52 protein-coding genes and 1 pseudogene (1 of these 53 only partly in view) are annotated in these 57,671 nt (G+C 46.9%); 41 read left to right on the forward strand and 12 right to left on the reverse strand.

Annotation, left to right across the window (positions count from 1 at the left end; genetic code table 11):
- Window positions 1-84 precede the first annotated feature (84 nt).
- Window positions 85-939 (forward strand): manganese catalase family protein, encoded by an 855-nt coding sequence (locus tag ACWA2B_RS02885; protein WP_029516589.1) that lies wholly within the window; start codon window positions 85-87, stop codon window positions 937-939.
- Between the two features lie 169 nt (window positions 940-1,108).
- On the opposite strand, the gene ACWA2B_RS02890 is transcribed toward ACWA2B_RS02885, so the two are convergent.
- A complete protein-coding gene (locus ACWA2B_RS02890) occupies window positions 1,109-2,173 on the reverse strand; it encodes an HD-GYP domain-containing protein (RefSeq protein WP_029516590.1) in 1,065 nt (354 codons plus the stop codon).
- Window positions 2,174-2,490: 317 nt separating this feature from the next.
- Here ACWA2B_RS02890 and ACWA2B_RS02895 point away from each other — a divergent pair, with 317 nt between their 5' ends.
- The 7 genes from ACWA2B_RS02895 (at window position 2,491) to ACWA2B_RS02925 (ending at window position 9,184) form a co-directional block, all read left to right on the forward strand.
- Window positions 2,491-3,945, forward strand: a complete 1,455-nt coding sequence (locus ACWA2B_RS02895) for a bifunctional metallophosphatase/5'-nucleotidase (RefSeq protein ID WP_322251417.1) — start codon at window positions 2,491-2,493, stop codon at window positions 3,943-3,945.
- Window positions 3,899-5,059 (forward strand): HD-GYP domain-containing protein, encoded by a 1,161-nt coding sequence (locus ACWA2B_RS02900; protein WP_449291677.1) that lies wholly within the window; start codon window positions 3,899-3,901, stop codon window positions 5,057-5,059. The genes ACWA2B_RS02895 and ACWA2B_RS02900 overlap by 47 nt, the downstream gene beginning before the upstream one ends.
- 97 nt (window positions 5,060-5,156) lie before the next feature.
- Window positions 5,157-6,287, forward strand: a complete 1,131-nt coding sequence (gene yfkAB / locus ACWA2B_RS02905) for a radical SAM/CxCxxxxC motif protein YfkAB (protein ID WP_340884910.1) — start codon at window positions 5,157-5,159, stop codon at window positions 6,285-6,287.
- 16 nt (window positions 6,288-6,303) lie between these two features.
- A complete protein-coding gene (locus tag ACWA2B_RS02910; protein ID WP_029516594.1) occupies window positions 6,304-7,653 on the forward strand; it encodes a hemolysin family protein in 1,350 nt (449 codons plus the stop codon).
- A 240-nt stretch (window positions 7,654-7,893) separates the two neighbouring features.
- Window positions 7,894-8,118, forward strand: a complete 225-nt coding sequence (locus tag ACWA2B_RS02915; protein WP_029516595.1) for a spore coat associated protein CotJA — start codon at window positions 7,894-7,896, stop codon at window positions 8,116-8,118.
- A gap of 1 nt (window position 8,119) precedes the next feature.
- Window positions 8,120-8,569 (forward strand): spore coat protein CotJB, encoded by a 450-nt coding sequence (locus ACWA2B_RS02920; protein ID WP_081317561.1) that lies wholly within the window; start codon window positions 8,120-8,122, stop codon window positions 8,567-8,569.
- A 45-nt stretch (window positions 8,570-8,614) separates the two neighbouring features.
- On the forward strand, window positions 8,615-9,184 hold the full coding sequence (locus ACWA2B_RS02925; RefSeq protein WP_029516597.1) for a manganese catalase family protein: 570 nt from the start codon (window positions 8,615-8,617) through the stop codon (window positions 9,182-9,184).
- 249 nt (window positions 9,185-9,433) lie between these two features.
- Here the strand turns inward: ACWA2B_RS02925 and ACWA2B_RS02930 are convergent, their stop codons facing one another.
- Window positions 9,434-10,504 (reverse strand): glycosyltransferase, encoded by a 1,071-nt coding sequence (locus ACWA2B_RS02930; protein ID WP_449291678.1) that lies wholly within the window; start codon window positions 10,502-10,504, stop codon window positions 9,434-9,436.
- A gap of 428 nt (window positions 10,505-10,932) precedes the next feature.
- Here ACWA2B_RS02930 and ACWA2B_RS02935 point away from each other — a divergent pair, with 428 nt between their 5' ends.
- The 3 genes from ACWA2B_RS02935 to ACWA2B_RS02945 all read left to right on the forward strand — a co-directional run bounded on the left by ACWA2B_RS02935 (window position 10,933) and on the right by ACWA2B_RS02945 (window position 15,223).
- Entirely contained in the window at window positions 10,933-13,749 is a 2,817-nt protein-coding gene (locus ACWA2B_RS02935; RefSeq protein ID WP_449291679.1) for a methyltransferase domain-containing protein, read from the forward strand.
- A gap of 25 nt (window positions 13,750-13,774) precedes the next feature.
- Window positions 13,775-14,437 (forward strand): class I SAM-dependent methyltransferase, encoded by a 663-nt coding sequence (locus tag ACWA2B_RS02940; RefSeq protein WP_449291680.1) that lies wholly within the window; start codon window positions 13,775-13,777, stop codon window positions 14,435-14,437.
- An 84-nt stretch (window positions 14,438-14,521) separates the two neighbouring features.
- Window positions 14,522-15,223, forward strand: a complete 702-nt coding sequence (locus tag ACWA2B_RS02945) for an HAD family hydrolase (protein WP_340884918.1) — start codon at window positions 14,522-14,524, stop codon at window positions 15,221-15,223.
- A 103-nt stretch (window positions 15,224-15,326) separates the two neighbouring features.
- On the opposite strand, the gene ACWA2B_RS02950 is transcribed toward ACWA2B_RS02945, so the two are convergent.
- From ACWA2B_RS02950 to ACWA2B_RS02975, 6 genes are read right to left on the reverse strand one after another with little or no spacing between them, the layout of a single operon-like run.
- Window positions 15,327-16,529, reverse strand: coding sequence for a YheC/YheD family endospore coat-associated protein (locus tag ACWA2B_RS02950; protein WP_449291681.1), 1,203 nt, complete (start codon window positions 16,527-16,529; stop codon window positions 15,327-15,329).
- Window positions 16,511-17,026, reverse strand: coding sequence for a GNAT family protein (locus ACWA2B_RS02955; RefSeq protein ID WP_039269878.1), 516 nt, complete (start codon window positions 17,024-17,026; stop codon window positions 16,511-16,513). The genes ACWA2B_RS02950 and ACWA2B_RS02955 overlap by 19 nt, the downstream gene beginning before the upstream one ends.
- Window positions 17,027-17,042: 16 nt before the next feature.
- Window positions 17,043-18,152 carry a YheC/YheD family endospore coat-associated protein gene (locus ACWA2B_RS02960; RefSeq protein WP_069011206.1) on the reverse strand — a complete coding sequence of 370 codons (1,110 nt, stop codon included), beginning with the start codon at window positions 18,150-18,152 and terminating at the stop codon, window positions 17,043-17,045.
- Entirely contained in the window at window positions 18,149-19,519 is a 1,371-nt protein-coding gene (locus tag ACWA2B_RS02965; protein WP_029516605.1) for a YheC/YheD family endospore coat-associated protein, read from the reverse strand. Before ACWA2B_RS02965 ends, ACWA2B_RS02960 begins: the two co-directional genes overlap by 4 nt.
- Window positions 19,520-19,531: 12 nt before the next feature.
- A complete protein-coding gene (locus tag ACWA2B_RS02970; RefSeq protein WP_029516606.1) occupies window positions 19,532-20,686 on the reverse strand; it encodes a YheC/YheD family endospore coat-associated protein in 1,155 nt (384 codons plus the stop codon).
- Between the two features lie 43 nt (window positions 20,687-20,729).
- Window positions 20,730-22,100: a YheC/YheD family endospore coat-associated protein gene (locus ACWA2B_RS02975; RefSeq protein WP_029516607.1), complete on the reverse strand. Its 1,371-nt coding sequence runs from the start codon at window positions 22,098-22,100 to the stop codon at window positions 20,730-20,732.
- Between the two features lie 162 nt (window positions 22,101-22,262).
- Here ACWA2B_RS02975 and ACWA2B_RS02980 point away from each other — a divergent pair, with 162 nt between their 5' ends.
- The 3 genes from ACWA2B_RS02980 to ACWA2B_RS02990 all read left to right on the forward strand — a co-directional run bounded on the left by ACWA2B_RS02980 (window position 22,263) and on the right by ACWA2B_RS02990 (window position 24,498).
- A complete protein-coding gene (locus tag ACWA2B_RS02980) occupies window positions 22,263-22,607 on the forward strand; it encodes a YlbF family regulator (RefSeq protein ID WP_013309578.1) in 345 nt (114 codons plus the stop codon).
- Window positions 22,608-22,679: 72 nt separating this feature from the next.
- The gene (locus ACWA2B_RS02985; protein WP_013309579.1) at window positions 22,680-22,964 is read left to right on the forward strand and encodes a hypothetical protein; all 285 of its coding nucleotides are present in this window, start codon (window positions 22,680-22,682) and stop codon (window positions 22,962-22,964) included.
- Window positions 22,965-23,163: 199 nt separating this feature from the next.
- Window positions 23,164-24,498, forward strand: a complete 1,335-nt coding sequence (locus ACWA2B_RS02990) for a DRTGG domain-containing protein (protein WP_029516609.1) — start codon at window positions 23,164-23,166, stop codon at window positions 24,496-24,498.
- A gap of 42 nt (window positions 24,499-24,540) precedes the next feature.
- On the opposite strand, the gene ACWA2B_RS02995 is transcribed toward ACWA2B_RS02990, so the two are convergent.
- Window positions 24,541-25,038 (reverse strand): hypothetical protein, encoded by a 498-nt coding sequence (locus tag ACWA2B_RS02995; RefSeq protein WP_029516610.1) that lies wholly within the window; start codon window positions 25,036-25,038, stop codon window positions 24,541-24,543.
- Between the two features lie 12 nt (window positions 25,039-25,050).
- Window positions 25,051-25,381 (reverse strand): annotated as a pseudogene (locus ACWA2B_RS03000) (YtrH family sporulation protein).
- A 137-nt stretch (window positions 25,382-25,518) separates the two neighbouring features.
- On the opposite strand from ACWA2B_RS03000, the gene ACWA2B_RS03005 reads away from it, so the two are divergent.
- The 6 genes from ACWA2B_RS03005 (at window position 25,519) to pyk (ending at window position 33,815) form a co-directional block, all read left to right on the forward strand.
- Window positions 25,519-29,196, forward strand: coding sequence for a DNA polymerase III subunit alpha (locus tag ACWA2B_RS03005; protein WP_449291682.1), 3,678 nt, complete (start codon window positions 25,519-25,521; stop codon window positions 29,194-29,196).
- 165 nt (window positions 29,197-29,361) lie between these two features.
- The gene (locus ACWA2B_RS03010; RefSeq protein ID WP_023987905.1) at window positions 29,362-29,859 is read left to right on the forward strand and encodes a phosphatidylglycerophosphatase A family protein; all 498 of its coding nucleotides are present in this window, start codon (window positions 29,362-29,364) and stop codon (window positions 29,857-29,859) included.
- Between the two features lie 153 nt (window positions 29,860-30,012).
- Window positions 30,013-30,201, forward strand: a complete 189-nt coding sequence (locus ACWA2B_RS03015; RefSeq protein WP_013309585.1) for a hypothetical protein — start codon at window positions 30,013-30,015, stop codon at window positions 30,199-30,201.
- Window positions 30,202-30,381: 180 nt separating this feature from the next.
- Complete coding sequence (gene accD, locus ACWA2B_RS03020) at window positions 30,382-31,275, forward strand: acetyl-CoA carboxylase, carboxyltransferase subunit beta (protein ID WP_029516612.1); 894 nt, start codon at window positions 30,382-30,384, stop codon at window positions 31,273-31,275.
- Complete coding sequence (locus ACWA2B_RS03025) at window positions 31,276-32,259, forward strand: acetyl-CoA carboxylase carboxyltransferase subunit alpha (protein WP_029516613.1); 984 nt, start codon at window positions 31,276-31,278, stop codon at window positions 32,257-32,259.
- Between the two features lie 125 nt (window positions 32,260-32,384).
- On the forward strand, window positions 32,385-33,815 hold the full coding sequence (pyk, locus tag ACWA2B_RS03030) for a pyruvate kinase (RefSeq protein WP_029516614.1): 1,431 nt from the start codon (window positions 32,385-32,387) through the stop codon (window positions 33,813-33,815).
- A gap of 99 nt (window positions 33,816-33,914) precedes the next feature.
- Here the strand turns inward: pyk and ACWA2B_RS03035 are convergent, their stop codons facing one another.
- Window positions 33,915-34,790: a LysR family transcriptional regulator gene (locus ACWA2B_RS03035; RefSeq protein ID WP_029516615.1), complete on the reverse strand. Its 876-nt coding sequence runs from the start codon at window positions 34,788-34,790 to the stop codon at window positions 33,915-33,917.
- Between the two features lie 208 nt (window positions 34,791-34,998).
- Here ACWA2B_RS03035 and ACWA2B_RS03040 point away from each other — a divergent pair, with 208 nt between their 5' ends.
- The 7 genes from ACWA2B_RS03040 (at window position 34,999) to ACWA2B_RS03070 (ending at window position 41,342) form a co-directional block, all read left to right on the forward strand.
- Window positions 34,999-35,922 carry a phosphate ABC transporter substrate-binding protein gene (locus ACWA2B_RS03040; protein ID WP_029516616.1) on the forward strand — a complete coding sequence of 308 codons (924 nt, stop codon included), beginning with the start codon at window positions 34,999-35,001 and terminating at the stop codon, window positions 35,920-35,922.
- Between the two features lie 106 nt (window positions 35,923-36,028).
- Window positions 36,029-36,961: a phosphate ABC transporter permease subunit PstC gene (pstC, locus tag ACWA2B_RS03045; protein ID WP_029516617.1), complete on the forward strand. Its 933-nt coding sequence runs from the start codon at window positions 36,029-36,031 to the stop codon at window positions 36,959-36,961.
- Window positions 36,961-37,857 (forward strand): phosphate ABC transporter permease PstA, encoded by an 897-nt coding sequence (gene pstA / locus ACWA2B_RS03050; protein ID WP_023987910.1) that lies wholly within the window; start codon window positions 36,961-36,963, stop codon window positions 37,855-37,857. The genes pstC and pstA overlap by 1 nt, the downstream gene beginning before the upstream one ends.
- A 17-nt stretch (window positions 37,858-37,874) precedes the next feature.
- The gene (gene pstB / locus ACWA2B_RS03055; protein ID WP_039269891.1) at window positions 37,875-38,717 is read left to right on the forward strand and encodes a phosphate ABC transporter ATP-binding protein PstB; all 843 of its coding nucleotides are present in this window, start codon (window positions 37,875-37,877) and stop codon (window positions 38,715-38,717) included.
- A gap of 287 nt (window positions 38,718-39,004) precedes the next feature.
- Window positions 39,005-40,294, forward strand: coding sequence for a pectate lyase (pelA, locus tag ACWA2B_RS03060; protein WP_029516619.1), 1,290 nt, complete (start codon window positions 39,005-39,007; stop codon window positions 40,292-40,294).
- A 134-nt stretch (window positions 40,295-40,428) separates the two neighbouring features.
- Window positions 40,429-40,947: an acyl-CoA thioesterase gene (locus ACWA2B_RS03065; RefSeq protein ID WP_029516620.1), complete on the forward strand. Its 519-nt coding sequence runs from the start codon at window positions 40,429-40,431 to the stop codon at window positions 40,945-40,947.
- Entirely contained in the window at window positions 40,944-41,342 is a 399-nt protein-coding gene (locus ACWA2B_RS03070) for an FxsA family protein (RefSeq protein ID WP_013309596.1), read from the forward strand. The genes ACWA2B_RS03065 and ACWA2B_RS03070 overlap by 4 nt, the downstream gene beginning before the upstream one ends.
- 29 nt (window positions 41,343-41,371) lie before the next feature.
- Here the strand turns inward: ACWA2B_RS03070 and ytvI are convergent, their stop codons facing one another.
- Window positions 41,372-42,490, reverse strand: a complete 1,119-nt coding sequence (gene ytvI / locus ACWA2B_RS03075; protein WP_029516622.1) for a sporulation integral membrane protein YtvI — start codon at window positions 42,488-42,490, stop codon at window positions 41,372-41,374.
- Window positions 42,491-42,835: 345 nt separating this feature from the next.
- On the opposite strand from ytvI, the gene citZ reads away from it, so the two are divergent.
- The 14 genes from citZ to ACWA2B_RS03145 all read left to right on the forward strand — a co-directional run.
- A complete protein-coding gene (gene citZ, locus ACWA2B_RS03080; protein ID WP_029516623.1) occupies window positions 42,836-43,948 on the forward strand; it encodes a citrate synthase in 1,113 nt (370 codons plus the stop codon).
- Window positions 43,949-44,099: 151 nt separating this feature from the next.
- The gene (gene icd / locus ACWA2B_RS03085) at window positions 44,100-45,395 is read left to right on the forward strand and encodes an NADP-dependent isocitrate dehydrogenase (protein ID WP_029516624.1); all 1,296 of its coding nucleotides are present in this window, start codon (window positions 44,100-44,102) and stop codon (window positions 45,393-45,395) included.
- 16 nt (window positions 45,396-45,411) lie between these two features.
- Window positions 45,412-46,353 carry a malate dehydrogenase gene (gene mdh / locus ACWA2B_RS03090; protein ID WP_028542892.1) on the forward strand — a complete coding sequence of 314 codons (942 nt, stop codon included), beginning with the start codon at window positions 45,412-45,414 and terminating at the stop codon, window positions 46,351-46,353.
- A 314-nt stretch (window positions 46,354-46,667) separates the two neighbouring features.
- The gene (locus tag ACWA2B_RS03095) at window positions 46,668-47,084 is read left to right on the forward strand and encodes a hypothetical protein (protein ID WP_023987918.1); all 417 of its coding nucleotides are present in this window, start codon (window positions 46,668-46,670) and stop codon (window positions 47,082-47,084) included.
- A gap of 213 nt (window positions 47,085-47,297) precedes the next feature.
- Complete coding sequence (locus ACWA2B_RS03100; RefSeq protein ID WP_029516625.1) at window positions 47,298-48,167, forward strand: SDR family oxidoreductase; 870 nt, start codon at window positions 47,298-47,300, stop codon at window positions 48,165-48,167.
- Between the two features lie 119 nt (window positions 48,168-48,286).
- On the forward strand, window positions 48,287-50,089 hold the full coding sequence (pnpS, locus tag ACWA2B_RS03105; protein WP_340955012.1) for a two-component system histidine kinase PnpS: 1,803 nt from the start codon (window positions 48,287-48,289) through the stop codon (window positions 50,087-50,089).
- Window positions 50,090-50,217: 128 nt separating this feature from the next.
- A complete protein-coding gene (locus ACWA2B_RS03110; protein WP_013309604.1) occupies window positions 50,218-50,949 on the forward strand; it encodes a response regulator transcription factor in 732 nt (243 codons plus the stop codon).
- Between the two features lie 159 nt (window positions 50,950-51,108).
- Complete coding sequence (locus tag ACWA2B_RS03115) at window positions 51,109-51,771, forward strand: CBS domain-containing protein (RefSeq protein WP_449291683.1); 663 nt, start codon at window positions 51,109-51,111, stop codon at window positions 51,769-51,771.
- Window positions 51,768-52,232 (forward strand): methyl-accepting chemotaxis protein, encoded by a 465-nt coding sequence (locus tag ACWA2B_RS03120; protein WP_449291684.1) that lies wholly within the window; start codon window positions 51,768-51,770, stop codon window positions 52,230-52,232. The genes ACWA2B_RS03115 and ACWA2B_RS03120 overlap by 4 nt, the downstream gene beginning before the upstream one ends.
- A 127-nt stretch (window positions 52,233-52,359) precedes the next feature.
- Window positions 52,360-53,118, forward strand: coding sequence for a phosphate ABC transporter ATP-binding protein PstB (gene pstB / locus ACWA2B_RS03125; RefSeq protein ID WP_029516628.1), 759 nt, complete (start codon window positions 52,360-52,362; stop codon window positions 53,116-53,118).
- 39 nt (window positions 53,119-53,157) lie between these two features.
- Window positions 53,158-53,817, forward strand: coding sequence for a phosphate signaling complex protein PhoU (gene phoU, locus ACWA2B_RS03130; protein ID WP_025721993.1), 660 nt, complete (start codon window positions 53,158-53,160; stop codon window positions 53,815-53,817).
- A 177-nt stretch (window positions 53,818-53,994) separates the two neighbouring features.
- Complete coding sequence (gene polA, locus ACWA2B_RS03135; RefSeq protein ID WP_318626765.1) at window positions 53,995-56,649, forward strand: DNA polymerase I; 2,655 nt, start codon at window positions 53,995-53,997, stop codon at window positions 56,647-56,649.
- 71 nt (window positions 56,650-56,720) lie between these two features.
- Window positions 56,721-57,551, forward strand: a complete 831-nt coding sequence (gene mutM / locus ACWA2B_RS03140; protein ID WP_029516630.1) for a DNA-formamidopyrimidine glycosylase — start codon at window positions 56,721-56,723, stop codon at window positions 57,549-57,551.
- Window positions 57,552-57,662: 111 nt separating this feature from the next.
- On the forward strand, window positions 57,663-57,671 hold the start of the coding sequence (locus tag ACWA2B_RS03145) for an MntP/YtaF family protein (protein ID WP_029516631.1). The gene runs 783 nt beyond the window's last position; 9 of the gene's 792 nt are visible here — the first part of the coding sequence; the start codon lies at window positions 57,663-57,665; its stop codon lies off the right edge, out of view.

Here is a 57,671-nt window from a genome sequence, read left to right on the forward strand (position 1 = left end):
TGTTTGTTTGGTTTGTATATAAATTATTAAAGAGGGAAGCCTATGTTTCACTTTAAAATGAAGAGTCTAAGGAGGGTATTTGAATTGTATTTTTATAAAGAAGATTTAATTAACTTAATAGTACCCGATAAGCCCGATCCAGCTGCTGCTAAAGTGATTCAAGAAGTGTTAGGTGGTCGATTCGGAGAAATGCGTACTATGATGCAGTTTTTCTTTCAAAGTAATAATTTTCGTGGTAATGCTGTGCAGTACAGGGATTTGATACGAGGAGTTTTTCTAGAGGAGCTTAGTCATGTTGAACTGGTCCAACATACTATAAATCAACTTCTGACTGGCTCAGGCGCAGACCAAGCCGGCGATGCGGGAATGGATCATGCTCCTTTAGATGAGGCGATAAAACACGCAAATCCTCATCATTTTATTATGGGAGCCCAAAGTTCCTTACCTGTTGATGCAAGTGGGAATCCTTGGCTAGGTAGTTATGTTTATTCCCACGGGAATCTGGTTAGTGATTTGCTTGATAATCTCGTACTCGAATCTACAGGGGTTCTACAAAAATCCCGAATTTACGAAATGAGCTCGAACAAAACATTCCGGGAAACGTTGGCTTTTTTGATTGTGAGGGATAATGCTCATCAAAACGCGTTTGCCAAAGCATTAGAGACACTTGGAGTTGATTGGGGAAAATTGTTCCCAGTTCCAAATTACGATATTAACAAGTATCCAGAATGCCGGAAGTATGTTGAGATGGGCTTTCACAATGCGCAGTTTAATTTTCGATTGGATTCTACCCGTATTGGGGAAATATTCAATGGGCAAACTCCAAGCAGAAACGGTGGGGATTTGAGTGTAATAGATCCTCCTGAGGGTTTTCCTCTTCCGTATATGCCCGAATTGCCTAATGAACATAGTCCAGGGCTACACGATCTTACCACTTAGAATTAAACCATAAATAAAGATAGTAACGAGGTTAATATCCGTAACTTAAAAAGAGGCTGTCCTTCGTAGAAGAACCTACGAATCAAGGACAGTCTCTTTTTATTCGCGTAGTCTGTGCTTCGGCAAAACATTTCGTTCCACCGAAGTAACGCCGGGAGGCAGTAGCGGATCAGGATTCCAAATAAATTTCATCAATGGATACATGGCGTTCCCTAGACAAATCTACATATTCATCATCGTTAATTCTTACTAAGGGTCTGAAGTAATCAGCAGGATTGTTCAGAATGATCGTTCCTGTCTGACCTGTAGTCAACAGAACCTGCTTATTAATGAAATTAGGAAGCATGTGTCTGATGAACACTTGGGTAGCTTCTGGGTTTAGATGTCCAAAACTCATACTGTGCAGCTCGCGTAATACGGTGAGTAGCTCCTGCTTCGTCTGATACACACGATTGGAAATCATCGCGCTATACACGTCGGCAATAGCTGTTATGCTGGCAAAAGGATGAATTTCTTCCTTGAACAGACCATGGGGATATCCACTTCCATCTTCACGCTCATGATGCTGTAAGGCGACAATTGCAGAAATCTCATCGCTGGTTGAATTGCGAATAATATCATAGCCATATAGCGAATGTTTCTTCATTTCATGAAATTCTTCAGGTGTCAGTTTATCCGGTTTGTTCAAAATTTCATCGGGTATCATGGACTTGCCTATATCATGTAAATATCCAGCTTTACCGGCGGCATATGCTTCTTCTTCCGTATATCCAAGCCATGTGGCAATGTAATATGACAGTACGCCTACTTGGAGAGAATGATTATAGGTATAGTGATCTCCCCGTTCCATAATTAACAGCAGAGATACGACATCTTTTTGACGAGCTAGCTCTGAAACGAGAGGGCCGAACAGCTCATCAACTCGATATTCATCAAATTTGCCAGTTGAGGAAGCTTCGAGAAACATGCTTTCAAAGCCACTGATCGTCTGCTCCATGAGAGGAACGGCACGTTTGAGGGACTCGGGGGAAGCTGGAACATCGGGGGCAAAGTCAACCGGAATGCTCGCAGAACCGGCATCAATGTCGATATAATCGACACCGTGCATAATGAGCTTGGAAATATCGTCATGCTGTAGCTCGGTGCCCTGAACCATGACAGGCACACCGTGCCCATTGTATGTATCGGATTTGAGGCGATCTCCTGGCTTGGCATCGGTAACGTGTACTCTCATGCGCTAACCTCCTTATTGTCGTAAATTTGTTGAAAATACGAAACAAACTTAATATATCAAGAATTATATGGGATGACAACGACTAATTTACTATTATTCCAAGCTGTAAAATAGGTCCCAGGAACCCGATTCCTATCAGATACCTACAGTAGATAACGCCAATACTTTTCACTATGTTTGTAATATGAGATTGCCCAGAGACTACAGCGAAGCTTAAGGACTATGTGCACCCATATGTACCATATTGCTAAATAACATGATATGCTTAAACATTAGAAGCTCCAAAGTCGATATATAAAATATAGAGGAGGGCGGTTATGGAGATGACGACTCGGCAAACGTTGACCATTTTGCATACCAATGATATCCATAGTCATTTTGGCAGTATGCCTTCGATAGCCGCGATGATTAATGAACGAAGAGCTGCATTAGGGGATGCGCTACTTGTGCTTGACATAGGAGACCACATGGACCGGATGGCCCCCGAAACGGAAGGAACGCTAGGCGGGGCAAATGTGGATGTGATGAATCTAACAGGATATGATGCCATTACGATCGGTAATAATGAGGGACTGACTTTTACCCCGGATATGATTGAACAGGCATATGCGGGCATTCATTGTCCGGTCATATGTGGCAATATGACTGAGTGTGCCACAGGGATGAGTCCTGCGTGGATGAAGGAATCCCTTATTGTAGACAAAGCAGGAATCAAGGTCGGTTTACTTGGTGTGACGGCTCCTTTTGTAGAGTATTATCAATTGCTGGGCTGGGATGTGCTCAATCCGTTTGATGTGCTGGGGAAGCAGATCGCGGCACTGAGAAAGCAGGTTGATGTTTTGGTCGTGATGTCGCACCTGGGTCTACCTTCCGATAAAAAGTTAGCGTCGCAATTTCCTGAAATTGACGTTATCCTTGGAGGTCACACCCATCATGTGCTGGAGGAACCGCTTTGGATCGGGAAAACAGCTTTATGTGGGGCGGGTAAGTTCGGAACGCTGCTGGGTGAAGTGACGTTAAGTCGTAACAATAGCCTCGAACCGTTTCGAGTCACGTCAGGCGGTGTAGTTCCTGTGGATCTGACAAGACTGGACGAAAAAGTGGCATCGGCCATTGTGGTGCATCGCAGACAAGCAGAGCGCGCCATGGAGAGCACGGTTGCTGTGACGGATCGGAAACTGGAGATCGCATATGATCAGGAATCCCCTTTCGGGAATATGCTGGCACAATCGGTGTCCCATTTTACAGGAACAGAAATTGCCCTCGTCAATGCGGGACAACTGCTCGGCCCATTACCTCAAGGGGATATCAGTAAAGGAATCCTGCATTCCTTATGCCCTTCACCGATTAATGCCTGTGTTATGAAGTTGCGGGGGAGCGATATTCGGTTGGCGCTGGAGCAGTCTTTGCTGCCTGAATTTGCGGACAAGCCTATGACGGGCTTTGGCTTCAGAGGCAAAGTGCTTGGTACGATGTGTGTGGAAGGCTTGGCTATTCAGTATGACCCTGGCCGTGCTCCTTATGAAAAAGTAACGGACATTCGTGTAGCAGGTCAACCTTTGGAAGAGCATGAGGAATACACAGTGGGCACGTTGGATATGTTCACTTTCAAAGCAGGTTATGAGGTGCTTGCGAACGGAACAGATCTCCGATTTATGCTTCCAGAATTTTTACGGGATTTGATTGAAATGGAGTTGAAGCGTCCGGGCGCGATGGAAGAATGTTTTGCAGCTAGGTGGCTTCAGGTATCAAAACAATCGGGAGAGGATTAAGCTGCGACTGGTACCTGTTACATTATTGAGAGCCGGCATGAAGCTGGGCAAAAAAATATACAATGAAAATGGAATGGTGCTGCTCTCGGAAGGTGTTGAGCTTACTTCGCGATTGATTGAACGTCTAGGCCAAGTCGGTATTGGATATGTATACATTGAGGATGCTGTGACAGAAGATATCGTCATTCCTGAGATGATCCATGAACAGACAAGGGCGGCGGCGCTACAGGAAATCAAAAAGCAATTTCAAGGGTTGTCATCCTACTCCGTAGATCATAAGCACAAATATTTTGGCAAGTCATTTTATAAGGTGATGGAATCTATTCTGGACGATATTGGAGGCCGGCAGGACGCCGTCATTATGTTGATGGATATTGGGGCCGCAGATCAGGATTTGTATCATCATTCTTTGAACGTATGTCTATATTCACTTGTACTGGGAATTTCCAACGGCTACGATAACAATCAGCTGATGGAGTTGGGAATAGGTTCACTACTGCACGATATCGGTAAAATGAAAATTTCACCTCAAGTACTCTATAAGCCGGGCAAATTGACCGACGAGGAATATGAGCATATGAAAACACACACGGTGATCGGCTACAAGCTGCTTAAAGACGAACCTGGAATTCCCTTGTTGTCGGCTCATTGTGCATTACAGCATCATGAGCGTATTGACGGCAGCGGATACCCACACGGTTGGAAAAAGGACCAGATCCACGAATATGCGAAATGGATCGGCCTGGCAGACTCGTACGACGCAATGACAGCAAGTCGGATATACAAGCAGGCTTTGTTGCCTTATGAGGCGATGGAAGTGCTGTACGCCGGGGCAGGAACGTTATATGAGCAGCGAATGCTGGAAGCCTTTCGTGACTGTGTAGCTATTTACCCCTTGGGACTCTCTGTGGTGCTCAACACAGGGGAAGAGGGGGTCGTGGTGCGTATACATTCCAAAATCCCGCAAAGACCCGTCATTCGCATTGTAAGGGACCGGGATGGGCAGGAAGTGAAAGCACCTTATGATGTGGATTTGTCCATATCCCTCTCGGTTATGATTACAAATACATTGGGTGCTACTCTGGCCCCTTTCGGAGGAGTACACGTAGATTAGCAGATGATGTGGAAGAAAGCATGCAGACACTTTACACATCATGATATGATAATTATACGTCTTTTGAGGTTAATAACAGAAATAAGGTGAAAACATAATGACAGTTCTACAAAATAACACGCTACCCCAAATATCGCCAACCTATGATCCGTGGGACCCGATTGTCTCATTGCGTACACATGGTCGTCATTTGCTTACGAGTGTGGAAATGACCGTAACGCATCTGTGTAATATGCGCTGTGAGCATTGCGCTGTTGGCGACATGCTGGTTATGAAGGAGGCCCCTTTCCTTCCGTTAGACCTAATGCTGAAGCGTCTGGATGAAGTCGAGCATCTGGAGACCATCAGTATTACAGGCGGGGAACCTGCTTTGCTCGATAAAACAGTGGATGAAGTGATCGTTCCACTGTTGAAATACGCCAAAGAGCGCGGTATTCGCTCGCAAATCAACTCCAATCTGACGTTAGATATTCGCAGATATGAGAAGATGCTTCCTTATCTAGATGTGATGCATATTTCGTTTAACTATTTGAATGCGGACGATTTTTATGAAGTGGGTTTTGCAAATACAGGCCGGCCGACCCCACGTGCGGGTGCTGTTCGCCTGTATGAAAAAATGATCGAGAATGCCTGCAGATTAAGTGAAATGGGAATGTTCATTTCAGCTGAATCCATGATTAATTATCGGACACACACGAAGCTGGAGGGCATTCATCAGTTGATCAACGAAATGGGATGCCGACGGCATGAGGTTCATCCAATGTATGCGTCAAATTTTGCCTCTGCTTTGCCTGTGCTTTCACTCGACGACATGCGGAACTCTATCCATAAGCTGCTGGATGTACGTAATCAGGACATGTGGATGTTGTTTGGCACATTACCGTTCTTTGCTTGTTCGGACCGGGAAGAAGACCGCAAACTGCTTCGCCGCTTGCGTCAGGAACCGAATATTACGGTGCGTAATGATCCAGACGGAAGAAACCGTGTGAATGTGAATATGTTCACGGGTAGCGTGTATGTGACGGATTTTGCAGACATTCCGGCTTTCGGCAACATTCAGGAAGACAGTCTGGACGATATTTTTGGTGAATGGCTGAATGAGCATCCGTTGAATCAGACTGTGAACTGTCATTGTGATGCTGCTGCCTGTTGTGGACCGAACCTGCTCGTAGCGGATATGTACTACAAAGGAATAGACTTTAAATCAAGAAAAGCATTACAACTATAGAAATGGGGAGTTCGTATTGGATGGTCATACCGAGTTTCATTGGGGATTGCTAGCTGTGAATCTCCTCTTGGTACTGCTGCTTGTCTTTCTAAATGGTGTATTTGTGGCCGCAGAATTTTCGTTGGTCAAAATGCGCCAATCCCGATTGACGCAGCTCCAAAGCGAGGGTCATCGCCTGGCAGGCTATGCGCTGAAGGTGAACCAAAGGTTGGATGCTTATCTGTCCGCCACCCAATTGGGCATTACGCTGGCTTCATTGGGTTTGGGTTGGATTGGAGAGCCAGCAATATCCGGCTACCTGATAGAGCCACTCATGCACAAACTCGGTGTAACTGACGGCACCCTGATTACAACGATATCCGTTGTCGTCGGATTTTGCGTAATTACCTTTTTGCATATTGTATTGGGGGAATTGGCTCCCAAGTCTTTAGCGATTCAGAAGACTGAAGGTGTGGCGTTGTTTTTATCGGCGCCTTTGCTGCTTTTTTATAAGGTCTTTCTACCTGTGATCTGGGTATTGAATGCTGCGGCAAACTTGCTGTTGCGTGCATTCGGGATTCAGCCGGCGAGTGAAGCCGAAGCGGCTCATTCAGAGGAAGAGATTCGTATATTGATGAATCAGAGCGCCAAAAGCGGTGTGATTGATAAGGACGAAATTAAGCTGATGGATAATATTTTTGATTTTTCCGACTTGCTTGCACGTGAAATCATGCTGCCGCGTACAGATATGGATTGTTTGTATACGAATTTGTCGTTTAAGGAAAATCTCAAGATTATCAGCGAGACCAAGCATTCCCGCTACCCGGTAGCGGTTGAGGATAAAGACCAGATTATCGGTTTTGTCCATATCACGGATCTTCTGCTAGCTGAGCAGGGGGAACAACTGGATCTGGCTTCGGTGGTACGTCCTATTTTGAATGTGCCGGAGTCTATGGAAGTGAGTCACGTGCTACGCCTTATGCAGAAAAAACATTCCCAAATGACTCTCGTGGTAGATGAATACGGCGGAACGGCCGGGCTGCTGACAGCGGAGGAAATTTTGGAGGAAATCGTCGGGGATCTCTATGATGAGTTTGAGGATGAACGCCCAAGCGTGGAAATCAAGGAGAACTTCATCTCTGTGGACGGTCGTATGCTCATTGAGGATGTCAATGATTTGACTGGAGTAAACATCGAAGACGACGAGGTAGATTCCATCGGAGGATGGCTGTTTAAGGAATTGGAAGGCATTCCGGTGAAAGGGAAGAAAATTGAGTTTTATAACCTTACCTTCGAGGTGGAGGAAGCAACAAGGCTTCGCATAATGAGAGTGAAGATTCACCGCAAGCCTGAGCCTGTGATTGAAGATGAGCTTTCTACCGATTGAGTCCTGATCCACAGAGATAGGTAAGATCAGTTCAGGTATGTAAGTTATTATAGTGTGCTGAAGCAAGAACCTTTAGATCCACGTTACCGTGGTTTTAAAGGTTCTTTTTGATTAGAAATAGTTCTATAGTTATTTTTTTTGAACAATTATTTTTATCTGTGATTTTTTGTTCGAGACTTGGGCGATGCGGCATATGTTGAATAGTAAAGCAGATGGATCAACCAAAGGAGGTCCCGGCCCGTGAAATTTCCACAGCAAGGTGAGTATGCCCCGTTTGTCGGCCCGTTCGATCCGTGTCCGCCCGTTCTGTGCAAGACTTATGTGCTTCCGCCAAACTTGTTTGTGCAATTTCAGCCCCCTGGTCTACCGCAATTCAGTCCAGATGAGGCGCTGACGAAGGGAACGCTATGGCCTTTGCTTTACAGCCCTTATGAGCCTAGAAGAAACCAGGGGGGAGGCGAATAGAATGGAGAATCCAAATCAGGGTCAGTCCCCATTCCAATTCCAGCAGCAAAATCAGCATGAGAGTGGACAGCAACAGCCGAATCCATATCAAAGCCCTTATTCAAATCCGTATCCATACCAGAACCAGTATCAGAACCAAACTCAGGGCTATAGTCAAGCCGGAAACCCGACCCAAGGCTGCACGTCCCAAACCAAGCCGGGGGATGCCCAGTTTTATGCGTTGCTGGAGAAGCTCCAAGCGGTGGATTTTGTGTTGGTGGAGCTGAATTTGTATCTGAATACGCACCCAGATGATTTACAGGCCATCGAGCAGTTCAATAAGCTGACGCAGGAAAGAACGGCGATTGCTAACGAGTATCAGATGCTATATGGGCCTTTACAAAATTTTGGTCGTGCCTATTCCAAGTATCCTTGGGAGTGGAGTCAATCCCCTTGGCCGTGGCAGGTCTAGGCAGGTACAACCTTTTAACAACCTTTTATAAAGGAGGGGACATGAATGTGGGTATATGAGAAGAAACTGCAATATCCCGTACGTGTCAGCAAATGTGATCCTCATATGGCCAAACTGCTTATGGAGCAGTATGGTGGAGCGGATGGCGAGCTGGCAGCGGCATTGCGCTATCTGAATCAGCGATATACGATTCCCGATAAGGTGATTGGTGTACTGAACGACATAGGCACGGAGGAATTTGCGCATCTCGAGATGATTGCGACTATGATTTATAAGCTGACCAAGGATGCGAGCGTAGAGCAAATGAAGGCTGCCGGTCTGGGTGAATATTATGCGGCACACGACCATGCGCTGTATTATCAAAACGCTGCCGGAGTTCCTTTTACAGCGGCTTATATTCAAGCCAAAGGCGATCCTATTGCCGATCTATATGAGGACATAGCGGCAGAGGAAAAGGCACGAGCTACATATCAGTGGCTGATTGATCTGACAGACGATGTGGATTTGCAAGATAGTCTGAAGTTTCTACGTGAACGTGAAATAATCCATTCGCTCCGTTTCCGTGAGTCAGTGGAAATTTTGAAGGGGGAAAGAGACCGGAAGAAAGTGTTCTGATAAAATGATATACGAGGTCTCTTGGTGAGCTTAAGCTTGCAGGAGACTTTTTTTCTTTTGAAGTAATCTAAGCTAATGAAATGGTCCTTCCCGAGGAGCAGCAATGGGCATTTATATATAAGAGGGGGTAAAAATAAAAGCCCCGAAAAATTGCAGGCTGTCCGCCGGGTATCGTGCCGAGCACATATCGGCATGATGACTAAGGTCGGCTACATTGAACGACCTTTCCCCGGCGCGTCTTTCTCATCCCTATTGCTTCAGTTGTGCGAAATACTTCTCGTTATATAAAACACTTGGATGAGTAGGGTGGTGCAACTGAGCTATGCGATGATGCGATTTTGCCTTTTCGATGTCACCGATTCGGTCGTAACACAGGCATAATTGCAAGTGTGGAAACCAGGTATAGTACGACGAATTGGTTAGGGCCATCACATCTTGTGGAGGCTCTATCAACGTTGCCTGGTGAAACCAGTAAATGGCTTGAGTATACTGTTCGTCTTCAATCAACAAATTGCCAAAGACACAGCAGAACTGGGCGCGTGGTACATCAAGGTTAAGTGTGCGAAGCAGAGCCATACGCTGCTCCTGTTTTTGACCCTGGTGGGCGTAGCAATCCGCTAGCTTAAAGCAAGCAGCAATCCGATCCTCAATCCATCCTTGATCGAGTCCCAGATAGTGCTCGTACTGCTGGATGGCTTCTAGTATGCGTCCGTTATCATATAGTTCATTTGCGAAGTAGTAGTGATCTCGCTCAGAAAATGCAGTGCCTTGCTCCCGATGCTTGAGATATATATGCAAATTACGATCAGTGTAGGCACGTGTCTTTTTATGAGTCACCGCTATATTACTGTGAAAGGTGCTGCCAGTCACATGCAGGAATTCGTGCACAAAGCCGATCCATCTGAATCTTTGATCACGCCGCACAATTCGGTTTCTTTTGAGCTTATACAACGGCTGTCCTTGTTCATCTACAGACAGCACATAATCCATCGTAATGCTGTCATAGGAGAGGGTGGCTTGTTTCTTCCAGTTGAGAAATGATATTCGGTCTTTTTCTTCCAGTATGTCATCAGCGTCCAGCCAAAATTGATATTCTTGCGTTGCCTGATCAAACGCATAATTGCGGGCTGCAGAGAAATCATCGCACCATTCAAAATGGTATACCCGAGCATTGAACGATGCAGCGACCTCTTGGGTACTGTCAGTGGAACCAGTATCTACGATAATGATTTCATCTACCAGGTCATGGACTGATTTCAGACAGGTATGAAGGGCTTCTTCTTCATTTTTGACAATCATACATAAGCTGACAGTTACCATGCTCTTTGTCCCTCCCAAAAAACTTGGTATAATCTCCATTTTATTAGGATAGCTTGCTCATTATGTAGTAATTCCGAGGGCTCGTTGAGAGGATGGTGATAATCATAAATTCAGTCTTGCTCTAATAAATTAGAAAATCAAAGTCTGATATGAGGGGGAGGAGATTGTGCGAAATTCGATATTATCAAGCGACCGGGAAATAAATTTGATGGCTAAATGTAGTTAGAAAACGGGTGGAAAACTGAAAAAGAGTAGTTGTTTGGATGGTAAGATTGTATTTTTGTATGGATGTCGTTTTCATTGATATTTCCAGGTGCAAGTCCATTCATACTACGCTCACTCCCATATCGCTCGGTTGCAATTATGGTATGCCTTAGGATATGGAGGGGAACGGTTATGAGGCTTCTGCCTGATGGAGGCGTTGAATCATGCGTATACTAATCGGTAGCCCGGTGCACCAGAAACCGGAAATATTGTCTTTATTTATTCAAGCTTTAGAGCGACTGGAGGCACCTGATGTGCTGCCCGATTATTTATTTGTCGATGATAATGACAATCCGACTTCAAGCCAATGGCTTGCCGATTTCTCCAATCGGCTACCAGGCAGGGTTTTGCCCTTGTTGACAGGCTCACAGCAAGTGGAGAACCGAAGTGATGAGCACACTCATTATTGGCCGCCTGCTCTCGTCTGGAAAGTGGCCGGCTTTAAAAATCGTCTTATTGATTATGCACTTCAGCATAATTATGACGCGCTGTTTTTAGTCGATTCAGACCTGATTCTCCATTCCCGTACCTTATGTAAGCTGGTGGAGGCGGAGAAGGATATTGTATCTGAGATTTTCTGGACACGCTGGCAGCCGGAGGGGCCTCTATTGCCTCAGGTGTGGGTTAGTGATGAATATAATTTGTTCCATCGTGAAGAAGGCGAAGTGTTGTCGGCAGAGGAGCGAGCACAACGCGAGTTGCATTTTATACACCAATTGCATGTTCCTGGTTTGTACGAAGTGGGGGGTCTAGGTGCTTGTACCCTAATCCGCAGACGTGCACTGGAAGCAGGGATTCACTTTGGTAAAATCAAAAACGTTTCCTATTGGGGAGAAGATCGACATTTCTGTATTCGGGCAGCTGCATTTGGATTTCCACTTTTTGTGGATACACACTATCCGGCGATGCATCTGTACCGGGAAGCGGACAGAATGAAGGCAGAGCAGCTACTATTCACCCTAAATTATTTTACAACGAGCGCTGTTCATACGGACCAATCAGAACATTTAGCATATCTAAATCACTCCGATACTTCTACTAACTCTCCTGCCTTCAATCCTTCTGCATCATCAAGTCCATCTAAGTTCCCTGAACCTCCTGTTATACCGTATGACCTCCGTGAGTCAGCTGTCTTTGCCAAGTACACGGCAGATTCTTTTGTTATACCACAAACGTTCCCTGGTCCACGACAAAGTGAACTTCATACGCCGCCTGTCTCCAAACCCAAATTGACGCTGACCATGACGGTATACAATGAGGCAGATCGCAAGCTCATTGACGTGCTGCGGAGTCATCGAGAATATATTGATGAAGCGGTCATTATTGATGATGGCAGTCAGGATGATAGCGGAGAGTTGTGCCGTGAGATCCTAAAGGGAATCCCATTACGTTTAATACGCAATGAAACAGCTTCTTTTAGCAATGAATTGGAACTACGTAAGCAACAGTGGAGAGAGACGTTGGCTTCTTTTCCGGAATGGATATTAAATATGGATGCTGACGAAATGTTCGAATCTCGTTTTGCTCAAGGGGTACATTCTTTGTTAGCGGGAACGAAAGCGGATACGATTTGTTTCAGGTTGTTTGATATGTGGAATTCCACGCATTACCGCGATGATGATTATTGGCAGGCTCATCAATATTACCGTCCTTTTTTAATTCGATATAAGGAAGGGTTCTCTTATAAATGGAAGGAGCAGTCCTTGCACTGTGGGAGATTTCCCGAAAATGTGCTTGACCTTCCCAGTGAAATCAGCAACTACCGCATCCAGCATTGGGGATGGTGTACACCTGCTATTCGCATGGCCAAATTTCAGCGATATCAGTTGCTTGATCCAAGTGCTCGTTATGGCTGGAAAGAGCAATATGAATCTATTTTGGACCCGAACCCCCGACTCACGCTTTGGGTAGATCAGGACAACATAAATGGAGAAAAAGAAACTACACCAGAGTATGAAGCTACCCATGATGTGAACGCCATGGATGTTGCCGAGATTTCAAGTGTCCAGGTTATGAATAATTCCGGTCTACAAATTAAAAGTGAAATAAAGAACGTATTTTATAGTAAATGCAAACTGTGTGGTTCGTCTGACACGGGAGTATTTCATAACTATGAACGCTTTACCTTGATGGGGTGCGGCTCCTGTGGCTTGGTTTTTCGTAATGATGTGGATCATATACAGCCGGAGGATATGATTGCAGAGATTTATAATGCCGATTGGGTTGCTATGCGGGATAGTGCAGCAGCGTCAACTTATGGGGATCATGCCCTTTTTGGACTCATGCTACTGGATATGTTCAGCTCCGGTAAAGGAAAATTGCTTGAGATTGGATCAGGTACCGGAGAATTTATCCATGCTGCCCTTCAAGCCGGCTGGGATGCAGTGGGTATTGAACCTTCCATAGACTCGCGTGCTTACGCCAAACACAAATATGACGTGGATTTATTGCCGGGTTACTGGAACGGTGAAACCGAAGAAGATACTCAAACCGATGAAGCATGTGATATGCAGGAATTGAATGAAGCACAAGAAATACAAGAAGTAGAAGAAGATACTGAATTACCACTGGATCACAAATACGAGGCCGTAGCATGCTGGCATGTGCTGGAGCATATTGCGGACCCTGTTGCATTTTTGACAGATTTACGCGAACAGCTTCAACCTGACGGGACGTTATATATTACAGTGCCCAACAAAAACTCGTTCACCAATGAGGCTTATGGTGTTTATTCACCTTTATTTACCGAGGAAGATCATTTATATCATTATTCTGAGCATACGCTGGCGCTCTTACTGGAAAAGTCTGGATTGCGCTCGGTGGCTATGTTTACCCGCCAGCTTCCCTCTGGTTTGGATGCCTTGCTGCAAGCCCATCCTTTGTACGGTGATCTTGCCTTTACGGAGCAAATGGGATTGTTGGCCAAACTTCAAGGCGAGAAACGGGGTCATGAACTGTGCTGTGTTGCAAGAGTAATTTAAATCTCTCCAAAAGGAGGCAGCATCCATGAACATGTCTGACCCGTATCTGTCTCGCTTTTTTGTATATTCTGACCCCAACTCCTCCAGCATGATTTACAGACTCCCCCAAAGCTGGTGGAGTCGCCCCTATGAGTATGAGTGGTGTCTTCAATTTATGTCCGGTCAAGATTCGGTGCTGGATGCAGCGTGTGGAATTCCACATCCATTCAAATTTGAGTTGGCCCGCCGTTGCGCTCAGGTCTATGCTTGCGATCTGGATATACGGATCGTTTCCGTGGATGCCATTTTGACCGAGGTGCGGCGGGATATCGGAGAGGAGGCTGCCGAGCGCATTCAGGAGATTTTACCGGTTCGGCTCCACTCCGCACATGCCAATCTGACAGCTCTGCCTTATGAGGATGCCAGTTTTGACAAAATTGTATGTATTTCAGTGCTGGAACATTTAACACCTGAGGAGTCTTTGGCAGCCTTACATGAATTTCACCGGACCATACGCGATGACGGAATGCTTCTGCTGACGTTTGATTACCCTACAGTGGATCTATCAGCGATGGAGCAATGGATAGAGCAGGCGGGATTTTCGTATTGGAATGGTGTGGATCTCAACCTTCCAAGGGGTGCCTTACACACGGATATGTGGGGTGGTTTGCATTGTTTCAGGACTGTTTTAAAAAAATATAAGAGTTAGCGGTATGCGCAATGAGGTTTACACGGACCTCTCTTATTGCTTATCATGAGAGGGGTTAGAGTTGTAAACCTACATAGGAAAGGAATGACTGATAACTACATGAACAATGCACCTGTGTTGAAGAAACCTGAGGCTATGGTATTTGATATGGACGGTACACTTTTTCAGACGGAGACGCTATTGCTTCCTGCGTACCACAAGCTGTTTGATACGCTGCGCGCCGAAGGGCTTTATGAAGGAGAGACTCCTCCCGAGGAGCTTATTTTGAATAGTTTGGGCATGCTGCTGGATGAAATCTGGAGAAGAGTGATGCCGGAAGCCAGCGAAGCGGCCCATAGAAGAGCGGACGAGCTGCTGCTTCAGCTGGAACTGGAGGGATTGAAGAGCGGAAGTCATGCCCTGTATCCACATGTAAAAGAAACACTCCAGGCCCTTCATGAGCAAGGTGTCCGATTGTTCGTAGCTAGTAACGGTCTGGAGGACTATGTAAAGGGGATCGCTGCTGCGTATGAAATGGTTCCCATTTTTGAAGGACTGTACAGCGCTGGGGAGTACAGCACGCTTTCCAAAGTGAATTTGCTGGAAATTCTATTGAGCAAGCACGATATTTCGAACGTATGGATGGTAGGAGATCGTTCCTCAGATGTGGAAGCAGGCAAAAAGAACGGACAGACGGTGATCGGTTGCGCTTATGCGGGATTTGGTGTGGACGATGAGTTGAAGGGGTCCGATGCGATTATTACAGACTTTACGCAACTGCTTACACTTTATAAAAACGCTGAGTAACTGTGGAACACAGGTTATTGGTTATAAATAGGCTCGACGCACCATATAATTAAACATGCTGGTACTGTCGGACAGATGAAAAAAAGAAAGGAAGGCAGCCACTTTACGCGGAGCCTTCCTTTGTCTTATTCTCTGTCTTATTTTCTGTCTTATTTTCTGCTTTATCTTCTGTTTTATCTTCTGCTTTGTGGTCAGCCAGAGGCTTTGGATTAATTTGTGTGTGGTAGACCCACAAGGCATATTCCATGGGCTTGGCGATGGAGCGGCGATAGGTTTCTTTTTCACCAATACGCGAAAAGACCTCGCGGGCTGGCTTCGGGTTGACTTCCAGCACATATATATGACCGTGCTTATTAATTGCCAAATCGAGTGCAAGCTCACACAATGCCCCGTAGCTTTCTTCCAGATACGCAGCGATGTCCAGTCCGAGTTTTTCCCCTTGCTTGATGATTTTCTCTCTATGGCTTTCATCACGAATCCATTGCGTTAGCAATTGGCTCATCGGTACTGCCTTGCCTCCACCATGCAGGTTGGAAGTGACACTCCGATGCGCCCCGATGCGCCCGGCGCATCCGGTTAGCTCCCATACTCCTTGGCCATTTTTCTGTACCAGCATACGGTAATCATGGACTCTGCCATTCGGCAACTGCACAGGAATGCCTTCCTGAACAATGTAGTTATCCATGTTCCAGCTGCTCAGACGCGGCTCCAGACGGTCTAGACGTACCCGCTGCTGGGGAATGATATGGCGTTTGCGATTGCGGCCCTCAATCAGATACAGGCCTCCTTGCTTGTTAACAGGTTCAATACGTAAAATACCTCGGCCTCCCGTACCGTTAATCGGTTTGAGGTACACTAGTGAATTCTGTTTGAGCATCCGTTTGACACTATGAAATCCACTGAACAGCTCTGTTGCAGGCAAATGGGGGCGAAAGGCAGACCTTCTCGCAAGCTGCTGATGAATGACCCATTTGTTACTCAGGGGTCGGTTTAAATATACAAGGTCTGTGTATTGCAATCGGAACTGCTTCAACTGACGATATCGCTCACTGCGCTGTACCCGACAACGGTCGAAAATCATGTCTGGGAACTCTCGCCACTTTCGGCTCCATTTTCCGCTGTGTGGATCATAGATTTGGGCAAGGAGCAGCCTGCGATCCTTATGGACATCCGCAGGAGTGAATACATACATATCCAGTCCCAGCCGTTTCCCTTCTGCAATCATGCGCTCATATATGTCGCGTTCCTCTAATTGCTTCTTGTTGTTCAAATACAAAGTCATGATGCCTAGGACAGGTTTTGGCACAGCATTCCACCTTCCTCTGCCGTCTGCTTATCTTGGGATAACTCTCCGTGAAATATCAGCGTGGGTTTCCCGGTTGGTCCAGTCGTCATTTCATGCGCAACAAGCCCAGCGCGGAAACAGGTTTTGAGACTGGACATATTGTCGGCGGCTACGCTGCACGTCAGACGGCGCAGCTGTTGGAGCTGGGCGGACAGCAGTCTAGCGCCCAGTCTGCGGCCCCGGTAAAGCGGACGAACAATTACGATGCAAGCATCCTCCCCGTAATTCAGAGCGAGGGAAAATCCGGCAATCCGCAGCCCCTTCTCCGTGCGCACAAATGCACACAGGAGGGAGGAGCCAGGGGTGTTCAATTGCTCGGGCGTTAAAACGGCCAACTGCCGCAGAGCATTACGAGTAATGCGCATGCCCCCTGAGCTGCGGGCCAAAAACAGCAACTGTCGTCGTCTCAGCAGCCAGCTCCGGGCAGGCAAATGTTGAACATCGCTAATTTGCGGCATGATTCCACTTCCTTGATCATGATTTCATTCGTCCGGCCAAAAAGGAGCTGTACTGGAATATGCGTCTAAGCGACTTTTGGCGGATTTCCGGCTCGTCAAATTTCATTGGTTTGGCATTGGCCTCAAAAAACCAGAGGGTTCCGAGCGTATCCACGCCCAGATCCATGGACATTTCGCCATGAGAAAGACCGGATGCGCGTTCAATTTGACGTGCAATCTGTATGGCCGTACTTTTAACTTTGTTCAGTAGATCCGTGCTGTCCTCAGGCCCAAACAGTGAGGACAGTAGCTTGAAAGGGTCCTCTACACTCCCGCCACGCGGGACATGTGTGGTAATGCTCCCCTTACCGGCCAGTCTGGCACCGACTCCGGTGATACTCCAGGAGCCACGGATATTTTTTTGTACCAGGATACGCAGGTCGAAGGGTTTTTTCTGATGGGTTGCCAGATCGATACCCTGTTGAATGATATAAGGTGAGTTGCCTGCTTCCCGTCGGATACGTCCCCACAGCCGGGATAGCGATACAGATCTGTAGGTTACACTTTTTTTGTCATGCTGAATGGTCAGTCTGTAAGCCATTAGATGGTCTGGGAGGAATTTAAGAATCATAATCCCCTTTCCGGCCTTACCGTTTTCCGGCTTGAGATACAGGTATGGATACGTAGACAGCATTTTTCCTAAGGAAGACAGGTTGCTTAACCGTTTGGTTGCCGGAACAAGCTGACGAGTCGTTTCTGAGGTGCGCAACCACTTGAACAGTTCCCATTTGTTAAAAAAGCCTGGATTGTACAGCTCAATGCCCGAGGCATGTGAAATTTCATCCAACTTTGTGCGCACAGAGGTTTTAAGTTCATAATTACGGTTGGGGATGCGATTATAAATGACCTGTGGAGGTGGGAAATCCTGTTCCTCCCACGTCTGTAAGCTCTTGTTGAAGACATAGCCCTTAATCGTCTCATCTGCCAGTTTCAGGTCCCTGACGGTAACAATGTACACCTGATATCCCATCCGTGTTCCCGTTTCAAGAATATCCCTGAAATTGCGCTGATTGCCCTTGAAAAATTGCCCTTCGTCGTGCACTGTCAATACAGCAACGACTGGCTTATGCTCCGCCCGGGTATTCATAGTTCCTCTTTTCTGCGGAATTTACTGAGGTAAAGACAGTGGTCCAAAATATGCTCCACGGATGCTTTACCCTCCGCACGCAACGATGGATGCTGAAAAATGGATCGGCCTGGCTTGGAGTTGGCTTCAAACATCCATACCTTTTCATCCTGATCAATGCCCAGATCAAAACCGATTTCACCCAATAGATGCTGGTGATGGTGTTCAATGGCTTCAGCGAGTGTAACTGCTACGTTCTTGGCACGTTGAAGCACTTCACCCGCCCGGTCTCCGAATACCCGGTTCAACGCCTGTTCAGGTGTCATAAGAGAACCGCCATTTTTGATATGGGTTGTGACACTGCCACGTCCGGCTTTTTTGGCTCCAATGCCGACGACGACCCACTGATTATTTCCATTTTTATGCATGTGAAACCGGAAATCAATCGGGCAATTGTCAATCTCGATCAGCTGGATACCCTGTTGAATGACATAACCCTTTAACATCTGTCCCTGATTGGAGTGAAGCATCCTGAGCATGGAATTAAAAGAGGCGAATTTTAGCAATACATTGCTACTTTTCTTACGGTACCTCACATAATATCCTTGCTTGGGAACATGGGACAGACGATAGATTCCTTTACCGAGACTGCCTCCACTTGGCTTGTAATAAGCAAATTGATGTCGCTCCAGCATACCTCGGATACGTTCAGAGCTGGGATTCATATATGATTCAGGGACATAGCGGTTAACATCTGGGTTATTCTCCAGCAGATTATAGATATCGGACTTATTGAAAAAGCTCCAGTTAAAAAAGGGAATTCGTTTGCGGGAAAAGCGTTCGCGTAGTTGATTGATCGCCGGGGAAAAATCAGAGCGACGGCTCGGCAAACGGTTATAGATCACGTCCGGCAAAGGTACAAGTTTACGTGTGAATTCCCCGCTGGATGACAGAAAATAGCCGTTAATCGTATCATTTTGCCAGTTGATATCCCGAGGGGTGAAGGCAAAAATATAAGATTTTTTGCTGCCTTCCCTCAGCAGTTGCTTAATAAAGCCTGTGCGCGATCCGAAAGGGCGAGTGGTGGAGGTGGTACCGTCAGACAGCACGCCAATCAACGGCCCTAGCTGTATATCACCATCCAGATTCCGCAAATAGATGGCCCCGCTTTTGGGAACACGGATTGCATTACGTAAGCCGGAGGTCAAGTATAGATGGCGTCCCGCCTTCTGAATTGGTTTTACTGTAGCGGGAATCTGATCCTTACCGAGCCGCAGACGAACGGACTTGGCTCCGGATAATTTAAGGCTTTTCAACAAGGCAGTGGATATATACGCCACCTTGTCGGGCTGCTGTGAGAAATGCACATTGCAATGCGTTAAACTCATCTGTTTATCCTCCTATACCGTATGTTCAAGGGAGGCGCCCGCGCCCTTTGGCCCTGTCGCTTTGGAATGGGTCATTAAATATCGAGCATATTCGAGCGGGCGGTTGACCGACTGGAAAGCGCACTCCGGCTGACGGGTCTGAAAAAAGGCGGCCCGACCAGGTCGGGAATTAACCTCCAATAGCCAGATGTTCCCGCTCTGGTCAATACCGTAATCAATTCCCAACTCGCCAAGGCGGCCATAACGTTCCTCAAGCGCCCTGGTAATGGTCGAGGACAGCGCCCTCATCTGCCCGATGATGAGACGCGTGGTGTCCGCGCCAAATTGTTCACGAAGGTATGGCTCAGCCGGATGGGCTTCGCCACCACCGTGCAGATTAGAAGTCAGAGTTCCTTTTCTGCCTTCTCTTACAGCAAAGCCCGTCAGGCGCCAATGGCCGTTGCCATCCTTTTGCATGAGTGCGCGAACATCAAAGGGATGATTGCTTTGGCTTGTTAATTTCAAATAAGGCTGCACGATATAAGCGCGTTTGTGTGCAATTCCGTGGATCCATGACAATCCTGCATCCAATTCGGGAAACAAACGCCGGAACGGACGGTTACGGGAGTCTCTACCCTGTACAAGTAGTCCCTGGCCTCCTTCTGCCAGCCGGAGATACAGTGTGCTCTTGCCATGTGTTCCGGTCTGTGGCTTCATAAACAGCTCCGAATGGCGTCCTAGCCATTCCACAAGCTGGGCCGTGTCCCGGTAAGGCGCCGTAGGCGGCACAAAAGGACGTACTTTATCTACCGCATGCAAAGCGCGATACACCTGCCATTTGCCAGGTAAGTTACGCGACCAGTAGATGAGCTTGCGCGAATTTTGCTCCGCCATGTCTTCCAGTGTGCGCCTGACATTCTGGCTCTCGTGGACATGGAGACAGCGGTTATACACAATATCCGGCAACGGAAAGCGGCCGGATGTCCATACTCCGTTACGATAAACATAACCTCGTATGGAGTGATCTTCAGGTGAAACTCCTTCGACGGTAAACGCCATTACGCTAAGATCAGAGCGCCTGCCCAACAGACTTAGCCTGCGGCAAAAATCGGCTTCGGTAATAGGGGGAGTGGCGGCCTGATTCCGGCTAACAAGCACGCCCAGCGTGCCTGGCACAACAAGAGACACCGACAACAGCTCCTTTGGCAGCCAGACTCTGGAAGAGATGAATTCATTTGAAGCCGGCTGAATAACAGCAGTATTCAATCATTTTTTTAACGGACGGGCGAGTTTTCTGATCATTTAACGGCGTGTTGTCATTCTTCGATGGCTTCGAATTGACCTCCAGCAACCAGATGCGCCCCGTGCTGTCTATTGCCAGATCAATACCAAATTCTGCGAAATGGGCGGGAATTGCTTTTTCTACTCCGCTTGCGATATCCAGTGCTGCTGTTTTGAGAGAGGTATGCCCATTCGATTTAACGGTTGCGGGCAGCGTGGTCTTGGCAAGTGCTTCCTTGACAGTACTCAGCGTGCCGCCTCTTGCCAGATTGGACACAAAGTGGCTTCCTCCGGCGATCCGAGCGACAATGGATGTTACGGTCCAGGTTCCGGACGAATTTTTCTGTACAAGCGCACGAAAGTCGACCGGACGCTTACCGTGATCAATCAAGGTAAGTCCCTGTTGGAGTTGAAAGCGTGTTGTTTTCATTTTTCCCGCCAAGCTTTTGTACAGCTTATCGACGTTGGCATACGTTTGCTTGCGGGGTGTGCCCGCTGTTGTGGATAGCACCGAAAAGGTGCCATCGGTTTGCTTGTTAATGCGCATTATGCCTTTACCCAGGCTTCCGCGCACTGGCTTGAGAAAAACAGCGGGATACTGGTTGCACATTTTTTTGAAAACAACAAAAGTTTGCAGCAAGTGGGACTCGGGTAAATACTTGCGCAGGGAAGAATTTGATTTAAGCGCATCAAATACTTCATTCTTATCCAAAAACTTTTCGTTAAAAATAGTCGTGCCGTACTGCGATTTTACTTCTTTCATGAAATGCTGTACGCTAGTTCTGTTCTCGAGTTTACGGGAGGTAAGACGATTATTGACGACATCGCCGGCGGGCATGACCGTCTTTTTCCAGCCTCCGTCATACACCCATCCCTGAACTCGCCCGGGCTGACTTCCGATATGCTCCGGGGTGAAGAAATACACATATGCTCCTTGTCTGCGGCATTCCCCGACTAGTTCACGGCAGAACAGGGTGATCGACCCGAAAGGCTTGTCGGGCTGTTCGGGATAGTCCCGACTGACCAGCACGCTAATAAGTGGGCCCACTCGAAGTGTCCGGCGACCTCGGCTGTAGGTTACTCGCAGATCACAATTGGCATGAAGCCCCATTTTTCGGGCTAGCACGCTTCCCACACGTAGGCCGCTATAGCGGGGCACCGATATGACGGTAACCTCTTGGCGGAACGAACCGAAGGCGAGCTGAACGGGGTGGCCAGCGGATATTTTCCATTTGCGAAGCAAGGACTCGCCGACCATGAGTACGTCATCCTGCAAGATGCCCGATCCGATGATTTGAATCGTTGTTTTTTTGATGGACATCGTGGATCTCCTTCCGGGCAGCAACTTGATGTCTTGAAAGTAACGGGAAACGTGAATGGGCTGTAATAGCACTGATTCATCATATGAGGACATATATCCCTTGGTGATTGACGGACAATGTGAAATGTTGACACTAAACTTGTATTGGAGGAATAAACAATCATGAACATCTACGACAAAGCCCATGATTTAGCGAAAGCATTGAAGGAAAGCAAAGAGGTAGAGGAAATTACGTCAGCGATGAAGCTGATCGAAACCGATCCAGAAGCCAAGAAAATGCTCGACGATTTCCGTGAACGCCAAATGGAAGTACAACAACGCATGATGAGCGGCGATATGCCAGCACAGGAAGAGATGGAAAAGATGGAGAAGCTGTTCGAGGTACTTAGCTTGAACCTCAACATCCGTCGCCTGTTCGACGCTGAACGTCGCCTGAGCGTGATTATTGAGGACGTTAACAAAATTATTGCAGACAGCCTTCAAGATTTGTACGGTTCATCTCTGTAAGTTTGTCTCATATTCCTTCCTGTCCTCTCATAGACTAGATACATAGAGTCACAGGGAGAGGAAGGGATACGATTGGGTTCTTTTAAAAAATGGAAACATGGTTTGTATACACTGATTGCGCTGGCTATGGTCTTGGTCGCGTTACCACGCATCTCGCTTGCAGGCGGTTTGAACTGGGTCAACGGCTTTGGGATAGTATGGGTACTTTTTGCGCTGCTAGTCATCGGAGCGAACATGCATTTTTTGCTGGGTGTGGATGAGGAAAAGCGCAAAACGCTGGAGCGTGTGCGGCGGGCCAAAATGCAGCAGTGGCAGATGAAATGGGATAAAAAAGCTGACAAAGGCAGCATGCAGTGAGTTTTTTTAGCTTGTCTTGGGCTTGTCTCTCAGATTACAAATCAATCATAGTAAGAAGCGGTCCTTGTAAAAGAGGGGATCGCTTTTTTTGCTATTTCCAAAGCAGAGAACTCAAAATGAACAAAGGTCTTAAATAAAGGGATTTTGTGCTATAATAGATACAGAATGATACAGATTGGACGTTGGGGGTGTAACAGAGTTGGACGGGCTAGATGAAACAGTTACGAAGCACGAGCAGCTATTGCGACATATCGAGCAGTTGAAAATAGGCTCCAAAATTTCTGTGCGCAGGTTGGCTAAAGAAATGAGCGTCAGCGAAGGAACGGCCTATCGGGCCGTGAAGGAAGCTGAAAACCTGGGAATTGTCATTACCAAGGAACGGATCGGAACAGTACGAGTGGAGAAGCGCCCGCGCGGCTTGTCCGAACAGCTGACCTTTGCAGATGTCGTGAATATTGTAGAAGGACATGTGCTGGGCGGAAGTGAGGGACTGGAGAAGCCTTTGCACAAGTATGTGATCGGAGCGATGCGCGAGGAAGCCATGGCCCGTTATATTGATGCAGGCAGTCTGCTGATCGTAGGTAACCGTGAGGATGCGCATTCACTTGCATTGGAGCAGGGGGCAGGTGTGCTGATCACAGGGGGCTTCGGTACGAGCCGAGAGGTTAAGCAGCTCGCAGACAAGATCAGTCTGCCGATTATTTCCTCACGCCATGATACTTTTACAGTGGCATCTATGATTAATAGAGCCATATTTGACCGCTTGATCAAAAAGAAAATTATGCTGATTGAAGATATTGCGGCAGGCAAACCGAAAACGTTGACCTTGAAAATCAACAGCACGCTTACCGAGTTTGAAGAACTTTCGGTGACGACCGGACATCATCATTTTGCAATCGTGGATGAATGGAATCGTTTAATTGGTATCGTCAGCCGCAAAGATGTGGAGGGGCTTCAACCTGAGCATACGATGGATAAATGTCTGATCCGCAATCCGATAACGGTCACCTACCAGACCTCGCTGGCTTCAGCCGCGCAAATGATGGCGTGGGAAGGTGTGGATTATTTGCCGGTCGTGGACCGCAACCGCAAGCTGCTCGGGTCCGTTACACGGCGTGAGGTGCTGGAGGCGCTGCGTAACGCCCAAAAGCAGCCGCAACTTGGCGAGACGTTCGACCAGCTGATCTGGAACGGGTTTGCTGAGGAGCGTAATGAGGACGGATCGTTATTTTTTCGCGGGTTTATCATTCCGCAAATGGCGACCAATTTAGGTACGATCTCGGAAGGCGTACTGGTCAACGTGATGACACAAGCGGGCTACCGGGCAGCTAGAGACATGAGCGGCAAGGATTATGTGCTGGACAATTTGACGACATATTTTATTAGACCCGTACAGATAGAAGATGCTGTCGTTCTTCGTCCGATGCTGCTCGAGATGAGTCGCCGCACCTGCAAGCTAGAAATTGCAATTTCACGGGAAAATCATTTGGTATGCAAAGCAGTGATGACGCTTCATTCCATTGAACATGGTTAGTCTACAATGGATCGGAGTAAGGTGTGAAGTCGAATAGATCGACTAGTGGCTTTCAGGCAATCTTTCTTTTGCTTCCAGCCAAATTTGCAGCACGCCTTCCATTACAAGCATCGTTTTGACCTGGATCGTATACTCCTTGTCACGAACGGTGTATTTTTTTTGGTGCAGCAACATACGTACCAGCTTGCTGTCAGAGTCAATCTCGAACATATCTCTGCCACGCAGCACCTCCAGATCACGACTGACACGGCGAAGAAGTTCCTTCAGGTTGATAGGATCAATTTTTTCGGCCGAAGCTTCCTCCGCGATCAGCTTGATTTCTTTGACAACGGTTTGGCGCTTGCTGTATTTGCGCAATGTTTTGTTGTCCTCCTCGGCTTGCTGGAGCTGGAATTGAAGATCCTGGTTGTTCGTCCATAGCTGATTGAAGCTGGCATGCCAGATGACGTTGTAGATGATGCCTCCCGTAATCATACCCAGTACAAAGACGGAGGACAATTGCATAAAAGGACGCAGGCGCTCAAAAGGGGGAACTCTCATAGTCGTTTCACCTCACGGTCGTCCGTTGCCGCATACCCACTTGACCAGCTCTGCACCCATATGAGCGCCTAAAAAGGCGAAAATCAAATACAATATCTGCTTAATGGCAGGTGACAAATTACCATCCAACATATTGCTTTCAATGACCCGAATCGGGTCCATCGTCCCCCCCCACAGCGGCGGCAAGCGCCCATATTTTAATTCTTCCGGCAACCTCTAGCATCGTCTGGGTGGGCGGCTGAAGCGATACCACAGCTCCCATTCCGCCGAGCATGGCTCCCCCGAGCACGATGCCGAAGGCAATGAAGAAGTCGAGAATCGCTTTGGATATAAAAGTGCTCATGCTCTTTTCCTCCTTAGGTATACGAATCAAGACCGCGCTTGTCCGCCGAGGTCTGTACTTTTATTCTATGGGCGCTACTAACGCGGATATGATAAAATAGTTTGAAGAAAATCAAGCGGTGAAAGGAAGAGAAGCGCATGAGTTCATTTGTGCATTTGCATGTTCATAGCGAGTACAGCCTGCTGGACGGCGCGGCTCGTACCGCGGAGTTGGTCAAACAGGCATCAGCTTATGGAATGAAGGCGCTGGCCCTTACAGATCACGGGGTCATGTACGGTGCCATTCCTTTTTATAGAGCGTGTGTAGAGAACGGCATTAAGCCGATTATTGGGTGTGAGGCCTATATGACGGCAGGATCGCGCAAGGAGCGTGGCAGCCGCAAGGATCAGCCCATATATCATTTAATTTTGCTCGCCAAAAATAAAACAGGCTATCAAAATCTGATGAAGCTGTGCTCCATCGGCCATTTGGAGGGCTTTCACTATAAGCCGCGCATCGACATGGAGGCTTTGGCTGCCCATCACGAAGGCATCATATGCCTGAGCGCTTGTTTGGGCGGTGAAGTGCCGCAGCATTTACTGCATGGTCGGGAAGCCGAGGCACGACGAGCAGCGGAACGATATCGTAACATTTTTGGCGATGATTTTTATCTGGAACTCCAGGATCATGGTCTTTCGGAGCAAAAACGTGTAAATCCTCTCTTGATCGCACTGGCGAAGGAACTGGATATTCCACTGGTCGCGACGAATGACGTGCATTACTTGACTGAGCCAGATGCGGACGTACAGGATGTTCTGATCTGTATCGGGACAGGAAAGACAGTTGACGATGAGGAGCGTTTGCGTATACCAACACGTCAGTTGTATCTGAAAAGTCAGGAGGATATGGCTCGTTTATTCCCGCATGTGGCAGAAGCCATCGCCAACACGGTGCGTATTGCTGAAAAATGCGAACTGGAGTTGGAATTCGGTCAATCCATTTTACCTGAATATCGCCCGCTGCCGGAAGGAATGACCTCTTCGTCCTATTTACGCAATCTGTGCGTGCAAGGGCTGGAGCGTCGCTATGGAAGCGATTCCGGATGGGAGCAGCCGGAGGAACGGGAAAGGCTGAACCAACGGCTAAACTATGAGTTGAATACCATTGACAGTATGGGTTTCAGCGATTATTTCCTGATTGTATGGGATTTTATTGCCTTCGCACATAAGCATAAGATTGCAACGGGACCAGGGCGTGGTTCCTCAGCAGGCAGTTTGGTTGCCTATGTGCTTAACATCACGAATGTCGATCCGATGAAATACAACCTTCTCTTTGAACGATTTCTGAATCCTGAACGAATTAGTATGCCGGATATAGATATTGACTTTAGTGATGAGCGGCGTGACGAGGTTATCGACTATGTAGTACAGAAGTACGGAAATGAGCATGTAGCGCAAATTATCACCTTTGGAACGCTGGCGGCAAGAGCCGCTGTCCGTGACGTCGGTCGTGCATTGAACGTGCCATATGGAGAGGTAGACAAGGCTGCCAAGCTGATTCCGGCGCAGCTGGGCATTAATATCCGTCATGCGCTGGAAATTACCCCGGAGCTGAAAACACTATATGAAACGAAGCCCAAGACACGTGAACTGTTGGATATGGCGATCAAGGTTGAAGGAATGCCTCGTCATGCTTCGACACATGCAGCGGGTGTTGTCATTTCGCGGACTCCATTGACCGATGCGGTTCCGCTGCAAGAGGGGAGCGAAGGAGTACCTTTGACGCAGTACTCGATGGAAAATCTAGAGCGCATTGGTTTGCTTAAAATGGATTTCCTTGGGCTGCGTACGCTCTCCATTATTGAACGGTGCATACACTGGATTGCGGAAGAGCATGGAGACACGCCTGATTTTAGCCGTATTCCCGATAACGATCCCCATACCTATGACTTGCTGGGCAAAGGAGATACAGGAGGTGTATTCCAGCTGGAGTCGGCCGGTGTACGCCGGGTACTCAAGGATTTGAAGCCGAGTGTATTTGAGGATATCATTTCTGTCCTGGCTTTGTATCGTCCGGGTCCAATGGGTTTTATTCCTAACTTTATACAGGCCAAGCATGGTCAGATCGAGATTTCTTATCCGCATCCTGACTTGGAACCGATCTTAAAGGATACGTACGGTATTATTGTGTATCAGGAGCAAATCATGCAGATTGCTTCGCGCATGGCGGGCTTTTCCCTGGGAGAAGCCGATCTGTTGCGCCGGGCTGTGTCCAAGAAAAAGCGCGAAGTGCTGGATCTGGAGCGCGGACATTTTGTTGAAGGCAGTATCAAGCAGGGATACACGGAGGAGGAGGCCGGCAGGGTTTACGATATGATTGTTCGTTTTGCTGACTACGGCTTCCCGCGTGCTCATGCAGCTGCTTATGGTGTGCTAGCATTTCAGACGGCTTATCTAAAGGCACATTATCCAGTACAATTCATGGCTTCAATGCTGACGGCGGTGATGGGAAGTCATCGGAAAGTGGCTGAATATGTCGTCGAATGCCGTCGTATGGATATCGCAGTGTTGCCGCCTGATGTAAATGAAAGCAGGGTGCTGTTTACTCCATTACAGCAAGGAAGCATCCGTTTCGGCCTGGCTGCAATTAAAAATGTTGGCACACAGGCGATGGAGAGCATTCTCGCTGTTCGCAAGGAACGGCCTTTCGACAGCCTGCTCGATTTTTGTCGACGTGTCGATTTGCGAGTATGTAATAAGAGAGTAATTGAATCGCTTATTCAGGCAGGGGCCTTTGACTCATTGACGGGTCATCGGGCACAGTTGCTTGCCATGCTGGATGAAACGGTGGATGCAGCCGTCAAGTGGCGCAAGGAACGGGATGACTTGCAAATTGATATGTTTGGTTTTGTGGAAATGCCCAATTGGGATATCGAATACCCCAATGTACCCAAATTCAGTGCCAGCCAGCAGTTAGAGCTGGAACGTGAACTGCTGGGACTGTATTTATCCGGGCATCCGTTGGATGATTTTGAGTCGCTTTTGGAAAACAGCGAGGCGGATCGTCTGATGGAGCTGGGCGATGTGCCAGATGAAACGGTTGTTGTGACCGCAGGCATGGTAGTGTCACTCAAAACGATTACGACCAAGCAGGGTAAGGCTATGGCCTTCATTGAGCTGGAGGATCAGATTGAGCGCTGTGAGGTTGTGTTGTTTCCTGAGGTGTGGAAGCGGAGCCAGCAGTGGATTGAAAAGGGGGCTTTGCTTACGCTTCGAGCCAAGATGCAGCAGCAGGACGAGCACTTCAAGCTCCTTGCGGATGAGACCGCCCCGCTGGCGGAAGACTCGCTGGCACGGCTCCTCCAGCGCCGACGTGCCAGTACGCGCTCGTCCGCCGCAGCTGGAGCATCCTTACCAGCTGCTGGTTCTGCCGCTGGCGGCCCAGGCGGGAGCGCGTCGCGTGTGTCGTCCCCGCCTTCGGCAGCCACTGCATCTGCTTCGCCTCAATCGAAGGTGGCTCCCCCCGTGGCGGCGGCTTCACCGCGCGGAGTCGAAGCGGCTCGCGGTGAGCAGGTGCCGGTCCCGCGCAGCGCGGAGCCGACCACTCGTCAGCGGGTGTTTGTCAAGATCACCCGCCAGGCTGAGGAGGACGCCAGCTTGTTGGTCAGTCTCAAGGCGCTGCTACAGGAGCATCCCGGTGCTATGCCTACCGTACTTTTTTATGAGAGCAACCAGCGTCTGCTGGCGTTGAGCGATGCTTACAGTATTAAGCCCTCTCCTCAGCTTTTTGATCAAATGGAGTCGATGTTGGGTGAAGGCACGGTGAAAGTCAAATAATAGGTACACAGTACCCGCCCTTATTGTAACGGTTTAATGAACATTTTCCTTCCCTCCCGCATACACTTGGAAAACTGGCGGAACAGGGGTTCAACACGCACACTGCACCATAAGGTCCCGCACGGTGAAAGAATAGAACTGCACGGTGAAAGCGGGAGGGAAATTATGTCCTATGAATATGCAGAAACTTTGCTAAATCGCAGAGGCATTCGTATCGAGTCCATTGCGGACATTGTTTTTCAGCTTCAGCTAAAATATTATCCTCATTTGACGATGGAAGAATGTATAGACAGTGTCAAAGCGGTTTTGCAAAAGCGCGAGGTTCAATATACGTTGCTCACAGGCATTGCGCTCGATGAATTGGCTGAAAAAAAACTTCTCCCTCAGCCGCTGCAAGCCATTATGGAGGCAGACGAACCGCTGTACGGAGTGGACGAGACACTAGCTCTTGGAATTACGAGTGTGTACGGCATGATTGGCTTAACCAGTTTTGGTTATCTGGATAAGGAAAAGACGGGGATTATCGAACAGCTGAACCAAAAAGGCAGTGGTATTCATGTGTTTTTAGACGATCTTGTCGCCGGACTGGCTGCCGCTGCTTCTTCGCGAATTGCACATCGGAGTCTCCATGCCAAGCATTATCCTGCATCATTGGACGCTTAGTTGACCTGTGTAAACAGAGTTGATGATTTTCTAGGCCCTCCGACGGAACTTAAATGATCAGGAGGGCTTTTGTTGCGGGAAAAAAGTAAGGTATGTTATCATGAGTCTATTATATGGGCTCAAAACTTGAGGCTTAGGGGGTAGAAACAAGGCATGTGGACGGTGATTTATATTGCACCGACGGCCAGACTGGCTGACATGATTAAGCTCAAACTGTCTGAAGAAGGTTTTATGGTGCAGGCCCGGGCCATCAGCGCATCCAAGCAACAGTTTGAGATACTTGTGCCTTCGGGTGAAGTCGAAGAAATTCAGGAAGTGCTTAATTCGATTTTGCGCCCTTGAGTCCGGAACGGCGGAAGTGATACAGCAGCATGAGTGGAACAAAGGATGCACGATCGGCGGTAATGTTTTAGGAACAGGCGTTGACGTGTGTATGAACATAATGCTTAGAGGTGCCGCATAGACGGTAGAGGACCTTGTATCGGTTACGGCTGACAAATAAACGGCTGGAGAGGTGTAGTTGTGTTTAAAGATTTATTCCAAAAGAAGCGTAAATACGCGACCATCCCTTCGGAACGGGCGCTGAGCGGCGATCAAGCGGACATGCCGGATCGTCCCAAACGGGAAATTCCCGAAGGTCTTATGACCAAATGTGGCAAGTGCGGAAGTATTCAATACAGCAAAGAACTAGAGAAAAATTTGAAAGTGTGTCCGGTGTGCGGATACCATATGCGTTTGAATGCAATGGATCGCATTCGCATGGTGCTCGACGAAGACACGTTTACGGAATATGATGCCGATATGATTTCGGTTGACCCGCTGGACTTTCCGGGATATGCGAGCAAGCTGGAGCAACAGACCCTGAAATCTGGCTTGCGAGAGGCTGTCGTTACGGGCGACGGCCTTATTTATGGACATCCTGTTGTCGTTGCTGTGATGAGCTTTGACTTCTTTACTGGTAGTATGGGTTCGGTCGTAGGAGAGAAAATTACGCGCGCCATTGAGCAAGCAATAGACAAGCGTCTGCCGCTAATTATTTTCTCAACTTCCGGCGGAGCACGTATGCAGGAAAGTATTTTAAGCTTGATGCAGATGGCAAAAACAAGTGCTGCTCTTGCTCGTCTGGATGAGCAGGGATTGCTCTATATTTCTGTTATCACCGACCCGACTACAGGTGGAGTATCCGCTAGCTTTGCTACGCTTGGAGATATTAATATCGCAGAGCCAGGAGCTGTATTCGGTTTTGCAGGGCGTATTGTAATTGAACAAACAATCAGACAGAAGCTGCCGGATGATTTTCAAACTTCCGAATTTAATTTGCAGCACGGACAATTGGATATGGTTGTACATCGCAAGGAACTGCGCGATACCCTTGGGCAACTGCTTGATCTACACAGTGTGAAAGGGGAGGAATAGATGGCTGGCGAATTGCCTTATGAAAAGCCCCTGGTCGAGATGCGACAGAAGATCGAAGAACTCAAGCAATTCGGACAGGATAAGCAAATTGATTTTACAGATGAAATCAACCGTCTCGAGGAACGTTATCTCGAGATGGAAGAAGAAATATATTCGAACATTACAGCACCACAAAAAATGCATTTGGCTCGTCATCATCAAAGACCAACGTCTCTTGATTTGATAGAGCAGGTGTTTACGGATTTTATTGAATTACACGGCGACCGCTTGTTTGGAGATGATTTGGCGGTTGTAGGCGGGATTGCCAAGCTGAATGGTATTCCGGTGACCGTCATTGGCCAGCAGCGTGGTAAGGATACGAAAGATAACATTGCACGTTTTTTTGGTAGTGCCCATCCGGAAGGATTCCGTAAAGGCTTGCGTCTGATGCAGCAGGCTGAGAAATTTAAACGCCCTATTATTACATTCATTGATACGAAGGGCGCTTATCCGGGTAATACAGCAGAGGAGAGAGGTCAATCGGAAGCGATTGCCCGCAACTTGCGGGAGATGGCAAAGCTTTCGGTGCCTGTTATTTGTGTGGTCATCGGCGAGGGTGGAAGCGGCGGTGCGCTTGCGTTTGCAGTCGGTAACCGTGTGCTGATGCTGGAACATGCCATTTATTCGGCCATTTCTCCAAACGGTGCAGCCTCGATTCTATGGAAAGATGCTTCCAAGGCCGATCAGGCAGCTGAAGCCATGAAGATTACGGCTAATGACCTCCTTCGCATGGAAATTATCGAGGATATTGTGCCGGAGCCGAAAGGGGGCGCGCATCGTAACTATGAAGTGACCGCTGCCGCAATCAAGGAGCTATTGGAACGTCATTTGGCGGAACTTACCAATATGAACTGCGATGAATTGAGGGAAGATCGGTATCAGAAATTCCGAAAAATAGGTCAATACACCTTCTTGAAGTCTTCGGAAACTGAACCTATGTTGTAATACGCTGTAAACGGGTAACAATAAATATGACGAACTTCCTATACAAATAGGAAAAAGTGTAGTAGATTTAATTGTTGGAAAAAGATATAAAGAGTAGCACCTTTGAAAACGGAGGAAAAACCCAAATGCGCAAAACTAAGATTGTATGTACCATCGGTCCTTCCAGTGAGTCATTGGAAAATGTGAAGAAACTGATTTTGGCTGGTATGAACGTAGCCCGCCTGAATTTCTCTCACGGTGATTTCGAGGAGCATGGCAACCGGATTAAAAACATCCGTCAAGCTTGTAAGGAGCTTAACAAAAATGTTGCTATTTTGCTCGATACGAAGGGGCCGGAAATCCGGACAGGAAAGCTCGAAGTTGAACCTATTGAGCTTGTTCAGGACGAGTTCATTACGCTGACAACGGAAGAAATTCTCGGTACGCAAGATCGTATTTCTATTACGTACAAAGATCTTCCCTCGGACGTGGAGCCCGGCTCCACCATTCTGATCGACGATGGTCTGATCGGACTCACCGTTATTGAAGTATCAGGCACTGAAATCAAATGCCGCATTGTCAATGGCGGAACGATCAAAAGCAAGAAGGGCGTTAACGTTCCAGGCGTTGCAATTTCTTTGCCTGGTATTACGGAGAAAGATGCTAATGATATCATTTTCGGTATTGAGCAGGACATTGATTTCATCGCGGCTTCTTTTGTTCGTAAAGCAAGTGATGTACTGGAAATTCGTGAATTGCTGGCGAAACACAATGCAAGTCATATTCAAATCATTTCCAAAATCGAAAATCAGCAAGGTGTGGACAACCTGGACGAAATTTTGGAAGCTTCGGATGGCCTGATGGTTGCCCGTGGTGACCTTGGTGTGGAAATTCCTGCTGAAGAAGTACCTCTGGCGCAAAAATTGATGATTAACAAATGTAATGTAGCTGGCAAGCCTGTTATTACGGCAACACAAATGCTGGATTCCATGCAACGTAACCCGCGTCCGACTCGTGCGGAAGCAAGTGACGTGGCGAATGCTATTTTTGACGGAACAGATGCAATTATGCTGTCCGGCGAAACAGCTGCGGGTAAATATCCAGTAGAATCCGTATTGACAATGTCACGTATTGCAGAAAAAGCTGAGTCCTCTCTGAACTACCGTGATTTGTTCAAAAAACAAAGAACGGCTCAAGAGATTAGTATCACAGAAGCAATCAGCCAATCCGTTTCTATTTCTGCACTTGACTTGCATGCTAAAGCGATTCTGACGTCCACACAAAGCGGAACAACGGCGCGTATGATTTCTAAATACCGTCCAGAAGCTCCGATTGTTGCTGTGACAACACAGGAAAGAACAGTTCGCCGTTTGGCTCTGATCTGGGGCGTACATGCAGTACAAGGCAGACCAATCGTTGACACAACAGACAGTCTGTTTGACAACGCGCTGGAAGGTGGTCGCAAATCTGGCCTCGTTAAAGAGGGCGATTTGGTTGTGATTACTGCGGGCGTACCTCTTGGTGATTCCGGTTCTACGAACCTGATCAAAATTAGCTGCGTTCCAGCACAAGCGTAATTAAAGCCTCCGTGAAATAATACCGAGGCTGTATGTATCGTTACAACAAGCAAAAGAGCATTCAAGTCAATAAGACTTGGATGCTCTTTTTTATGTTCTCTAGCTTTTTATTTCTAGTCCTTCTTGTCGTATGAAATCAAGGAATGCCTGTTGCATTAAGTTCATGTGTGTATCTTGTTGATACACGATGTTTATTTGATAATCAGCCTCGGGATAAGGAAGCCATTCCACCGAGGGAACAGCATTTTCATGATTATCGACTCCGCTTGCAGGAAAGAAGGCAAGCGCCTCTCCGCCGCTTACGACTTGCTTTACCGCTTCCCAAGAGTTGATTTCCAGATGGGGCTTAACTAGCGAGGAGTACAGATCTACAACGGATGAACCGCTATATTTTACCCATGTGTGCTTGTCCAGCATATCGGTTCCATCGAACTCCTCTAATTTGACTTCAGGTGCACGTGCAGAACGGATAACTCCTACTTGATCTGAAGCCACTGGCTCTGCCACTGTATACTCTGGAAGAGATCCTCTATCGTCGAGAAAAGCAAAATCAATTTCCCCCTGTTTCAGTAGCTGCCTAATTGCATCCGGGGATTGAATCTCTAACTGAATACGACAATCTGGATACCGCTCAGCAAACTTAGCCATCAAAGTGGGGAGGAGATACGTACCTGATATCGACTCAGCACCTAGATGTAATTGACCCTGTGACTCTTCTGTCAGTTCATCTACAGCTTGTCTAGCTTCTTGCTCCAGAGAGATGATTTGCTTTGCGTAAGGTAATAATTTTTTTCCAGCTTCCGTTAGCATAATCCTGCCTTGTTGAAGAGAGAATAGGGAAACACCCATTTCCTTTTCCAAGCTTTTCATATGAAAGCTGACGGTAGGTTGTTTGACTTGCAAAGCTTCGGCCACATCCGTCGCCTTATGGAATTTGTCGATCAGCATCAAGATACGCAATTTTAGAATATTCATGGAATCCAACAGCTCTCCTTATATGTCCATTCATATATGAATTTCAAACTATAGATTAATTATATACCGAAAAATAATTTATCTATCAATATTTTATATTTGTTTTACAAAACCACGTCGTTCGTCTAACATTCCAGGCCTACAATGTAAAAGTGTTGATGGTCATAAATAAAAAACCGTCACTTAACTAAGGGGAGGACAATAAAAAATGTTGAAAAAATGGCCGTTCATTCTGATGACTCTCACCATGGTATTTGCACTTGCAGCTTGTGGATCAGGTAACAATGCTGCACCACAAGGAGAAGCTGCTACAGGAACAGACAATAAAGCAGCTGCTGAACTGACAGGAAACATTCTGGCTGTGGGCTCCACTGCACTTCAACCATTGGTAGAGCAAGCGGGACAAAAATTTATGGCTGTCGATAAATATAAAGGCATTGCAGTTCAAGTACAGGGCGGCGGTAGCGGTACTGGCTTGACTCAGGTTTCCGGCGGACAAGCGGACATCGGTAACTCCGACGTGTTTGCAAAAGAAAAACTGGAGAGCGGTGCAGATGAGCTGGTCGATCACCAAGTAGCTGTTGTAGCCATGTCAGCGGTAGCGAATCCTAAAGTAGGCGTTACAGACCTGAAAAAAGATCAATTGGTACAAATCTTCACAGGTAAAATCACAAACTGGAAAGAAGTTGGCGGTGCGGATCAAAAAATCGTTATTGTAAACCGTCCAAGCAGCTCCGGTACTCGTGCAACATTTGAAAAATACGCATTGGGACAAAAAACAGAAGATCTGCCGGGCTCCATTCAAGAAGATTCCTCCGGTACTGTGAAAAAGCTGATTGCTGAAACACCGGGTGCGATTGGTTATCTGGCTCTGTCCTACATCGACAACACAGTAACTGCTTTGAAATACGATGGCGTTGAAGCTAACGTTGAAAATGTAGAACAAGGTAAATATCCAGTGTGGGCTTACGAGCATATGTACACTAAAGGTGAGCCAAAAGAGCATGTGAAAGCATTCCTGGACTACATTCTGTCAGATGAAATCCAAAAAACGGATGTCGTAGACTTGGGATACATTCCAGTATCAGGTATGCAAGTGAAACGTGATGCTGACGGTAATATCACGAAATAAGGAGAGTCACACCTCCTGTTCGATGAACGCAGCTAACGCGAGTATATTCACGAAGAAGAGGCGGACTAGCGTCCGGCCTCTATTCTTCGGTTAAAGGAGTTACAGTATGGGACCAATTGAAGGGAAGGCATACATGGAACAGAATAAACGATCCCGAGTTATGAAAGAAAGACATTACTGGGAAGAATGGACCGGCCGCATATATACGTCGGTTTGTGTCGTTTTTTTAGTTGCGGTTATTGTCTCCATCGTATATTTTGTTGCCTCCAAAGGTGTAGCTACATTTGCGGTGAATGGAGTCAGTCTGCGAGAGTTTTTCTTTGGAACCAAATGGAGTCCGGATGGCGAGCCTAAGTCCTTCGGCGCACTTCCGTTTATTACGGGTTCTTTTGCAGTAACCATACTGGCGGCTTTAATTGCCAGTCCGCTCAGCTTATGTGCGGCTTTATTTATGACGGAAATTGTGCCGAAATCGGGTAAGCGTATCCTTCAACCCGCGATTGAATTATTATCCGGTATTCCGTCTGTTGTATATGGCTTTGTCGGCTTGACCGTAATCGTCCCGCTGCTACGGAACGTGTTTGGAGGACAAGGCATCGGCATTCTGGCAGGCTGCCTAGTGTTGTCAGTCATGATTTTGCCGACGATTACGAGTATTATGGCGGATGCGTTGTCTTCCTTGCCGGGGGGGCTACGTGAATCCTCTTATGCTTTGGGTGCTACCCGCTGGCAGACAATTGCTCGTGTTATTATTCCGACGTTGTTGCCTGCTCTTTTAACAGGAATTATTCTCGGTATGGCTCGTGCCTTCGGAGAAGCGTTGGCTGTACAGATGGTAATCGGGAATGCTCCGCACATACCGCATTCCTTGCTGGAATCCGCTTCGACCTTGACCAGCGTCATTACACTTAGCATGGGGAATACAGCGATGGGCTCCGTTCATAACAATGCTCTCTGGAGCATGGCGCTTGTTCTTCTGCTCATGACATTCATTTTCGTGCTGCTGGTAAGGCTGCTTGAAAGGAGAAACCGGGTTTGATGAAAGCTAAAACGACCGACAAGATCGCTACATTTGTAATCTGTTTCTTCGCTTTGTTCATTGTTGCACTTTTGGTGGGATTACTGGGCTTCATTTTGGCCCGCGGAGTCAGTCATATTTCTTTTGACTTTTTAACCAGTGCTCCCCAAACATTACGTGCAGGCGGTGGTATTGGCCCACAACTGTTTAATTCCGTATTTTTGTTAATCTTAACTTTGATTATCACCATTCCGATTGGCTGGGGCGCAGGTATTTACATGGCGCAATATGCAAAGCCGGGGAAAATTACGGACTTTATACGACTTGTCGTCGAAGTATTGTCCTCCTTCCCGTCGATCGTCATCGGATTGTTTGGACTACTACTTATCGTAAATACGTTTGATTTTGGCTTTTCCCTCTTATCAGGAGCCTTGGCTTTGGCCGTATTTAACCTGCCGCTGATGGTTCGCACAACGGAGCAGGCTTTCCGAGCTGTGCCGAAGGAGCAAAAGGAAGCTGGACTTGCGCTTGGATTGTCCAAGTGGAAAATCATTACCTCCATTTTGTTGCCAGCTGCGCTGCCAAGCTTGATTACGGGTACCATTTTGGCCGCAGGCCGTATTTTCGGGGAAGCCGCAGCATTGCTGTTTACAGCAGGGATGAGTACGCCGCCGCTTGATTTTACTGATTGGAATCCATTGCATGCTAGATCGCCTATTAACCCGATGCGACCTGCTGAGACATTGGCTGTTCATATTTGGAAGGTCAATAGTGAGGGGATTGCTCCTGACTCCAAAGATATTGCTGCAGGCGCTTCTGCCGTACTGGTGCTGCTTGTGCTTGCATTCAACTTGAGTGCAAGATGGTTCGGAAGAGTTGTATACCGCCGTCTGACAGCTGCCAAACGTATGGATTAGAAAGGGGATGGAGAACAATGGAACATGTGATTACGCGAACGGCAAAAACCGCCGCACCAGCAACATCCGTTCAGTCTACGCGTTCGGAACAGCTTGTGGGACAACCGCCGCATCCGTTCAGTACTGAGGATTTGAGTATTTATTATGGTAGCTTTGAGGCTGTGAAAAAAGTGAATCTAGCCTTTCCCGAGCAGACAGTGACTGCCCTGATCGGGCCTTCCGGCTGCGGTAAATCGACCTTTTTGCGCTCCCTTAATCGGATGAATGATGAGATTGCATCTTCCTCTACAACGGGACACATCTGGATGGATGGACAGGATTTGACGGCACCGGAAACGGACGTGATCAAGCTGCGTCAGCAAATTGGCATGGTGTGGCAGCGTCCCAACCCTTTTTACAAATCCATTTACAATAATATCGCCTTCGGTCCCAAATACCGTGGGGTGCGCAAGAAGAAACAGCTTGATGAAATCGTCGAAAGCAGCCTGCGTAAAGCAGCATTATGGGATGAGGTCAAGGATCGCCTTCACGACTCCGCTCTAGCGCTGTCTGGCGGGCAACAGCAGCGGCTTTGCATTGCACGTGCTCTATCCGTTCAACCGAAAATTCTGTTACTTGACGAGCCAGCTTCAGCGCTGGACCCTGTGTCTACAGGCAAGGTAGAAGAGCTTATTACCGAATTGAAAAAAGAATTGCGCATCGTTATTGTGACGCACAATATGCAGCAGGCTGCACGAATTTCCGATTATACTGCTTATTTTTATATCGGAAGTCTGGTTGAACATGGGAAAACGAACGATATTTTCACGAATCCTGAAAATGAGCTGACTCAGGAGTACATCATGGGTCGATTTGGGTAAGCGATGTTGCTCATCGACCTACTTTATATTAGCTTTACGTAAAATCCTCTTACTAATCCGGCATTAGTAAGAGGATTTTTATTGTTTTCAAAGTTTTTTAACTTTTTTAATCTATTAGTAAATTAAAATATATTGATCGTTTGGATATATTTTCATATAATACAACTAACTATTTATCATGCATAAATAGTGGTTCAGTCCCTCTCACTATCCAAAAGAATCCTCAGCAAGAATGTATAGGTTAAACTGAACGCAATGACCCAACTTAAAATAAGGGAGAGGTTCAAATGAAGAAGAAGATGTGTCCAACTGTAAAGATGATAGCGCTTTCAAGTTTGGCGATTACAGTAACGTCAGGGCTCCTAAGTCCCTCATGGGCTGCGGCACAGGAGATTGTGCCGGCTACATATGATTCAGTACGTGAATCGGCTACTGCTTCTTATGAGCTTACCACAGATTCAGCTGTGGGACGGGACGTTTATGGTGACGATGTAAATTCAGGTGTGTTGGATCGTGAGCAATTATTTGGGCTGTCGGCTGTGGCGAAGCCAACCGCTGTTGTCAATACAGACAGCATCCTAAACAAGATGCGCGATTTCAGTAAGTTTTCTACGGGGAATACATCCAAGGATACTACACTTGCCTTAAATATTGTATCCTGGCAATTGCCACATGGCGGATTCTTCAAAGCTATGGAAAAGAATTATAAATCCAAATGGGATGGCAAAGCTGCACGCTCCACATGGAAGAGCAAGGATGGTGTTGAACTCGGAACGTTCGATAACGAGGCGACGACAACCGAGATTCGCTTTTTGGCGGATGTATACAAAAAAACCAAAAATAAAGACATTAAGATCAGTGTACAAAAAGCAGTTGACTTCGTACTAACTTCTCAATATTCCTCCGGTGGCTGGCCTCAAGTATACCCTAAACGTGGTAATTATTCCGATGCTGTAACTTATAATGATGATGCAATGGTCAGAGTTATGGTTTTGGCTGACGATATCGTGAACAAGAAGCAGCCGTTTGATAGCGATATTCTGGATAACTCTTACCGCTCCAGACTTCAGCAAGCGCTAAACAAAGGTATCCAGTACACAATTAAATCTCAAATTGTAAATAATGGTACACCAACAATCTGGGGTGCACAGCACGATCCGGCTACTTATGCATCTGTTGAAGCCCGGGCATTTGAGTTACCTTCCAAAACAACTACGGAATCAGTAGGCATTACTGCTTTTCTCATGTCCCAGCCGCAAACCGCTGAAGTGAAAAAAGCGGCTCAAAGTGCTTTGAAATGGTTTGACGCGAACCGAATCGACGGTATGAAATACAATCGTCAAGGTCCGGAGTTTTTCCAAAAGGACGCATCGAGTGTAATGTGGTATCGGTTCTATAATGTGGAAGACAATAAATACTTCTTTTCAGACCGGGATGGCAAAAAGTATACCGACATCATGAAAATTAGTGAGGAAAGACGACTCGGTTACGCCTGGGCGGGAAGCCAAGCTAAGAGCTTGCTTAAGCTGGCTTCGGATAGCGGATATTATAAACTGTCCAAGCCGTTGCCACAATAATAAAGGCATTATTATATATGATTTGCGAGGGAGGACCGGTCGGTCTGCCCTCTTTTTGTTCCCGGGCTGTAAATATGGTTTAATGGAGAGAGGGCAAAATAGAGATAAAGATGCACAAAGATAGGAGAGCTTGTATGACTCAAGAGGAGAAACAAACGGAATTACGCTGGTATGGCGCACCGCTACGTGTCCGTTATCAGGAAAGCGACCAGATGGGGGTCGTATATCATGCAAATTATTTGAACTGGTTTGAGATCGGGCGTACCGAAATGATCCGACAGACGGGTTTTAACTATCGGAGCATGGAGGAACGTGGAGTTTTACTGCCAGTTATTGAAATCAATGCGAAATATGCGAGTCCTGCTCGATATGATGATTTAATTACCGTTTATACCGCAATTACCGACTTCTCCAGACTGCGTCTAAACTATATCTATGAGGTTCGGCGGGTAACGGATGATGAGCATCAAAGGTATCTGGGAAAGGTATGGACCCAGGCAGACACGCTGCCGGGAGAGCTGCTCGTCACTGGGATGACACGTCACGTATGGGTGAACACCGAATGGAAGCCCGTTCGACTGGACCAGGCGCTACCTGAGCTGTACACTGCATTAAGGTTTGCTTTTACAGGCGGGGAGGGACAGAAGTCATGATGATGCGTAAACGTCTGTGGCTGTTGCTGCTGCTCATTCCTTTGGCGGAGCTATACGGGTTTATATGGGTAAGTCACTGGATTGGAGCAGGCAAAACGATTTTACTCATCATTCTGACGACGCTAATCGGGGCTGCCATGATGCAATTTGAAGGTCGTAAGGTGATTGCCGATGCGAAAAATGAAATGAATCGGGGACAAATGCCCGGCCGTAAAATGCTGGATGGATTATGTGTCTTTTTTGGTGGGAGTTTGCTGCTTATCCCCGGATTTTTAACAGATATTATTGGTTTTACGTTGGTGTTCCCTTTAACACGAGCGTTGTACCGACGTTTTTTATTAAAGTGGCTGGAGAAAAAAATGAAAAACGGCAGTATTACGTTTCGGCGGTTTTGACGTGAGCTGCCGTTTTTCCTATCCATGATCTAGCGGACTCTTCCTGCGAGAATATAATTGCGCAAGTCCTGAATGACATTCGCACGATTCAGTGCATCAACGACAATGAGTGATACAGGTCCGATAATGAGTCCTAAAACGCCAAATAGCTTGAGCCCGATGAACATACCGATAAGGGTGGGAAGCGGGTTTAAGCCCACGCTGCTGGCCAGCACCTTAGGCTCCACGATCTGTCGTCCAATCAACAGGATGATATAAAGGATCGACAATCCTACCCCTAGCGCCAAATTACCAGACATATACGTATACAGTATCCACGGAATCATCACAATGCCAACCCCCAAATAAGGTAGCAAGTCCACCAGCCCGATCATTAAACCGATGGTAAAGGCGGATTCCACACGCAATATGAACAGCCCAACAATGACCGTTAATGCCGTAATGGAGATGATAATAAACTGTGCACGCAAATAGCCGTACAGTGCTTTACGTAGATCGTGCCATATATCCGACAATGGCTTGCGAATCGTATCAGGAACCGTGTTTGCGAGCATCCGACTATGTCGGTCCCAATCCTTACTAATAAAAAAAGCTGCTAATACAATAACCATTAGAACTGCTCCCATATTAGGCAGAGAGGTCAGCAAGTTCAAAACCCCATTAAAAAATTGAGCGACTAGCGTAGTGACAGCCGAACTGACGGTTTGAGTTGTTTTATCAATATTACTGTTAATGGTGTGTTGGTAATCCGGATTATCCCGGATGAAATGGTTAATTTCAATAATTACATTTTGAATCAAATCGCTTTGTGTCCAATCGATAAACAGGCTTTTAAAACGCTCAATATGCCCGTCAAAAGTCATGGCTAACTTTATAACTTCTCGAACCATGCGGGTGATTGCTGCAGACAGGATAATTGCAATTCCACCTAAATATACAAATAATGAGACCGTGACAGCCGTCCAACGTGGCATACGGGCTTTGTTACGCAGAAAACCAACCAATGGATTCATGGCATAAGCCACAAGCCAGGCGAATAGGAAAGGATAGACGAGAGGGAAAAGCACATATATGCCCAATAACAGAGCTACAATCACGATTGCCACCCATAGAGCACGAAATATGCGATTCAGGATTAACCGGCTCAAGCTCTCACGACTCCTTTCTTTTACGATAGTATTTCATAAAATAAATGCTCTACTATACATATGCGGGAAAGGGGGGAGACAAGACCTGTGTAAAAAAGTGCAAATGAATCAATATTTTTTGTAAGGGGTTTCAAAAATTTATTTATGGAAGCGATAAAACATTTGAATGTGTTGGAATAGCCCTCAATGTTCACATAAACGACAAAATCCAGTATAGTGAAAGAAGGTTTAAATATTGACATATGGCGTTAACATTACTCGGCTATTTAAAAGGCATATCTTACTTTTGAAAATGTTTACATTGCAAGTCCGTTCACAATGTTTTTACAAAGGAGAGATGTAACGATGACAGCGACTAAAGGTCTGGAAGGGATCGTAGCGACCACTTCCTCCATAAGCTCTATCGTAGATGGCGTTCTCACGTACCGGGGTTATAACATTGATGATTTGGCTGTTAACGCCGATTTTGAAGAGGTAGCTTATTTGTTGTGGTTTGGGAAATTACCTGATAAAGAGCAATTGCAGGAGCTTCGCAACCAGTTAAGCGAATACGCTGCTATTCCGGATGAAATTGTTACTCAATTAAAGTTATATCCGAAAGATTTGAGCACGATGGCTGCCTTGAGATCAGCCGTATCGTCTCTCGCTTTGTATGACCCAGAGGCGGATGATATGTCGAGAGAGTCTAATGTGACCAAAACCGTCAAGCTTCAGGCGCAATTGCCTACCATTGTGGCAGCTATAGCACGTATACGCGAGGGCTTGGAGCCGATTGCGCCTAAAAAAGGTATTTCTATCGCTGAAAACTTTTTGTATCAGCTGACTGGCAAGGATCCAGAGGAGACGGCTATTAAAGCGTTCAATCAGGCTCTCGTGCTGCACGCCGATCATGAATTAAATGCCTCTACCTTTGCTGCGCGTGTAACGGTAGCCACATTGTCGGATATTTATTCCGGAATCACGTCTGCAATTGGAGCTTTAAAAGGACCACTGCATGGTGGAGCCAATGAGGCTGTGGCCAAAACGCTGGAGGAGATTGGTGGTTTGGATCAGTTGGACTCCTATATCCAGGCGAAACTGGATAATCGCGAAAAAATTATGGGCTTTGGACACCGAGTCTATAAAAACGGTGATCCGCGTGCCAAGCACTTGCACAAAATGTCCCGCGAGCTGGGGGAAATGAACGGCGACACAACGTTGTTTGATATGTCAGTTCGAATTGAGGAAATTGTAACAGGACAAAAAGGCTTGAAGCCCAATGTGGATTTTTATTCTGCCTCTGTGTATACCCAACTGGGTATCAAGAGAGACCTGTTTACACCTATTTTTGCTATGAGTCGTGTATCCGGTTGGACAGCGCACATTTTAGAGCAGTATGAAAATAATCGCCTGATTCGTCCTCGCGCCGAATATACAGGTCCAATGGATCAAAAATACGTATCACCAGAGTTGCGCTAATCCCTTGTCGAAGGAAGATTGAGGTTGTATACCCTGAATTTAAAAAATAAGGTACAATAGAGGGGACGACGAAAGATGTACGTTTTTGTCTGTGATAAAGATCATGTCTTTCGTCCTGTACCCATTTATATCTGAGGAGGAAAAGGAACTTATGGCGAAATTTGAAAAGTTTGAGCTCCCAACTGAAGGCGAAAAAATTACGATTGATAACGGTCAACTACAGGTTCCGAACCATCCGGTAATTCCGTTTATCGAAGGTGACGGCACGGGTCGCGATATCTGGAAAGCCTCCAAGCGCGTACTGGACGCAGCTGTAGAAAAAGCATATAACGGCAGCAAAAAGATTGCCTGGTATGAAGTATTCGCTGGTGAGAAAGCTTTCAATACATACGGCGAATGGCTCCCTAACGATACTTTGGAAGCCATCCGTGAGTATATTGTAGCCATTAAAGGTCCACTTACGACACCTATTGGCGGTGGTATCCGTTCGTTGAATGTGGCATTGCGTCAGGAACTGGATTTATACGTATGTCTGCGTCCTGTTCGTTATTTTAACGGTGTTCCTTCTCCAGTGAAACGTCCTGAATTGGTAGATATGGTTATTTTCCGTGAGAACACAGAAGATATTTACGCGGGGATCGAGTATGCTGAAGGGTCCGAAGACGTGAAAAAGGTTATTCAGTTCCTCCAGCAAGAGCTGGGTGTGAACAAAATCCGTTTCCCTGAAACCTCTGGTATTGGCATTAAGCCAGTTTCTTCCGAGGGTTCAAAGCGTCTGGTACGGGCAGCCATTCAGTATGCAGTTGACCACGGACGCAAGAGTGTAACGCTTGTACACAAAGGTAACATTATGAAATTTACCGAGGGTGCCTTCAAAAACTGGGGTTATGAAGTGGCTGAGGAAGAATTTGCAGATAAAGTATTTACTTGGGCCCAATATGACGTAATCAAGGAAAAAGACGGTGAGGATGCGGCTAATGCAGCTCAAAAAGCAGCTGAAGATGCAGGCAAAATCATTATCAAGGATGCGATTGCTGATATCGCACTTCAGCAAGTACTGACTCGTCCTTCTGAATTTGATGTGATTGCTACGCTCAACCTGAACGGGGACTATCTGTCCGATGCTCTTGCTGCCCAAGTTGGTGGAATTGGTATTGCGCCAGGTGCGAACATTAACTATGTAACAGGGCATGCTATCTTTGAAGCTACACATGGTACAGCACCAAAATACGCCGACAAAGATGTAGTGAACCCTGGTTCCGTCATTCTGTCGGGCGTAATGTTGCTTGAACACTTGGGTTGGAAAGAAGCGGCTGACCTGATTTACAAAGGGCTGGAGACGTCCATTAATAAGAAGATTGTAACTTATGACTTTGCTCGTCTGATGGATGGTGCTACACAAGTGAAATGCTCCGAGTTCGCAGATACCATTATTAGTAACCTGTAAGGAAGGGGAATACCACTTGTCCATTCAACGTAAAAAAATATCCATTGTTGGCGCCGGTTTTACCGGTGCCACTACCGCATTGCTGCTGGCTCAAAAGGAGCTAGGTGATATCGTACTGATCGATATTCCGCAACTAGAGAATCCGACCAAAGGCAAGGCGCTTGATATTTTGGAGGCCGGTCCGGTACAGGGATTTGACAGTCAGATCACGGGCACTTCCAATTACGAGGATGCAGCTAACTCAGATATCGTCATTATTACAGCTGGGATTGCACGCAAGCCGGGTATGAGCCGTGATGATTTGGTAAATACGAACGCAGGAATTGTAAAATCCGTTTGTGAGAACGTGAAGAAGTATGCGCCAGATTCTATTGTTATTATTCTGAGCAATCCGGTAGATGCTATGACCTATACTGCCTACCAAACGCTGGGTTTCCCGAAAAATCGGGTTATTGGCCAATCCGGTGTGCTGGATACAGCGCGATATTGTACCTTTATTGCACAAGAGCTTAACGTTTCCGTCGAAGACGTGCGCGGCTTCGTTATGGGGGGCCACGGTGATGATATGGTGCCCCTGGTACGCTATTCCAGTGTTGGGGGTATACCTATCGAAACTCTGATTTCGCAGGAACGTATCGAAGCGATCGTACAACGTACACGCGGCGGTGGCGGAGAGATCGTCAACCTGTTGGGTAATGGTAGCGCATATTATGCTCCGGCAGCTTCGCTTGCACAGATGACGGAAGCGATTGTAAAAGACAAAAAACGGATTATCCCAGTCATCGCCTATCTGGAGGGAGAGTACGGCTATCAGGATTTATTCCTTGGCGTACCGACACTTCTTGGTGGCAATGGCATCGAAAAAGTGTTCGAGTTGGAATTGACAGCCGAAGAAAAAGCAGCGCTCGATCAATCCGCGGAGTCGGTCCGCAGTGTGATTAAAATAGTTACCGTTTAGATTCAATTTTCTACTAAAACGGTGACTATTACCTGAAGAGGTGTCCCTAAGCCATAGTCATGGCCGCGGGACACCTCTTTTACTCATAAACAGAATATAGGGAATCTATTCGTTTTCTTCCTTATTCCTTTGCTTTGACTCACTTCCCCGGTATAATAGAGTTCATATGCATTGATAGTTACATGAGGACTTTGCAAAATCCTGACATAGAAAAGCATGTCCCAAAACACTGAAAAGATGGTAGACATTCGTTGGAATATGATCGTTCTATGGAAAAAAAGTTTGTAAGAAAACAAAGAAGTGGAGGTTGTAAAATGTTTTTTATTCACATTATTGGATCACTGGCGATGGGTTTTTATTTATTGCTCCCCTTCGTGGTGGGCAAAATCGACAAATTGGCTCCTAGCGTGCAGGAAGGAACGATATCGGCTGTTCAGCTATTGAACCGTTTGGCTCAATTTGCGCTGATCTTAGTGCTTGTTAGCGGTATCTATATGATTTTTCCCTGGGGTTCTTATTCGGTAGCATGGATTGTTGTCGTTTTGCTGTTGTTTCTCGCCATTTCTGGTATTGCGGGAGCCATGGGTAAGCCGTTACGGCTGTCGCTGGAAGCGATTCGTAGCCAACAGCCTATTACGCAATATGCTGGCAAAATGCGAATGTTCAGTACGCTGCTTGCTGTCTTCCTGATTTTAATTACGTTTTTAATGGTATACAGCCATATTATTTAATTATGCATTTAGTGAGAGTCTATAATCGAATGATGACAAATGCTAAATTGAAAAACGGTCTGTGCTGAATAAGCATAGGCCGTTTTTTTTGCGCTCAAATCACTACATTGTTCTTTTTTCGTTTAACGAATAACTTTGTGTGGTAATTCAGGAGTAGAGTGGATGCAAATGTTGCATCCTAAAAAATATCTGATTTTGAAGGGAGAATGTACAATGTCTAAAAGTAATCAACCTCAGCAAACTTTGCCCCCACAGCATCAGGACCAGCAACCGGGGATTGAGTCCAAAATGTCGCCTGCACCCCAATTTGAAAAACCAACTTACAAAGCCGCTGGCAAGCTAACAGGTAAAGTTGCACTTATTACTGGTGGGGACAGTGGAATTGGTCGGGCTGTAGCTGTCACGTATGCCAAAGAAGGTGCGGACGTAGCCATCATCTACTTGAATGAGCATAAGGATGCGGAAGAAACAAAACGTCAGGTGGAACAGGAGGGACGCAAATGCGTGTTGATTCCTGGCGATATCGGAGATGATCAATTTGCCAAAAAAGCGGTTCAACAGACAGTTAACGAACTGGGCAAGCTCGACATCGTTGTGAACAATGCAGCGGAGCAGCATCCACAGCAAAAGCTGGAGGATATCACCAAAGAACAGTTAGAGCGCACGTTCCGAACGAATATTTTCGGTATGTTCTTCTTGACGCAAGCAGCATTGCCGCATTTGAAGAAAGGGAGCACGATCGTCAACACCACATCGATTACCGCGTATGCTGGGAACAAGACACTCATTGATTATTCATCGACCAAAGGGGCAATCACATCCTTTACACGTTCCCTTTCACTCAATTTGGCGGATCAAGGCATTCGGGTGAACGCTGTAGCACCAGGGCCGATCTGGACACCGTTAATCCCGTCTACATTTGATGCTAAGACGGTCAGCGAGTTTGGAGGAGCGCAGCCAATGAAGCGTCCGGGTCAGCCGGAAGAATTGGCGCCAGCCTATGTGTACCTTGCTTCAGATGATTCTTCTTATGTAAGCGGACAGGTTATTCATATCAATGGCGGTGAAGTTATAAACGGATAAAAGGACAAGGAAAAGGTTAGGGCTGTGTTATGCCCTAGCCTTTTTTCTTTTCACAGTGGAACATAATGAAGGTAGCCTGTAGAATGAGACTTAACTTACATAAAGGATGGGCATATTTTATGAAATCGTTTCGTTTCAGGCTTACCCTGATCATGCTGATTTTGATTGGCGTATCTGTCCTTGCTGCTGGAATCACGATGGGACAAATTTTTAAAAATTCGAATATGAAGGTGCTAGAGGAGAACATGGGACGGGAGATCGACCTGCTTCGAGCTACATTCCCTTTTGTTAATGCAGATGCCCTGTCCAGCACGGATTATGTCTCTTATTATTCTCAAAAGGCGAAGGAAATTGCTCGTCTTACGGAATCGCGGGTGACCTTCATTCGCAAGGACGGGACGGTGGTTGGAGATTCGTTAAGCGATCCGCGAAAGATGGAAAACCACGCATCTCGTGAAGAAATTCAGCAAGCTTCAACAGAGAAGATTGGACGCACGATTCGTTACAGCGAAACCTTGCAGCGGAACATGCTATACGTTGCAGAGCCTGTTGTATCGGATAAGGGTTTTGACGGATATATCCGTTTGTCCATGAGTCTGAAAGCGGTGGAGGAGGGAGTGCAGCGCGGCTGGACGGCCATCGGGATTGGTCTAGTGTTGCTGTTTATTGCTGCTGGACTGGTGAGCTATCGTATTGCTCGCAGTCTCACCTCGCCCATTGAACATATTACTGGGGTAGCCAACCGTATATCAGGACTGGATTATGACGCAAGGGTTGGTGTGCAGCGCCGGGACGAGGTAGGGCAACTGGGTGAAGCCATTAATCGTATGGCTGATAGTCTCCAAAACCAAATGAAAACGATACGTGACAATGAGGATCTGCTCCAGAGTGTCATGAGTAATATGACAGGCGGAATTCTAATGATTGATGCAAATGAGTGTATTGCGCTTGTAAACCGTGAGTCTGAGCGAATGCTCGGTGTCGTGGGTAAACGGGTGACAGACAAGCCGTATCATGAGCTGAAGAAGCATTATGAGCTCACAAAGCTAATTGAGGGCAGTATACAAAGCCGAGAAAGGCTGCATGGTGAAGTTCATTTGTACAATCCCGAGGAGAGACTCGTGTTGCTGGACGGTGTTCCGATGTATGAGGATGAGGGCGGATACCGGGGGATGCTGTTCCTTTTACAGGATATTACGGCTATTCGACGGTTGGAAAATATGCGGAGCGAATTTGTGGCTAACGTTTCTCATGAGCTAAAAACGCCGATTGCCGCAGTCAAGGGTTTTGCCGAGACGTTGCTCGGTGGCGGGGTTAAAGATGAGGAGACGGCCCGTTCATTTTTGCAAATTATATATGATGAAAGCGAACGATTGAATCGGTTGATCGGTGACATTCTGGAGCTATCCAAAATCGAGTCCAAGCGTTCCCCTCTGGAATGCTCGCCGGTGCACGTTTCGTCGTTCATAGAATCATTGCTGGAAAAACTGAACAATGTAGCTGCCAAAAAAAGAATTTCATTACACATGGATATCCCGGATGAGCTGTTTATGGAGGCAGATGAAGATAAGCTTCAGCAGATTTTTCTGAACCTTTTGTCTAATGGCATCAACTATACACTTGATGGTGGCAAGGTAAAGATTAAGGTTCTAACGATACAGCGGGATAATGACACCGAAAAGGTCGTATTTACAGTCAGTGATACAGGTATTGGAATTCCGAAGAAGGACCTGCCACGTATCTTTGAGCGCTTTTACAGGGTGGACAAAGGTCGCTCGCGCAACTCTGGCGGAACGGGGCTGGGATTGTCGATCGTCAAGCACTTGGTCGATTTGCATCATGGCACCCTTTCGGTGGAAAGTGAGCTTGGATTGGGTACCACATTTACAGTTGAATTACCGCTATTGCAACAGGAAGAATGAACTAGAACATTTTTTACATTCTGTTAACAATGCCGTGATAAAATAAACGGGTGTCGCATGAGTATGGAAAAAGTTTCAGGATTTTGACCAATGCGCCTTTAACAGGTAAACAGGAGATGAAGTTATTTATGGGACAACGCTTGCTGGTTATTGAGGATGAACCAACGCTTGCCAGATTGCTATCCTACAATTTGATACAAGAAGGCTTCGAAGTGGATACGGAGGATCATGGCAGTGCCGGGTTTGAGAAAGCCTCCAGAGAGTCCTACGATTTGATCCTGCTGGATTTGATGCTGCCGGGAATGAACGGGCTGGACATTCTGAGCAGACTTCGCCATCAGGGGCTGACGACGCCTATTATTATCTTAACGGCCAAAAACGGTGAAGCCGAGGTTGTCCAAGGGCTGAAGTCGGGTGCGGATGATTACATCACGAAGCCTTTTGGCGTTTCTGAGCTGTTGGCCCGCGTGACGGCTGTGCTGCGAAGAACTTCCGGTGGGGATGAAGGAGTGTTGTCTGATCAGAAAGATAGCTCCAAAATTCAATTGGGCGAGCTGGAGATTTACCCTGAAAAATATGAAGTCATTCTTGGAGGTCAGTCCATCAGCTTAAGACCAAAGGAATTTGAGGTGCTTCTTTATTTGTCCCGCAAGCCGGGTGTGGTATTAACCCGAGATGATCTGATGAATGCTGTTTGGGGTTTTGACTACATTGGCGGGCAACGGACCGTAGATGTACACGTCAGTTCCTTACGTAAAAAGCTGGAGCTAGATCCCGACTCGGTTCATATTGATTCAATCCGTGGAGTGGGGTACAAGCTGGTTGTAAATAAAAAAAGAAGCGCTTCTCATTTATTATAAATGAGGAGCGTTTTTCTTTATTCAGGGCAGTGTCCGGGGACCTTTGTGTCCATTTTGTGATTTTACATTTCATTAACAAAACTAGTCGCTAGAATCAACAAATGACCGATATGATGTTTCCGTCACTCCAAGTAGTTAAAAAAAGGGGACTTCAGAACGATGATAACGGAACCAAAGACCCAGCCGAATTCCACTGCCGTGATTGAACGTGAAGCATACAAGTCGATTACTACCTATGTGCCATGCCGGGAGGTTCCGATCATTGGTACGGATATGTCTTGTAAAGAACTGTTAGCCCTTATGAAAACACAGGAAGATATTCCTTGTGTCATTGTTGTGGATAAAAATGATCTTCCATTGGGCATTATTATGAGAGATGCGTACAATCGCCATTTTACGGGCAGATTTGCTGCGGCGTTGTTCTATGACAAGCCTGCGGCCCTATTTGCCGACCCCGATACATTAATTGTGGATCTGAAAAGCCAGGCATCGGACATTGTGGAACTGGCGATGCTGCGCGAAGATCAGCGTTTTTACGATTGTGTGTTGATTAAGGAAGGAACACGGTTACTCGGTGTACTCACGATTCGTGATATCCTGTCCGTCGTGCAGCGAATGCAAAGAGAAGCGGACGAAGAGCGGGGAGATGTGATTCGGCATAGCTATGACGGAGTCCAGCGTATTCAGCTGACTGTGCTGGATGCAGCTAAAGAGGCCGATGACAGTGTGCGGCTAACCCGCTCAATGAGTGAATTATCCCGTCGTGGCAAAGTAGAACTGGAGGATGTTTTGCTCTCTATCGTGCGGTTACGGAGCAAATGAAACGCCAGCATGAGCAAATGACGGCGTTGACGCAATCGCTGAATGACATTGCGGGCATGGCCTCATCCATTCGTGCATTGGCAGATCACAGCGGACTGCTGGCGATCAACGCGTCCATTGAAGCGGCGCATGCTGGCGAACACGGGCGAGGCTTCCAGATTGTGTCTCAGGAGGTGCGGAATATGTCACTCCAGACGAAAGCTTTTTCCACGCAGATTACAGGCTTACTCACCCATATCGAGCAAATGCTGCGTGACACCGCTGAACTGACGGATACGAGTATGCAGCAGATTCATACAGGTTCTCAATATATTTCTGCCGGAACACAAACTTTTGCCAAACTACTGCAGGCCGTCGATGAAATTGAAGCCAAAAACAGCGAAATGTCCCGTTCCGCAGAGGAAGCAGCTTTAAATGCAGCCGAAATTGCGCAGGAGCTTGAGCTCATGCTAAGTTCTTGATCATTTTACATACCGTTAACAAATCCACCACACTAAATTTACACACAGCTTATATAATCTTCATATTGTGCAAATCAGGTGCAATGCTTGAGGATCATAACTGCAACACGAAGGAGATCATAAATCCATGAATGATTCCGTAATCCGGATTGATAAGCTGAATTTATATTATGAGAAATTTCACGCGCTGAAACATATAAACCTCGATATTCCTGAAAAAACGGTAACTGCCTTTATCGGCCCGTCCGGCTGCGGCAAATCGACCCTGCTGCGTACGCTAAACCGGATGAATGACATGATACCGGGAACACGTATTGAAGGCACCGTGAGTATCGCAGGTCAGGATATATACGGCGATACTATGGAAGTAGAAACTCTGCGGAAGCAGGTGGGAATGGTTTTTCAACAGCCTAACCCGTTTCCCAAATCGATTTATGATAACGTGGCTTACGGCCCGCGTCTGCATGGAGTTCGGCAAAAGGACAAGTTGGACGAATTGGTCGAGCAAAGCCTGCGGCAGGCGGCACTCTGGGAAGAGGTCAAGGACTTTTTGAAGCGTTCAGCTCTGAGCTTGTCCGGTGGACAACAGCAGCGGTTGTGCATTGCCCGGGCGCTTGCTGTACAACCAGATATTTTGCTTATGGACGAGGCGACATCTGCGCTGGATCCGATCTCCACGATGAAAATTGAAGAACTGGTTCAGGAATTGCGAGACACGTATACCATTGTCATGGTGACGCATAACATGCATCAGGCAGCGCGTGTGTCTGGTAGAACTGCGTTCTTTTTGAATGGTGTTGTGGTGGAAGCGGCGGACACACAGACGATGTTTTCCACGCCGCAAGATTCACGTACGGAAGATTATATTTCAGGGCGATTTGGCTAAAGCCTACCAGATGAATATGCCAGAAGGGGTGACTTCGAAATGATACGTAGAAAAGGTTTTGATGAAGGGTTAGACGAACTGAGAGCCGTACTGCGCGAAATGGGTGCACACGTTTCGAAGGCGCTCGATCAGGCCATTGAATGTTTGCAGACCAAAAATACAGAATTGGCTCAGCAGGTGGTCAAAAATGATGCATCCCTCAATACGCTGGAAGAGAATATTCTCGATATGGGTTCCAAGCTCATTATTACCCAGCAGCCGGTAGCGAAGGATTTGCGCCGAATCATTGTTGCATTTAAAATTTCCAGTGATCTGGAACGAATGGGCGATTTGGCACTTGATATTGCCAAGGTGACCCTTCGTCTGGAAGGGCAGCAGATCATTAAGCCGCTGGTGGATATTCCGCACATGGCTTCCATTGTTAAAGAAATGATAGATGATGCGATCAAATCCTATTTGGATGAAAACACAGATCTGGCCTACAAAATGGCCAAAGAGGATGATCGTGTGGATTCCATGTATAGCCACATGATCAGCGATCTGTACGCCTTTATGGTAGAAAAGCCGGCAGAGGCTTCACAAGCTATGCTGCAGTTGCTTGTAGGACGATACATTGAACGAATTGGTGACCATGCTACGAATATCGGTGAAAGCACTGTATATCTCGTGACAGGGGAGAGACCAGATTTGAACCAGTAGAGCTTTCAGGTATATAGCGGTTGTTTCTGACCCAGACTTGTCTTTGAGCAAAAGGCAAATTTGGTTAGGAAGCAGCCGTTTTTTTCTGAAAAAGGAGTCTTGTATGTTAAGATAGGAAGAGGAATGCGTAAAACGTAAGAACGTTACGAATGCATTGATGAACTTGCGAGGTGCTAAATGGATAAACTCATGCTTATAGATGGTAACAGTATCATTTACCGGGCGTTTTTTGCTATGCCACCGTTAACGAATTCGAGCGGGCAACAGACGAACGCGGTATACGGATTTACGACGATGTTATTGCGGCTCTTAGAGGAGCACAAACCAACACATATGCTGGTTGCCTTCGATGCCGGTAAAATAACGTTTCGCCATAAGGGATACGAGGATTACAAAGGTGGACGGGAGAAAACCCCGCCAGAGCTGTCCCAGCAATTTCCGTTGCTGAAAGAGCTATTGACCGCTTTCGGCATTGCCCAGTTTGAATTGGATGGCTATGAGGCGGACGATATTATAGGGACCCTGTCCAAGACAGCGGACGAAGCCGGCTTCAATGTGCTGGTCGTGACCGGGGACAAGGATATGCTTCAATTGGCTTCAGACCATGTCACAGTCGGCTTGACTCGCAAAGGGGTTACTGAGGTGGAGACGTATGGACCTGAGCAAATTCAGGAACGATATGGGCTGAAGCCGCTGCAAATTATTGATCTTAAGGGCCTGATGGGCGATACGTCGGACAATATTCCTGGTATTCCCGGCGTGGGTGAAAAAACAGCGCTCAAGCTGCTGCATCAATACGGTTCAGTCGAAGAAGTGCTGGCGCACACGAATGAGCTGAAGGGTAAAATGAAAGAACGCGTTGAGACACATGCTGACGATGCGCGAATGAGCAAAGATTTGGCGACCATTTATCGGGACGTAACGTTGGACAAGCAGCTGGAAGATGTGGCCTTCGGCGGGCTGCAAGCAGAAACAGCCGGGCCAGCTCTGGCGAAGCTGGAGTTCAAGTCCTTGCTGGAACGTTTATCTTTTTCAGGTGAGGTTGGCAGTACTGGGGTAGACGTAGAGGAAGCCGCGGCTGACGTAACAGTGCTGGATGAGCAGCGGATTAGCGAATTGGTAGAAGTGTTGGATCATGTGGATGTGCTGCATGTTGAGACGCATGGCGATAATCCGCATCATGCTGACATCGTAGGTCTGATATTTGCCGCAACGGGACAGCAGTTTTTTATGACACTGGATGTACTGCAAAGCGATACAGCTACACCTATTCGCGAATGGCTTGCTGACCCTGAACGCAAAAAACGCGGTCATGATCTGCATCGTACGGATTTGGCTTTACACTGGCATGGAATTGAGTTTGCAGGTGCCGAGTTTGATGTGCAATTGGCAGGATACTTGCTGGACCCAACTGATGCAAACCAGACATTGAGCGGATTGGCAGCCAAATATGGCTTGTCTTCGATCCGTCCTGACGAAGAAGTGTTCGGCAAAGGAGCTAAATATAAAGTTCCTGACGTGGATGTACTGTCTGATCATGTGGCGCGTAAGGCAGCGGTGATTGAAGCTTTGGTGCCTGTGCAGCAGGCTGAGTTGGAGAAAACGGAAATGCACAAGCTGTTTCATGAGCTGGAGATGCCGTTGTCCCGCATTTTGGCGGATATGGAGAAGCAGGGCATTTTGGTGAACGTAGAAGAACTGCGTGCTTTGGGTAAAGAATTTGAAGCCCAGATCGCAACGTTGGTGAACGAGATCTACAGCATTGCCGGAGTAGAGTTCAATCTGAATTCGCCTAAGCAGTTGGGTGAGATTTTGTTTGATAAACTGGGTTTACCTGTCATTAAAAAGACGAAAACGGGGTACTCGACCGATGCGGAGGTACTGGAAAAGCTGGCCCCCTATCATGATATTGTACAAAACATTTTGCAGTACCGTACCATTGCCAAACTCCAATCGACGTATGTTGAAGGATTGCTTAAAGAAATTTCGGAGAAAACGGGTAAGGTGCATACGTATTTCCGGCAGACGGTTGCAGCAACTGGACGCTTGAGTAGTCAATTTCCGAATTTGCAAAACATTCCGATTCGTCTTGAAGAAGGTCGCAAAATCCGCAAAGTATTTGTTCCGTCCGAACCGGGCTGGTCTATTTTGGCGGCAGACTACTCACAGATTGAGCTGCGGGTGCTGGCTGATATTTCGGATGATGAACGTTTGAAGGAAGCCTTTGTCCACGATATGGACATTCACACCAAGACCGCATCCGATGTGTTCGGTGTAGCAGCGGAAGATGTGGACTCCAATATGCGGCGTTCTGCGAAGGCAGTCAACTTTGGGATTGTCTACGGGATCAGTGATTATGGTCTGTCACAAAATTTGAATATTACGCGGAAGGAAGCGGCTCGCTTTATCGACCAGTATTTTGATGTGTTCCAAGGCGTTCGCCGTTACATGGATGATATTGTGAAGGATGCGAAGCGGGACGGCTACGTAAAAACGCTGTTGGAACGCAGACGCTATTTGCCGGAGATTAACGCCAGCAATTTCAACCTGCGTTCATTCGCCGAGCGTACAGCGATGAATACGCCGATTCAAGGCACCGCAGCCGATATTATCAAGTTGGCGATGGTACAGATGGATAAAGCGCTACGTGAACGTAATCTTCGTAGCAGAATGCTGCTCCAAGTACATGATGAGCTTGTATTCGAGGTTCCGCCTGAGGAAATGGAAACGATGAAAGAGCTTGTCCCGGCTACCATGGAAGCTGCATTAAAGCTGGCTGTGCCGCTCAAAGCCGAAGTAAGCTATGGCAGCAATTGGTATGAGGCCAAATAAGATATTTCAATGAGTAGATAGTCCCAATTTGACGCTGCTTCCGTTATAATATAGGGTGAGGTGAAGACATCATGCCGGAATTACCGGAAGTAGAAACCATTAAACGAACGCTAAACGAGCTTATCGTTGATAAACATATAGATCATGTCACTGTGAATCTGCCGCGGATCATTCAACGGCCCGATGATATCCACGCTTTTGCCATGGAATTGGCTGATCACCGGATTACAGGGGTGGAGAGACGCGGAAAGTTTCTGCGGATTTTGCTGGACGGGCTGGTGCTGGTCTCCCATCTTCGAATGGAAGGGCGATATGGATTATATTCACAACATGATCCTGTGGAAAAGCATACCCATGTCATCTTTCATTTTAAAGATGGTACGGAGCTGCGTTATCAGGATGTGCGCCAGTTTGGCACGATGCACTTATTTCCAGCAGGACAGGATTTGCTGGAAAAGCCGCTGAACAAACTTGGCCTGGAACCGATGGACGAGGCCTTTACACCAGAAATGCTGCGTGCCGCTGTTGGAACTCGTTCGACTTCGATCAAGGCAGCGCTGTTAAACCAGTCATATGTGGTGGGCATCGGGAATATCTATGTAGATGAATCGTTGTTTAAGGCGGGGATTCATCCAGCACAGCCAGCCAAAAGCCTAACGGATAGCCAATTTCATGTCTTGCATGAGGCGATTGTCTCCACGCTAGGTGCGTCCATTCAGGTTGGAGGCTCGTCCATTAAATCGTTCGTGAATGGACAGGGCAAAGCGGGCGACTTCCAGCATCAATTGCAAATCTATGGACGTAACGCGAAGCCTTGCATCAACTGTGGTACATTGATCGAAAAATCTGTTGTAGCCGGACGGGGCACACATCATTGTCCGGTCTGCCAGCCTCTGCGCTAAACAGGCGCAGTCACCCCAAGCCCATCCCTCTCATATATTGTTCCAAGTACCAATACTGCGGAGGATTTCGGTTGTTATAAGACCCTGCCTTCGCAATGGGAGGGAATTGGAGTGGCTAAT

It is taken from the genome of Paenibacillus sp. CMM36 (assembly GCF_053570945.1).

Bases quoted from the DNA above. Each gene is read 5' to 3' on its own strand.
- ACWA2B_RS03015 (WP_013309585.1), top strand. From the start codon at position 30,013: ATGTGGACGGTGATTTATATTGCACCGACGGCCAGACTGGCTGACATG.
- ACWA2B_RS02965 (WP_029516605.1), bottom strand. From the start codon at position 19,519: ATGAGTTTAACGCATTGCAATGTGCATTTCTCACAGCAGCCCGACAAG.
- ACWA2B_RS03010 (WP_023987905.1), top strand. From the start codon at position 29,362: ATGTCCTATGAATATGCAGAAACTTTGCTAAATCGCAGAGGCATTCGT.
- ACWA2B_RS03100 (WP_029516625.1), top strand. From the start codon at position 47,298: ATGTCTAAAAGTAATCAACCTCAGCAAACTTTGCCCCCACAGCATCAG.
- ACWA2B_RS03115 (WP_449291683.1), top strand. From the start codon at position 51,109: ATGATAACGGAACCAAAGACCCAGCCGAATTCCACTGCCGTGATTGAA.
- ACWA2B_RS02980 (WP_013309578.1), top strand. From the start codon at position 22,263: ATGAACATCTACGACAAAGCCCATGATTTAGCGAAAGCATTGAAGGAA.
- pstC (WP_029516617.1), top strand. From the start codon at position 36,029: ATGGGACCAATTGAAGGGAAGGCATACATGGAACAGAATAAACGATCC.
- ACWA2B_RS02920 (WP_081317561.1), top strand. From the start codon at position 8,120: ATGGAGAATCCAAATCAGGGTCAGTCCCCATTCCAATTCCAGCAGCAA.
- ACWA2B_RS03065 (WP_029516620.1), top strand. From the start codon at position 40,429: ATGACTCAAGAGGAGAAACAAACGGAATTACGCTGGTATGGCGCACCG.
- icd (WP_029516624.1), top strand. From the start codon at position 44,100: ATGGCGAAATTTGAAAAGTTTGAGCTCCCAACTGAAGGCGAAAAAATT.
- ACWA2B_RS02925 (WP_029516597.1), top strand. From the start codon at position 8,615: ATGTGGGTATATGAGAAGAAACTGCAATATCCCGTACGTGTCAGCAAA.
- pstB (WP_029516628.1), top strand. From the start codon at position 52,360: ATGAATGATTCCGTAATCCGGATTGATAAGCTGAATTTATATTATGAG.
- mutM (WP_029516630.1), top strand. From the start codon at position 56,721: ATGCCGGAATTACCGGAAGTAGAAACCATTAAACGAACGCTAAACGAG.
- phoU (WP_025721993.1), top strand. From the start codon at position 53,158: ATGATACGTAGAAAAGGTTTTGATGAAGGGTTAGACGAACTGAGAGCC.
- ACWA2B_RS02975 (WP_029516607.1), bottom strand. From the start codon at position 22,100: ATGTCCATCAAAAAAACAACGATTCAAATCATCGGATCGGGCATCTTG.
- pyk (WP_029516614.1), top strand. From the start codon at position 32,385: ATGCGCAAAACTAAGATTGTATGTACCATCGGTCCTTCCAGTGAGTCA.
- ACWA2B_RS03110 (WP_013309604.1), top strand. From the start codon at position 50,218: ATGGGACAACGCTTGCTGGTTATTGAGGATGAACCAACGCTTGCCAGA.
- ACWA2B_RS03040 (WP_029516616.1), top strand. From the start codon at position 34,999: ATGTTGAAAAAATGGCCGTTCATTCTGATGACTCTCACCATGGTATTT.
- ACWA2B_RS02955 (WP_039269878.1), bottom strand. From the start codon at position 17,026: ATGCCGCAAATTAGCGATGTTCAACATTTGCCTGCCCGGAGCTGGCTG.
- ACWA2B_RS03120 (WP_449291684.1), top strand. From the start codon at position 51,768: ATGAAACGCCAGCATGAGCAAATGACGGCGTTGACGCAATCGCTGAAT.
- pelA (WP_029516619.1), top strand. From the start codon at position 39,005: ATGAAGAAGAAGATGTGTCCAACTGTAAAGATGATAGCGCTTTCAAGT.
- ACWA2B_RS02930 (WP_449291678.1), bottom strand. From the start codon at position 10,504: ATGGTAACTGTCAGCTTATGTATGATTGTCAAAAATGAAGAAGAAGCC.
- ACWA2B_RS02995 (WP_029516610.1), bottom strand. From the start codon at position 25,038: ATGAGAGTTCCCCCTTTTGAGCGCCTGCGTCCTTTTATGCAATTGTCC.
- pstA (WP_023987910.1), top strand. From the start codon at position 36,961: ATGAAAGCTAAAACGACCGACAAGATCGCTACATTTGTAATCTGTTTC.
- ACWA2B_RS02960 (WP_069011206.1), bottom strand. From the start codon at position 18,152: ATGAATACCCGGGCGGAGCATAAGCCAGTCGTTGCTGTATTGACAGTG.
- ACWA2B_RS02895 (WP_322251417.1), top strand. From the start codon at position 2,491: ATGGAGATGACGACTCGGCAAACGTTGACCATTTTGCATACCAATGAT.
- citZ (WP_029516623.1), top strand. From the start codon at position 42,836: ATGACAGCGACTAAAGGTCTGGAAGGGATCGTAGCGACCACTTCCTCC.
- ACWA2B_RS02940 (WP_449291680.1), top strand. From the start codon at position 13,775: ATGAACATGTCTGACCCGTATCTGTCTCGCTTTTTTGTATATTCTGAC.
- polA (WP_318626765.1), top strand. From the start codon at position 53,995: ATGGATAAACTCATGCTTATAGATGGTAACAGTATCATTTACCGGGCG.
- ACWA2B_RS03095 (WP_023987918.1), top strand. From the start codon at position 46,668: ATGTTTTTTATTCACATTATTGGATCACTGGCGATGGGTTTTTATTTA.
- ACWA2B_RS03005 (WP_449291682.1), top strand. From the start codon at position 25,519: ATGAGTTCATTTGTGCATTTGCATGTTCATAGCGAGTACAGCCTGCTG.
- yfkAB (WP_340884910.1), top strand. From the start codon at position 5,157: ATGACAGTTCTACAAAATAACACGCTACCCCAAATATCGCCAACCTAT.
- ACWA2B_RS02890 (WP_029516590.1), bottom strand. From the start codon at position 2,173: ATGAGAGTACACGTTACCGATGCCAAGCCAGGAGATCGCCTCAAATCC.
- ACWA2B_RS03070 (WP_013309596.1), top strand. From the start codon at position 40,944: ATGATGATGCGTAAACGTCTGTGGCTGTTGCTGCTGCTCATTCCTTTG.
- ACWA2B_RS03025 (WP_029516613.1), top strand. From the start codon at position 31,276: ATGGCTGGCGAATTGCCTTATGAAAAGCCCCTGGTCGAGATGCGACAG.
- ACWA2B_RS02945 (WP_340884918.1), top strand. From the start codon at position 14,522: ATGACTGATAACTACATGAACAATGCACCTGTGTTGAAGAAACCTGAG.
- ACWA2B_RS03035 (WP_029516615.1), bottom strand. From the start codon at position 34,790: ATGAATATTCTAAAATTGCGTATCTTGATGCTGATCGACAAATTCCAT.
- ACWA2B_RS02935 (WP_449291679.1), top strand. From the start codon at position 10,933: ATGCGTATACTAATCGGTAGCCCGGTGCACCAGAAACCGGAAATATTG.
- pstB (WP_039269891.1), top strand. From the start codon at position 37,875: ATGGAACATGTGATTACGCGAACGGCAAAAACCGCCGCACCAGCAACA.
- pnpS (WP_340955012.1), top strand. From the start codon at position 48,287: ATGAAATCGTTTCGTTTCAGGCTTACCCTGATCATGCTGATTTTGATT.